Annotated in this window: 47 protein-coding genes and 1 pseudogene (1 of these 48 running past the window's edge); 26 read left to right on the top strand and 22 right to left on the bottom strand. The window is 71.1% G+C overall.

All coding sequences use genetic code 11. From position 1 onward, the window contains the following. Together ACZ4D5_RS37560 and ACZ4D5_RS37555 are read right to left on the bottom strand one after the other, a co-directional pair. On the bottom strand, window positions 1-272 hold the 5' portion of the coding sequence (locus ACZ4D5_RS37560) for an Fpg/Nei family DNA glycosylase (protein WP_467776957.1). Its footprint begins 529 nt before the window's first position; only the first 272 of its 801 coding nucleotides appear in the window; the start codon lies at window positions 270-272; the stop codon falls past the left edge of the window. A gap of 378 nt (window positions 273-650) precedes the next feature. After that, a complete protein-coding gene (locus tag ACZ4D5_RS37555) occupies window positions 651-5,360 on the bottom strand; it encodes an ATP-dependent helicase (protein ID WP_467776956.1) in 4,710 nt (1,569 codons plus the stop codon). A gap of 79 nt (window positions 5,361-5,439) precedes the next feature. Between ACZ4D5_RS37555 and ACZ4D5_RS37550 the strand changes: the two genes are divergently transcribed. Then, on the top strand, window positions 5,440-5,562 hold the full coding sequence (locus ACZ4D5_RS37550; protein ID WP_467776955.1) for a hypothetical protein: 123 nt from the start codon (window positions 5,440-5,442) through the stop codon (window positions 5,560-5,562). Between the two features lie 38 nt (window positions 5,563-5,600). On the opposite strand, the gene ACZ4D5_RS37545 is transcribed toward ACZ4D5_RS37550, so the two are convergent. From ACZ4D5_RS37545 to ACZ4D5_RS37535, 3 genes are all read right to left on the bottom strand, one after another. Then, complete coding sequence (locus ACZ4D5_RS37545) at window positions 5,601-6,899, bottom strand: MFS transporter (RefSeq protein ID WP_467776954.1); 1,299 nt, start codon at window positions 6,897-6,899, stop codon at window positions 5,601-5,603. Further along, window positions 6,899-7,345 (bottom strand): alkyl sulfatase dimerization domain-containing protein, encoded by a 447-nt coding sequence (locus ACZ4D5_RS37540; RefSeq protein ID WP_467776953.1) that lies wholly within the window; start codon window positions 7,343-7,345, stop codon window positions 6,899-6,901. The genes ACZ4D5_RS37545 and ACZ4D5_RS37540 overlap by 1 nt, the downstream gene beginning before the upstream one ends. Before the next feature lie 129 nt (window positions 7,346-7,474). Then, window positions 7,475-8,434, bottom strand: a complete 960-nt coding sequence (locus ACZ4D5_RS37535; protein ID WP_467776952.1) for a hypothetical protein — start codon at window positions 8,432-8,434, stop codon at window positions 7,475-7,477. Window positions 8,435-8,513: 79 nt separating this feature from the next. Here ACZ4D5_RS37535 and ACZ4D5_RS37530 point away from each other — a divergent pair, with 79 nt between their 5' ends. Further along, the gene (locus ACZ4D5_RS37530; protein ID WP_467776951.1) at window positions 8,514-8,708 is read left to right on the top strand and encodes a DUF3046 domain-containing protein; all 195 of its coding nucleotides are present in this window, start codon (window positions 8,514-8,516) and stop codon (window positions 8,706-8,708) included. 103 nt (window positions 8,709-8,811) lie between these two features. Further along, entirely contained in the window at window positions 8,812-10,092 is a 1,281-nt protein-coding gene (locus ACZ4D5_RS37525; protein WP_467776950.1) for an AI-2E family transporter, read from the top strand. Window positions 10,093-10,137: 45 nt separating this feature from the next. Here ACZ4D5_RS37525 and ACZ4D5_RS37520 read toward each other — a convergent pair whose 3' ends face one another. Together ACZ4D5_RS37520 and ACZ4D5_RS37515 are read right to left on the bottom strand one after the other, a co-directional pair. Continuing rightward, the gene (locus ACZ4D5_RS37520) at window positions 10,138-10,536 is read right to left on the bottom strand and encodes a VOC family protein (RefSeq protein ID WP_467776949.1); all 399 of its coding nucleotides are present in this window, start codon (window positions 10,534-10,536) and stop codon (window positions 10,138-10,140) included. Window positions 10,537-10,541: 5 nt separating this feature from the next. Beyond that, on the bottom strand, window positions 10,542-10,925 hold the full coding sequence (locus tag ACZ4D5_RS37515; protein WP_467776948.1) for a VOC family protein: 384 nt from the start codon (window positions 10,923-10,925) through the stop codon (window positions 10,542-10,544). A gap of 187 nt (window positions 10,926-11,112) precedes the next feature. Between ACZ4D5_RS37515 and ACZ4D5_RS37510 the strand changes: the two genes are divergently transcribed. The 5 genes from ACZ4D5_RS37510 to ACZ4D5_RS37490 all read left to right on the top strand — a co-directional run bounded on the left by ACZ4D5_RS37510 (window position 11,113) and on the right by ACZ4D5_RS37490 (window position 17,475). Beyond that, the gene (locus ACZ4D5_RS37510) at window positions 11,113-11,745 is read left to right on the top strand and encodes a TetR/AcrR family transcriptional regulator (protein WP_467776947.1); all 633 of its coding nucleotides are present in this window, start codon (window positions 11,113-11,115) and stop codon (window positions 11,743-11,745) included. A 172-nt stretch (window positions 11,746-11,917) separates the two neighbouring features. Next, the gene (gene recA / locus ACZ4D5_RS37505) at window positions 11,918-13,042 is read left to right on the top strand and encodes a recombinase RecA (RefSeq protein ID WP_467776946.1); all 1,125 of its coding nucleotides are present in this window, start codon (window positions 11,918-11,920) and stop codon (window positions 13,040-13,042) included. A gap of 3 nt (window positions 13,043-13,045) precedes the next feature. Then, the gene (gene recX / locus ACZ4D5_RS37500; protein ID WP_467776945.1) at window positions 13,046-13,828 is read left to right on the top strand and encodes a recombination regulator RecX; all 783 of its coding nucleotides are present in this window, start codon (window positions 13,046-13,048) and stop codon (window positions 13,826-13,828) included. A gap of 486 nt (window positions 13,829-14,314) precedes the next feature. Then, window positions 14,315-14,932, top strand: coding sequence for an ArsR/SmtB family transcription factor (locus tag ACZ4D5_RS37495; RefSeq protein ID WP_467776944.1), 618 nt, complete (start codon window positions 14,315-14,317; stop codon window positions 14,930-14,932). Next, entirely contained in the window at window positions 14,929-17,475 is a 2,547-nt protein-coding gene (locus tag ACZ4D5_RS37490; RefSeq protein ID WP_467776943.1) for an FtsX-like permease family protein, read from the top strand. Before ACZ4D5_RS37495 ends, ACZ4D5_RS37490 begins: the two co-directional genes overlap by 4 nt. 75 nt (window positions 17,476-17,550) lie before the next feature. Here the strand turns inward: ACZ4D5_RS37490 and ACZ4D5_RS37485 are convergent, their stop codons facing one another. The 8 genes from ACZ4D5_RS37485 to ACZ4D5_RS37450 form a co-directional block, all read right to left on the bottom strand. Next, window positions 17,551-17,979 (bottom strand): rhodanese-like domain-containing protein, encoded by a 429-nt coding sequence (locus tag ACZ4D5_RS37485; protein ID WP_467776978.1) that lies wholly within the window; start codon window positions 17,977-17,979, stop codon window positions 17,551-17,553. After that, a complete protein-coding gene (locus ACZ4D5_RS37480) occupies window positions 17,970-18,506 on the bottom strand; it encodes a cupin domain-containing protein (protein WP_467776942.1) in 537 nt (178 codons plus the stop codon). The genes ACZ4D5_RS37485 and ACZ4D5_RS37480 overlap by 10 nt, the downstream gene beginning before the upstream one ends. A gap of 82 nt (window positions 18,507-18,588) precedes the next feature. Further along, window positions 18,589-18,660, bottom strand: a complete 72-nt coding sequence (locus tag ACZ4D5_RS37475; RefSeq protein ID WP_327084869.1) for a putative leader peptide — start codon at window positions 18,658-18,660, stop codon at window positions 18,589-18,591. A gap of 106 nt (window positions 18,661-18,766) precedes the next feature. Beyond that, complete coding sequence (locus ACZ4D5_RS37470) at window positions 18,767-20,404, bottom strand: FAD-dependent monooxygenase (protein WP_467776941.1); 1,638 nt, start codon at window positions 20,402-20,404, stop codon at window positions 18,767-18,769. Window positions 20,405-20,624: 220 nt separating this feature from the next. Then, on the bottom strand, window positions 20,625-21,608 hold the full coding sequence (locus ACZ4D5_RS37465) for an amino acid ABC transporter permease (RefSeq protein WP_467776940.1): 984 nt from the start codon (window positions 21,606-21,608) through the stop codon (window positions 20,625-20,627). After that, window positions 21,605-22,252 carry an amino acid ABC transporter permease gene (locus tag ACZ4D5_RS37460; RefSeq protein ID WP_467776939.1) on the bottom strand — a complete coding sequence of 216 codons (648 nt, stop codon included), beginning with the start codon at window positions 22,250-22,252 and terminating at the stop codon, window positions 21,605-21,607. Before ACZ4D5_RS37460 ends, ACZ4D5_RS37465 begins: the two co-directional genes overlap by 4 nt. 95 nt (window positions 22,253-22,347) lie before the next feature. Then, window positions 22,348-23,268, bottom strand: a complete 921-nt coding sequence (locus tag ACZ4D5_RS37455) for a glutamate ABC transporter substrate-binding protein (protein WP_467776938.1) — start codon at window positions 23,266-23,268, stop codon at window positions 22,348-22,350. Window positions 23,269-23,314: 46 nt separating this feature from the next. Then, the gene (locus ACZ4D5_RS37450) at window positions 23,315-24,094 is read right to left on the bottom strand and encodes an amino acid ABC transporter ATP-binding protein (RefSeq protein ID WP_467776937.1); all 780 of its coding nucleotides are present in this window, start codon (window positions 24,092-24,094) and stop codon (window positions 23,315-23,317) included. Between the two features lie 273 nt (window positions 24,095-24,367). Here ACZ4D5_RS37450 and ACZ4D5_RS37445 point away from each other — a divergent pair, with 273 nt between their 5' ends. Together ACZ4D5_RS37445 and ACZ4D5_RS37440 are read left to right on the top strand one after the other, a co-directional pair. After that, window positions 24,368-25,057, top strand: coding sequence for a response regulator transcription factor (locus ACZ4D5_RS37445; protein ID WP_467776936.1), 690 nt, complete (start codon window positions 24,368-24,370; stop codon window positions 25,055-25,057). Between the two features lie 15 nt (window positions 25,058-25,072). Further along, window positions 25,073-26,488: an ATP-binding protein gene (locus ACZ4D5_RS37440; protein WP_467776935.1), complete on the top strand. Its 1,416-nt coding sequence runs from the start codon at window positions 25,073-25,075 to the stop codon at window positions 26,486-26,488. 57 nt (window positions 26,489-26,545) lie between these two features. Here the strand turns inward: ACZ4D5_RS37440 and ACZ4D5_RS37435 are convergent, their stop codons facing one another. Further along, window positions 26,546-27,541: a TAXI family TRAP transporter solute-binding subunit gene (locus ACZ4D5_RS37435; protein ID WP_467776934.1), complete on the bottom strand. Its 996-nt coding sequence runs from the start codon at window positions 27,539-27,541 to the stop codon at window positions 26,546-26,548. Between the two features lie 138 nt (window positions 27,542-27,679). Between ACZ4D5_RS37435 and miaB the strand changes: the two genes are divergently transcribed. Continuing rightward, complete coding sequence (miaB, locus tag ACZ4D5_RS37430; RefSeq protein ID WP_362340120.1) at window positions 27,680-29,170, top strand: tRNA (N6-isopentenyl adenosine(37)-C2)-methylthiotransferase MiaB; 1,491 nt, start codon at window positions 27,680-27,682, stop codon at window positions 29,168-29,170. A gap of 51 nt (window positions 29,171-29,221) precedes the next feature. Further along, the gene (locus ACZ4D5_RS37425; RefSeq protein ID WP_467776933.1) at window positions 29,222-29,977 is read left to right on the top strand and encodes a class III extradiol dioxygenase subunit B-like domain-containing protein; all 756 of its coding nucleotides are present in this window, start codon (window positions 29,222-29,224) and stop codon (window positions 29,975-29,977) included. Between the two features lie 205 nt (window positions 29,978-30,182). Here the strand turns inward: ACZ4D5_RS37425 and ACZ4D5_RS37420 are convergent, their stop codons facing one another. Both ACZ4D5_RS37420 and ACZ4D5_RS37415 read right to left on the bottom strand, forming a co-directional pair. Then, window positions 30,183-30,458, bottom strand: a complete 276-nt coding sequence (locus ACZ4D5_RS37420) for an antitoxin (RefSeq protein ID WP_467776932.1) — start codon at window positions 30,456-30,458, stop codon at window positions 30,183-30,185. Between the two features lie 25 nt (window positions 30,459-30,483). Beyond that, window positions 30,484-30,774, bottom strand: coding sequence for a hypothetical protein (locus tag ACZ4D5_RS37415; protein WP_467776931.1), 291 nt, complete (start codon window positions 30,772-30,774; stop codon window positions 30,484-30,486). Between the two features lie 182 nt (window positions 30,775-30,956). On the opposite strand from ACZ4D5_RS37415, the gene miaA reads away from it, so the two are divergent. From miaA to hflX, 6 genes are all read left to right on the top strand, one after another. Further along, window positions 30,957-31,895 carry a tRNA (adenosine(37)-N6)-dimethylallyltransferase MiaA gene (miaA, locus tag ACZ4D5_RS37410; protein WP_467776930.1) on the top strand — a complete coding sequence of 313 codons (939 nt, stop codon included), beginning with the start codon at window positions 30,957-30,959 and terminating at the stop codon, window positions 31,893-31,895. Between the two features lie 107 nt (window positions 31,896-32,002). After that, a complete protein-coding gene (locus ACZ4D5_RS37405; RefSeq protein WP_467776977.1) occupies window positions 32,003-32,479 on the top strand; it encodes a hypothetical protein in 477 nt (158 codons plus the stop codon). A 64-nt stretch (window positions 32,480-32,543) separates the two neighbouring features. Beyond that, entirely contained in the window at window positions 32,544-33,422 is an 879-nt protein-coding gene (gene dapF / locus ACZ4D5_RS37400) for a diaminopimelate epimerase (RefSeq protein WP_467776929.1), read from the top strand. 142 nt (window positions 33,423-33,564) lie between these two features. Next, window positions 33,565-35,712, top strand: coding sequence for a RelA/SpoT family protein (locus ACZ4D5_RS37395; protein WP_467776928.1), 2,148 nt, complete (start codon window positions 33,565-33,567; stop codon window positions 35,710-35,712). Window positions 35,713-35,806: 94 nt separating this feature from the next. After that, on the top strand, window positions 35,807-37,291 hold the full coding sequence (locus tag ACZ4D5_RS37390; RefSeq protein WP_467776927.1) for a M1 family metallopeptidase: 1,485 nt from the start codon (window positions 35,807-35,809) through the stop codon (window positions 37,289-37,291). A gap of 196 nt (window positions 37,292-37,487) precedes the next feature. Beyond that, window positions 37,488-38,978 carry a GTPase HflX gene (hflX, locus tag ACZ4D5_RS37385; protein ID WP_467776926.1) on the top strand — a complete coding sequence of 497 codons (1,491 nt, stop codon included), beginning with the start codon at window positions 37,488-37,490 and terminating at the stop codon, window positions 38,976-38,978. A 71-nt stretch (window positions 38,979-39,049) separates the two neighbouring features. On the opposite strand, the gene ACZ4D5_RS37380 is transcribed toward hflX, so the two are convergent. After that, complete coding sequence (locus ACZ4D5_RS37380; RefSeq protein WP_467776925.1) at window positions 39,050-40,261, bottom strand: trypsin-like serine peptidase; 1,212 nt, start codon at window positions 40,259-40,261, stop codon at window positions 39,050-39,052. 231 nt (window positions 40,262-40,492) lie between these two features. After that, window positions 40,493-41,731, bottom strand: a complete 1,239-nt coding sequence (locus ACZ4D5_RS37375) for a trypsin-like serine peptidase (RefSeq protein WP_467776924.1) — start codon at window positions 41,729-41,731, stop codon at window positions 40,493-40,495. A 533-nt stretch (window positions 41,732-42,264) separates the two neighbouring features. Between ACZ4D5_RS37375 and ACZ4D5_RS37370 the strand changes: the two genes are divergently transcribed. The 5 genes from ACZ4D5_RS37370 (at window position 42,265) to ACZ4D5_RS37350 (ending at window position 51,026) form a co-directional block, all read left to right on the top strand. Further along, window positions 42,265-43,875, top strand: coding sequence for a diaminobutyrate--2-oxoglutarate transaminase family protein (locus ACZ4D5_RS37370; protein ID WP_467776923.1), 1,611 nt, complete (start codon window positions 42,265-42,267; stop codon window positions 43,873-43,875). Between the two features lie 231 nt (window positions 43,876-44,106). Then, complete coding sequence (locus ACZ4D5_RS37365) at window positions 44,107-46,305, top strand: IucA/IucC family protein (protein WP_467776922.1); 2,199 nt, start codon at window positions 44,107-44,109, stop codon at window positions 46,303-46,305. A gap of 45 nt (window positions 46,306-46,350) precedes the next feature. Then, a complete protein-coding gene (locus tag ACZ4D5_RS37360) occupies window positions 46,351-47,067 on the top strand; it encodes a GNAT family N-acetyltransferase (protein WP_467776921.1) in 717 nt (238 codons plus the stop codon). A gap of 58 nt (window positions 47,068-47,125) precedes the next feature. Continuing rightward, window positions 47,126-49,018 (top strand): IucA/IucC family protein, encoded by a 1,893-nt coding sequence (locus ACZ4D5_RS37355; RefSeq protein WP_467776920.1) that lies wholly within the window; start codon window positions 47,126-47,128, stop codon window positions 49,016-49,018. Window positions 49,019-49,058: 40 nt separating this feature from the next. Continuing rightward, entirely contained in the window at window positions 49,059-51,026 is a 1,968-nt protein-coding gene (locus ACZ4D5_RS37350) for an ATP-dependent DNA helicase (RefSeq protein ID WP_467776919.1), read from the top strand. Between the two features lie 137 nt (window positions 51,027-51,163). On the opposite strand, the gene lexA is transcribed toward ACZ4D5_RS37350, so the two are convergent. Further along, on the bottom strand, window positions 51,164-51,949 hold the full coding sequence (lexA, locus tag ACZ4D5_RS37345) for a transcriptional repressor LexA (protein WP_030778599.1): 786 nt from the start codon (window positions 51,947-51,949) through the stop codon (window positions 51,164-51,166). A 496-nt stretch (window positions 51,950-52,445) separates the two neighbouring features. Between lexA and nrdR the strand changes: the two genes are divergently transcribed. Both nrdR and ACZ4D5_RS37335 read left to right on the top strand, forming a co-directional pair. Next, on the top strand, window positions 52,446-52,991 hold the full coding sequence (gene nrdR, locus ACZ4D5_RS37340; RefSeq protein ID WP_384552149.1) for a transcriptional regulator NrdR: 546 nt from the start codon (window positions 52,446-52,448) through the stop codon (window positions 52,989-52,991). A 137-nt stretch (window positions 52,992-53,128) separates the two neighbouring features. Continuing rightward, window positions 53,129-56,026, top strand: a complete 2,898-nt coding sequence (locus ACZ4D5_RS37335; protein WP_467776918.1) for a vitamin B12-dependent ribonucleotide reductase — start codon at window positions 53,129-53,131, stop codon at window positions 56,024-56,026. A gap of 131 nt (window positions 56,027-56,157) precedes the next feature. Here ACZ4D5_RS37335 and ACZ4D5_RS37330 read toward each other — a convergent pair. Beyond that, window positions 56,158-56,694 (bottom strand): annotated as a pseudogene (locus ACZ4D5_RS37330) (TerD family protein); the annotation flags it as partial. 359 nt (window positions 56,695-57,053) lie between these two features. On the opposite strand from ACZ4D5_RS37330, the gene ACZ4D5_RS37325 reads away from it, so the two are divergent. Beyond that, window positions 57,054-57,659 carry a YdbC family protein gene (locus ACZ4D5_RS37325; protein ID WP_467776917.1) on the top strand — a complete coding sequence of 202 codons (606 nt, stop codon included), beginning with the start codon at window positions 57,054-57,056 and terminating at the stop codon, window positions 57,657-57,659. Window positions 57,660-57,671 lie beyond the last annotated feature (12 nt).

Genomic DNA, 57,671 nt, shown 5'->3' with positions numbered 1-57,671 from the left:
CGGATCTGGTGGCCGGGGCCGCCGCGCCAGCGCTCACCGGCGGCGTACACCCGCCAGGAGCCGTCCATCCGGAGGTGGGAGTGCAGGGTGAGGCCGCCCTCGATGCGGGTGAGCAGGTGCTTGCCTCGCGGGGTCACGTCCAGGACGGTGCGCCCGGTGAGGTCGACCGTCGCGAGTTTGGGCACGCGGAGGTCGGAGCGGGTGAGGGTGTGCCCGGCGAGGGCGGTGTGCAGGCGCCGGGCCGCCTGGTGGACGGTGTCTCCTTCGGGCATGGGGTCCAGGGTGGCATGGGGGGCGGGGTCCGGCCTGGGGTGAGGTTCGCTGGGGTGCTGGAGGTGTTGGGGTGTGGGGGTGCTGGAGGTGTTGGGGGTGTCGGGTGGTGCCGAGGGTGTCAGGTGGTGCCGGGGTGTCCGTGGTGTCGGGTGGTCGTGTGTCTGTGTGCGTGGCTGTCGCGTGTCGGTGTATGTGGCTGGCGTGCGTTCGTGTACGTGGATGGGGTGCGCCGAGGGGGTGCGCCGAGGGGGTGCGCCTGTACGTGCGTCGGCGGGGGTTTCGCTCGGCGGGTGGGAGGGGGTGGGGAGGCGTGCGGGCTTCGCTTGGCGGTGCGGGTGCGGGTGCGGGGGCCGCGTGCCGTGGGGTGCTGAAGGGGTTCATGCCCGCAGGCGCAGGCCGCGTGGGGTGGCGTGGAAGCCGGCTCCTTCCAGGAGAGGGGCGAAGGGGGACGTCAGGGCGGCGACGGTGTTGATCCGCTCCACCGTGACCGTGCCGAGGGAGCCCGCTCGGGCGGCCGCGGCCAGGGCCTCGGCGGCGGCGTGCAGCCGGGCGTCGTCGGCGATCGGGTTCTCCGGGGCGGCGGGCCAGGCCAGGAGGGTCTTGCCGCCGCGCTCCATGTAGAGCGTCAGCTCGCCGTCGACCAGGACGACCAGCGAGCCGGCCTTGCGGCCCGGCTTGTGGCTCGCTCCGTCCGGCGGCTCGGGCCAGGAGAGCGCGGCCCCGTACGCGTTGGCGGGGTCGGCGGCGGCGAGGACCACGGCGGTCCGCGTGTCGGCGGAGCCGGAACTCCCGGCCCGGTCCTGGGAGTTCGCCGCGGCCCGCAGGCGGTCCACCGCGCCGTCCATCGCGAACTGTGCGGCGCCGAGGCCCTCGACGACATAGCCGCGGCGGGTCTGGCCGCTGTCTTCGAACGCCGACAGGACGCGGTACGTCGCCGAGAAGCCGCCCTCGACGCCTTCGGCCGCCACCGCGCCACGGGTGACCACTCCGTGCCGGTCGAGAAGGGTGCGGGCCAGGGCGTGGGCGCGCAGGGTCGGGTCGGGCTCACGGAGGGGGAGCAGCGACCAGCGGCCCGCGACGGTCGGCGGGCCGGTGCGGGAGGTGGGGCGCGCGGCCGCGGTCAGGCTGCCGTAGCGCCCGCGCGGGATGCTGCGCTTGGCGCGATGGGCGGTCGCGCCCGCGGTGCGGCCCGAGCCGAGGAGGGAGCGCATCGGGGCGAGCGTGTCGTTCGTCAGCCGGCCCGACCAGGCCAGGTCCCAGATCACGTCGGCCAGTTGGGGATCCGGGACGTCCGGGTGGGTGGTGGCGCGGACCTGGTCGGCGATCTGGCGGAAGAAGAGACCGTACCCCCCGGAGAGGGTGTCCAGGACCGACTGGTGCAGGGCGGTCAGCTCCAGCGGGTGCGGCGGCGGAAGGAGCAGGGGCGCGGCGTCGGCGAGGTAGAGGGAGACCCAGCCGTCCTTGCCCGGCAGGGATCCCGCACCGGCCCAGACGACTTCGCCCGCCGAGGTCAGTTCGTCGAGCATCGCCGGGTGGTAGCCGGAGACGCGTGACGGCAGGACGAGCTTTTCCAGGGCGGAGGCGGGGACGGTCGCGCCCTGCAGCTGCTCGATCGCGCGGACCAGGCCGTCGATGCCGCGCAGGCCGTGCCCGCCCAAGTGCTGCCACTGGGGCAGGAACTGGGCCAGCGCGGCCGGTGGCACCGGCTCCAGTTCGTGCCGCAGGGCCGCCAGGGAGCGGCGGCGCAGGCGGCGCAGGACTGCGGCGTCGCACCACTCCTGGCCGATGCCCGCGGGATGGAACTCCCCTTGTACGACACGGCCGTTCGCGGCGAGGCGCTGCAGGGCGCCCTCCGTGACCGCCGTCCCGAGGCCGAAGCGGGCGGCCGCGGTGGCGGACGTGAAGGGGCCGTGGGTGCGGGCGAAGCGGGCGAGGAGGTCGCCGAGCGGATCCTTGACGGGTTCGGTGAACGCCTCGGGGACGCCCACCGGAAGGGCCGTGCCGAGTGCGTCGCGCAGGCGGCCCGCGTCCTCGATCGCCGCCCAGTGGTCGGCGCCGGCGATCCGGACCAGGATGACGCGGCGGGCGGAGGCGAGTTCCTCGGCCCACTCGGGCTCGGCGCCGCGCTCGGCCAGCTCGGCCCCGGTGAGCGGCCCGAGGAGCCGCAGCAGGTCGGCTACGCCTTCGGCGTCCTTGACGCGGCGGTCCTCCGTGCGCCACTGAAGCTCCTGCTCCAGCTCCGTGAGGACGTCCCCGTCGAGCAGCTCGCGCAGCTCCGCCTGGCCGAGCAGCTCGGCGAGCAGCCGGGAGTCCAGGGAGAGGGCCGCCGCGCGCCGCTCGGCCAGCGGGGAGTCGCCTTCGTACAGGAACTGGGCGACGTACCCGAACAGGAGGGAGCGGGCGAAGGGGGAGGGCTCGGGGGTGGTGACCTCGACGAGGCGGACGCGGCGGGACTCGATGTCGCCCATCAGCTCGGTGAGTCCCGGTACGTCGAAGACGTCCTGGAGGCACTCCCTGACGGCTTCCAGGACGATCGGGAAGGAGCCGAACTCGCCGGCGACCTGCAGCAGTTGGGCGGCGCGCTGGCGCTGCTGCCACAGCGGGGTGCGCTTGCCGGGGCTGCGGCGCGGCAGCAGCAGCGCGCGGGCGGCGCACTCGCGGAAGCGCGAGGCGAACAGCGCCGAGCCGCCCACCTGGTCGGTGACGATCTGGTTGACCTCGCCCTTGTCGAAGGCCACGTCGCCCGCGCCGACCGGGGGCTTCTCGGCGTCGTACTCCATGGAGGGCGTGGTGGGCTCCTGGTCGAGCAGGTCCAGGCCCATCAGGTCGGCGTCGGGCAGGCGCAGCACGATGCCGTCGTCGGCGTGCATGACCTGTGCGTCCATGCCGTACCGCTCGGTCAGGCGGGCGCCGAGGGCGAGGGCCCACGGGGCGTGCACCTGGGCTCCGAAGGGGGAGTGCACGACGACGCGCCAGTCGCCCAGTTCGTCGCGGAACCGCTCGACCACGATCGTGCGGTCGTCCGGGATGTGCCCGCAGGCCTCGCGCTGTTCGGCGAGGTACGCCAGGACGTTGTCGGCGGCCCAGGAGTCGAGTCCGGCGGCGAGGAGGCGCACGCGCGCGTCCTCCTCGGGGAGCGCGCCGACCTCTCGGAGGAACGCGCCGAGCGCACGGCCCAGTTCGAGCGGGCGGCCCAGCTGGTCGCCCTTCCAGAAGGGCAGGCGCCCGGGGACGCCGGGGGCGGGGGAGACGAGGACGCGGTCGCGAGTGATGTCCTCGATGCGCCAGGAGCTCGTGCCGAGCGTGAAGACGTCGCCCACCCGGGACTCGTACACCATCTCCTCGTCGAGTTCGCCGACGCGGCCGCCCGCCCGTCGCCCGCCATCACCCTCAGCGGAGGCACCCGCGAGGAAGACCCCGAAGAGGCCGCGGTCGGGGATCGTGCCCCCCGAAGTGACCGCGAGGCGCTGGGCGCCCGGCCGCCCGGTGACCGTGCCCGCGACGCGGTCCCAGACCACGCGCGGGCGCAGCTCCGCGAAGGCGTCCGAGGGGTAGCGGCCCGCGAGCATGTCCAGGACGGCCGTGAACGCCGACTCCGGGAGCGAGGCGAAGGAGGCGGCACGGCGGACCACCGCCAGCAGGTCGTCGACCTGCCAGCTGTCGAGCGCGACCATCGCCACCAGCTGCTGGGCGAGTACGTCCAAGGGGTTGGCCGGGACGCGCAGGGACTCGATCGCGCCGGTCCGCATCCGCTCGGTGACAACGGCGGCCTGGATGAGGTCGCCGCGGTACTTGGGGAAGACGACTCCCGTGGAGACCGCGCCCACCTGGTGGCCCGCCCGGCCCACGCGCTGCAGCCCGGAGGCGACGGACGGCGGCGACTCGACCTGCACGACCAGGTCGACCGCGCCCATGTCGATGCCCAGCTCCAGGCTGGACGTGGCGACCACGGCCGGCAGCCTGCCCGCCTTCAGGTCCTCCTCGACCTGCGCGCGCTGCTCCTTGGAGACCGAGCCGTGGTGGGCGCGGGCCAGGACCGGGGGCGCGCCCTTCGCGGCGCCAGACTCGGCCATCACCTCCGCCGGAGAGTGGTCCTCGGGCAGCGCTTCGCCGGTCGCCCTTTCGTACGCGATCTCGTTCAGGCGGTTGCACAGACGCTCGGCCAGGCGGCGGGAGTTGGCGAACACGATCGTCGAGCGGTGTGCCTGGACGAGGTCGGTGATGCGCTCCTCGACGTGCGGCCAGATCGACGGGCGCTCCACCGCGCCCCCCGAGCCGTCGCCGGAGTCGGCGACCGGGGAGCCGCCCAGCTCTCCGAGGTCCTCGACCGGGACGACCACCGAGAGGTCGAACTCCTTGCCGGACGGCGGCTGGACGATCTCCACCTTGCGCTTGGGGGAGAGATAGCGCGCCACCTCGTCCACCGGCCGCACCGTCGCCGACAGGCCGATGCGGCGCGCGGGCTTCGGCAGCAGCTCGTCGAGCCGCTCCAGGGACAGGGCGAGATGCGCGCCGCGCTTGGTGCCCGCGACCGCGTGCACCTCGTCCAGGATCACGGTCTCGATGCCTGTCAGCGCGTCCCGCGTGGCGGAGGTGAGCATCAGGAACAGCGACTCGGGGGTCGTGATCAGGATGTCCGGCGGGCGAGTCGACAGGGCCCGGCGCTCGGCGGCGGGGGTGTCGCCGGAGCGGATGCCGACCCGCACCTCGGGCTCGGGCAGGCCGAGGCGCACGGACTCCTGGCGGATACCGGTCAGGGGGCTGCGCAGATTGCGCTCCACGTCGACCGCGAGGGCTTTCAGCGGAGAGACGTACAGCACCCGGCAGCGCTTCTTCGGGTCGGCCGGCGGTGGCGTCGACGCCAGCTGGTCGAGCGCGGCGAGGAAGGCGGCCAGCGTCTTGCCGGAGCCCGTGGGCGCGACGACCAGCACGTCGGAGCCCTCGGCGATCGCCTGCCACGCACCGGTCTGGGCGGAGGTGGGCGTGGAGAAGGCGCCCGTGAACCAGCCGCGGGTCGCGGGGGAGAAGCCATCGAGAGCACGGCGCGCGTGGTGGGCGCTGTGGGCACTGGACGCGGAGCTGACCATGACCCCATCGTGCACCCCGCCACTGACAACCGCGTCGACCTGCGCAAACGGGGTTGCGTGCCGGTCGCGGAATGGGCGTATGGCGGGTTCGGGCGAGCAGCCACGGTTCGGGCGGTACGGCGAGTGGCCACGGCACGGCGAGCAGGCACGGGACTGGCGGTGCGGCGAGGAGGCACGGGACGGCGAGCAGGCACGGTACTAGCGGTACGCGGAGCTAACCGGCGGCCGACGTGGCTGGGCTCAGTGCACGAGCGGTGCCTGTGTCGCCGGGACCTCGGGGACCCCGAGCTTCCCGGCCGTCGCTTCCGGACGGCAGAGCAGCGCCGCCAGGGCGCCTGCCATCAGCAGCAGCCCGGCGGTGAGCAGCCAGCCCTGCTCGTAGCCCGTGTCCACCGTGGCCGCGCGGTCCACCATGCCGCCCAGGACGAGCGGCGACAGGATGCCGCCGAGCGCGTACACGAAAGTCAGCACTCCCAGGACGACACCTCGTTGGGAGGGCGGCGCGATGCGGGCGCAGGCCGTCGTGGCCACCGCGAACATCACCATGGCCAGGGTGATCGGGCCCATCATCAGGGGCACCTTCAGCCACATCGAGTCGACCGTGCCGAACAGGGCGACCGCACACCCCGAAGCCACCATGAGGAGTCCGGCTCCCGCGCCGATCGGCAGCCGGCGGCGGCCTCCCCGTCGCGCGGAGCGCTGGGCGATCAGGCCGTGGACGAGCAGTACGGCGCCGTTGGCGAGGGCACCTGTGCCCACCAGCGTGCCCGCCTGGTTGAGGTCCCAGCCGACGACGCTCTCCAGGTAGTCGGGCGTCCACGTCAGCAGGGTGCTCATCAGCCAGTACGCCGCGAAGGCGCCGAAGGCCGCCGTCACGAAGGTGCCGGACAGCAGGATGGCGCGCAGGGGCACACCCTCCGACGCCGCGGGGCTCTCGCTCACGGCCGGGGCGGGTGCCTTCTTGCCGACGGGCGGAGCGAGTGGCCCCTCCGAGCCCCAGACCAGCCAGGCCGCCGCCCAGACCAGACCGACCAGACCCACCACGCCGAACGACCAGCGCCAGCCCCAGTGGGTGATCACCCAGCTCAGCGCGGGCGCGGCGACGGCCACTCCGGCCGCGGCGCCGAACAGCAGGACCGCGGTGGGCAGGGGGCGTTCGCGATGCGGGAACCAGCCGTGGACGTGGTGCATGGCCACCGGCGCGGAGGGGCCCTCCGCGGCGCCCAGCAGCACCCGGGTGGCCAGCAGGGTGCCGAACCCGGCCGCGCTCCACAGCATCGGCAGCTGGGCGGCCGACCACAGGAGCACGAGCACCAGGAGGAGCGGGGTCGTGCGCACCTTCCGGGTCAGCAGGGAGACTCCGACGGCCGCTACGGAGAACAGTGCGAAGAACGCCGACTGCGCGGTGCCGAACTCCTGCCGGGTGAGGCCGAAGTCCTCGCGGATCTCCGGTCCCGCGAGCCCGAGGACAGCCTTGTCCGCGAAGTTCACGACCATGAAGGCCAGCAGCAGCCACGTGGTGCGCCAGGCGGCGCTCATCAGCGGCAACCGTCCTCGTCGTCGACCACGCCGACACGGATCGCCCCCGCGGCGCACCGGAGTCCTCCAGAGGTGCGGGTCAACTCCGTTGCCACGTCCGTGCCTTCGGTCACCGCGGCCGGCTCGGCCGCCGCCCGGGTGGAGGCGCCGCGGGCCATGGCCGACGTCTCCTGGAGGGCGCGTCGCGCGTACACCTCCGCACGCGCGCGTGCCACCTCGGCATCGGAGGGCGACGCGAGCGCGGCCGTCTCCGGGGCGGACTTGAGGTGCGCGGGATTCTGGTCGTACCAGCCGCCCCACAGGTGCCAGAGGCTGCGTACGACGAACTCCGGCTCGTCGCAGGCGGGATGGAGGGCGGGATGGAGGTACGGCCTTGGCGGCTGCTCCTCGGGGATCGTCACATCGTGAATGACGGCGTCGGAGTACTCGGCCCTGTGCTCGGTCATCTCCGCGGCTCCTCGTGGGCGCTGGGCGTGCTGCACGGCTCGGGTTGCTCAGCCATGAGTTTCGGGCCCCGAGGAGGGTTGGAGAACCGTCTCACGTCACATCTTGGCGGCGCGGGCGGCCGTGACGCGTCACAGCCGCCCGTACGCCCGGAGTGTGCGCAGCGCCTCGATGGTGACGATCGGGCGCGACTCCAGGGCCGTGCCCGGCGCCCACTGCCGCCAGCGGACGGGCCAGCCGCCGTCCTCCTGCTGCTCCCGTGCCAGGAAGTCGAGGGAGCGTCCCATCTCGTCGTCGGTGAACCACGCGCGCGCGAGCGACTCGGGAGCCTTCGCGTAGTCGTGCGCGAAGTGGTGCTCACCGGGTGCGTAGCCCGGCGCCACCGGATACGCGTCCAGGTCCTCGGGATCCAGCGCCGCCAGTCGCTGCTCGCGCACGAGACGGCCGAGGCGGTCGGCCGCGGCCTGCGCGCGCGGGCGATCGGGTACGCCGTCGAGGAAGGCGACGGCCGCCTGGACCTCGTACGGATGCGACTTCTCGAGCGATTCGACGGCCGCCCAGCAGAAGTCCGTGGCCCTGAAGAGCCAGGCGTGCCACACCTCGTTGCGGTGCAGCAGACCCACCACGGGGCCGGTGGCGAGCAGCTCGCTCGGCGGGTTGTCCACGACCGGCACGAACGGCGCGCAGGGGTAGCCGCGCTGGCTGGGATGGATCGCAGGGAGAGCGCCGTCGGGCGTCGACACCGAGGTCAGATAGCGGCAGACGCGCTCCACCCGCTGCCCGCCGCAGCGTCGGATCGAGTCCAGGACCCGCAGGGCGTGCCCGGTGTGCAGCGGCTGGCTGACAGGGCCGCGCAGATCCGGTTCGAGGGCGTAGCCGTACCCGCCGTCAGCGGTGGCGTACGAGGTCAGGGCGGTCTCGACCGCGTCCGCTGCCTGGTCGCCGCCGGCGCCGTCGAGGAAGTGGTACGCGAACCGTCGCTGCTCGAGGACGCGCGCGGTGAGCCAGACGAAGTGCTCGGCGCGGGCGACCGGGGAGAGCGCCGCGTCGGGGGAGGGCACTGAGTCGGGGGATGCTCCGGTTTCGGCCATGTTCCGACCGTAGGGCGGAAAGCGTTCTCGGCAAGCCCCCTGCGCAGGGCTGCACTCTCAGGGGCGCGATACTGGTGGCATGCGGTTGACGGTCTTCTGGCAGCGGATGGCGGCTCACTTCGGAGCGGGGTACGCCGACTCCTTCGCGCGCGATCACGTGATGGCGGAGCTGGGCGGGCGGACGGTCCACGAGGCGCTGGACGCGGGCTGGGAAGCCAAGGACGTCTGGCGCGCGGTGTGCGCGGCGATGGACGTACCGGCCGAAAAGCAGTGACTACGGACGGCTTGTTGCCTCCGAAGGGCTCCACGCGCGCGTAGACCGTCCCAAGATGCGGGGGTGGCGGCCGATTGTCGGCGGCGTGGGCGAGACTGGCTCCGTGGCACCGACAGACGAGACCGCGCAGGTCACCCAGGACACCGCTCCGCTCGGCACGACGCCGCCCGCGCAGCCCCCCACCGGGGCCGAGGCAGGGCGTGACGCCCGCATGCCGCGGTGGCTGCCGCGTGCCATGGTGCTCGCCCTCGCGCTCATCGCCTGTTTCCAGCTGGGCAGCTGGGCCTTCCACCAGCTGACCGGGCTCTTGATCAACATCCTGATCGCGTTCTTCCTGGCGCTCGCGGTCGAGCCCGCGGTGAGCTGGATGGCGGCGCGCGGGCTGCGCAGGGGCTTCGCCACGTTCCTGGTCTTCATGAGCGTCGTGATCGTGAGCGCGGGCTTCGTGACGCTGATGGGCTCGATGCTCGCGGGCCAGATCGTGGACATGGTCGAGGACTTCCCCGACACCCTCGACAAGGTCATCAGCTGGATCAACCAGACGTTCCACACGGACCTGTCCCGCGTCGAGGTGCAGGACAGCCTGGTCCACTCGGACTGGCTGCAGAAGTACGTGCAGAACAGCGCCAGCGGCGTTCTGGACGTCTCCGCACAGGTCCTCGGCGGTCTCTTCCAGCTCCTGACCATCCTGCTGTTCTCGTTCTACTTCGCGGCCGACGGGCCGCGGCTGCGGCGGGCCCTGTGCTCGGTGCTGCCGCCCGCCAAGCAGGCCGAGGTGCTGCGCGCCTGGGAGATCGCGGTCGACAAGACCGGCGGCTACCTCTACTCGCGCGGCCTGATGGCGCTGATCTCCGGCATCGCGCACTACATCCTGCTCGAGGCGCTGGACGTCCCTTACGCGCCCGTGCTCGCCGTGTGGGTGGGCCTGGTCTCCCAGTTCATCCCCACCATCGGCACGTATCTGGCAGGCGCCCTGCCGATGCTGATCGCCTTCACGGTCGACCCCTGGTACGCGCTCTGGGTGCTGGTCTTCGTGGTCATCTACCAGCAGTTTGAGAACTACGTACTGCAGCCCAAGCTCACCGCCAAGAGCGTCGACATCCACCCCGCGGTCGCCTTCGGCTCGGTCATCGCGGGCACGGCGCTCCTCGGCGCGGTGGGCGCGCTGATCGCCATCCCCGCCGTCGCGACACTGCAGGCCTTCCTCGGGGCGTACGTGAAGAGGTACGACGTCACGGACGACCCCCGGGTGCACGGCCACCGGCGCCGCGGCGGAGCCACCCTCCTCGCGCGCGTGCGGGGCGCCTTGCGGGGGCCGAACGAGCCGGGAGCGGCGCCGCGGGCCGACGCCGACGCGCAGCCGAAGCGGGACGGCCGCCCGTAGAAGACGATCCCTCCCGGGCAGCCCGGACCGGGCGGCCGGTGGCGCCTACTGAGGGTGCGCGCTGATACAGAAGGGCTGGCCCGAGGGATCGAGCAGGACGGTCCAGTGCTCACCGCCCGGTTGGTGCTCGGGCCTGGTCGCGCCGAGCCCGATGAGCCGCTTCTCCGCCGCCTGGACGTCGTCGAAGGAGAAGTCCAGGTGGAAGGGGAGCTCCTCGGCGGGCCAGTTCGGGGCCTTGAAGTCGCGGGCGGTGTAGAAGACGTACGTCGTGGTGGAGTCCGTGACGAGGAACGCCGTGGGGACGCCGTTCTCGTCGGGGAACTCCTGGGCCAGCCGCCACCCGAGGGCGGCGGCGTAGAACTCGGCGAGCTCTCTGCCGTCGTGCCCCCAGAAGGCGTACGAAGCCACGCGCGCGGTGGGTGCCTTCGTGGTCTCGGCGGTCATGTCGATCACCACTCCTTCTTCTGCGTGACGCCGATGACGTAGCCGTCGGGGTCGGTGAAGTAGAAGAGCCGGGCGCTCGCGTGCGAGGCCTCCTTGGTGACGTCGACCAGCGGGCGGATGCGCTCCACGTACGCGTCGAAGTCGTCGACGGCGAGGTAGAACATGCCGAACGCGCCGACGGGGGTGTCCTTGAGGACGGGGAGCCAGTCCCGCAGGTGCTCGTCCCGGAAGACCATGAGCGCGAACTCACCGTCGAAGAGCAGCAGGCGCAGGTCGTCGTCGGGGTCGTCGGAGCCGGGCAGCGCGGTGAAACCCAGTTTCTCGTAGAAGTCCACGGACGCCTGGGTGTCCTTCACGCCCAGGCAAGGGGCTATGGCAGGGGTCTTCATGGCGGTTCTCCTTCGGTGGGGGGAAGTACCTTTCGGTTGGTACATCTGTACCGTAAGGCGTTTTCGCGTGATGCGCAATACGGACATATTTCCCAGGTGCTTTGCGGTTGCCACCAGCCCGGCGGGGAGTGCTCATGCCGGTACATTTGTCTCGATGGGTGTTCGTTCAACAGTCAGGAGGCATTGCATGGCCGAGGCCGACAAGGGGACGGTCCGGCGGCGGCGTGATCCGCAGCGCCGCATCGCCGAGATCGTCGAGGCCACCGAGCGGGTCATCGCCGAGCGCGGGATCGAAGGTCTGACGCATCGTGCGGTGGCCGAGAGGGCGGGTGTGCCGCTGGCGGCGACGACGTACCACTTCGCCGCCAAGGGCGACCTGATCACCGCGGCGCTGCAGCGTGCCGTGGACCGGTACGGCGCCTATCTCGACGAATGGGCGGCCAAGCGGCCGCAGCTCACCTGCGAGCAGTTCGTGGTCCTGCTCACCGACGCCCTCATGCACAGCTTCGGCCCTCAGCAGGCGCAGCAGACCGTGGAGTTGGAGCTCTATCTGGCCGCCCTGCGCCGCCCCGCGCTGCGACCTGTCGCCGACCAGTACATGCGGCTGACCGTCGAGACTCTGGAGAAGTACACCGATCCTCTGACCGCGTACGCGGCGGCCTGCGCGATGAACGGTCTGAGCCTGCGCGGCCTGGCCGGCTCCCGACCCCTCACGCGTGGGCAGGTGGAGGACTTCCTGCGGCGCATCCTCACGCCCAATCCCGCTCTGCCCGGTACCGGCTGGCGCGGCGGAGAGGGGGGTGGGCGGCCCGTCGCGTGACCCCGATCCGACGGCGTGCCGCGCTTGACACCAAAATCGAACATCCATTCTTATGGGGTGGCTGGCGGCTCGAGTTATCCACAGGCTGGACGGGCGTCGGGGCGGATTGTCAGTGGCAGGCGTTAGCGTCTTTGACGTGAAGCGATCGACTCAAGCAAATCGGGTGGAACCCATGGCAGGAACCGACCGCGAGAAGGCGCTCGACGCCGCGCTCGCACAGATTGAACGGCAATTCGGCAAGGGCGCAGTGATGCGCATGGGCGAGCGGCCGAACGAGCCCATCGAGGTCATCCCCACCGGGTCGACCGCGCTCGACGTCGCGCTCGGCGTCGGCGGCATCCCGCGTGGCCGCGTGGTGGAGGTGTACGGCCCGGAGTCCTCCGGTAAGACGACCCTCACGCTGCACGCCGTGGCCAACGCCCAGCGGGCCGGCGGCGCGGTGGCCTTCGTGGACGCCGAGCACGCCCTCGACCCCGAGTACGCGAAGAAGCTCGGCGTCGACATCGACAACCTCATCCTGTCCCAGCCGGACAACGGCGAGCAGGCCCTCGAGATCGTCGACATGCTGGTCCGCTCCGGCGCCCTCGACCTGATCGTCATCGACTCCGTCGCCGCGCTCGTGCCGCGCGCGGAGATCGAGGGCGAGATGGGTGACTCGCACGTGGGTCTGCAGGCCCGCCTGATGAGCCAGGCGCTCCGGAAGATCACCAGTGCGCTCAACCAGTCCAAGACCACCGCGATCTTCATCAACCAGCTCCGCGAGAAGATCGGCGTGATGTTCGGTTCCCCGGAGACCACGACCGGTGGCCGGGCGCTGAAGTTCTACGCCTCGGTGCGCATGGACATCCGCCGCATCGAGACCCTCAAGGACGGCACGGACGCGGTCGGCAACCGCACCCGCGTCAAGGTCGTCAAGAACAAGGTCGCGCCGCCCTTCAAGCAGGCCGAGTTCGACATCCTCTACGGCCAGGGCATCAGCCGCGAGGGCGGCCTGATCGACATGGGCGTCGAGCACGGCTTCGTCCGCAAGGCCGGCGCCTGGTACACGTACGAGGGCGACCAGCTCGGCCAGGGCAAGGAGAACGCCCGCAACTTCCTGAAGGACAACCCCGACCTCGCCAACGAGATCGAGAAGAAGATCAAGGAGAAGCTGGGCGTCGGTGTGAAGCCCGAGGCCGCGGCGGAGCCGGGCGCGGAGGCGGCGGGCGCGACCGCGACCCCGGCCGACGACGCCAAGACGGTGCCAGCACCGGCGGCCAAGGCCACCAAGTCCAAGGCCGCGGCGGCCAAGAGCTAGTCCGTGACGCGACGAACGGACTGGGCGGAGTACACCGCCCCCGAGAGCCACACCGGTCCTGCCGGGTGGGGTCACGGGGACGGTGTGGATCAGGACGGCACCGGCCGGGACGGGCACCGTGGCGGAGGCTTCGGGGACGGCGACGGCAGTGGGTCCCGGGAGGGCGGATCCCGGGACGGCGGCGGCCGGAGCCGTGGGCGTCGGCGGCGGCGCGGCGGCTTCGACGGCCACCAGGACAGCGGCTCCCCCTCCTCGTCGAGGGCCGAGACGGGGGAGTCGCCAAGGGGGGATCCGGCTGAGCGGGCGCGGGCGATCTGTCTGCGCCTGCTCACCGGGACCCCACGCACGCGCAAGCAGCTGGCGGACGCGCTGCGCAAGAAGGAGATCCCCGATGACGTGGCGGAGGAAGTGCTCTCCCGCTTCGAAGAGGTCGGCCTGATCAACGACAGCGCCTTCGCGGACGCCTGGGTGGAGTCCCGGCACCACGGCCGCGGTCTGGCCCGGCGTGCCCTCGCGCGGGAGCTGCGTACCAAGGGTGTGGAATCCACCCTGATCGACGAGGCCGTCGGGCAGCTCGACTCGGAGCAGGAGGAGGCGACGGCGCGCGAACTCGTCGCCCGCAAGCTCCGCTCCACGCGTGGCCTCGATCGCGACAAGCGTCTGCGCCGCCTCGCGGGCATGCTCGCCCGCAAGGGCTACGGGGAAGGCATGGCGCTCCGAGTGGTCCGGCAGGCCCTCGAGGAAGAGGGCGAGGAGACCGAGGACTTGGGGTACGAGGGGTTCTGAGCAGGCCGCTCCCACGGGGGTGGGGCGGCAGCCGGAGCGATCCACGTACCCCAACCAGCGCTCCGTGGGGTGGGGTTAACCCCCCTGCGGAGACGCCGGGCCGCCGCAGTGCACAGGTATCTGTGCACAGGCGACTGTGTACGCATGGGACAGGAACCCGGCACCTCTGACACGGAGCGGCCCGACAACTCGGCCTCGCCTCGGGGCCGGACCCCGGCCCAGGCCAAGAATTCGCCGCAGCCCCAGGCTGCGTCTCAGGCCCTGGCCCAGACTCCGGCTTCGCCGCAGCCCCCGGCCTCGGGCTCGGCCGCGGCTCAGGCGTCAGCCTCGGTCCAGGCCGCCCGGGCCCCGTGTCAGGCGTCAGCCTCGACTCAGGCCCCGAGCCCGCCCCCGGGTCAAGCCCCGGCTCCGACTCAGGCAGCAGCCTCGGCCCAAGGGGCGGCCCCGGCCCCGGCTCGGACCCAGGGGCCACTCCCGAATCAGGCCGTGCCCTCGGCTTCGGCCCCGCAGGAGTTGACTGACCTCCGCATCCTCAAAGCCCTTGCGCAGCCGAGGCGGCAGCAGATGTTGCAGCACCTCACCGTGCATGGACCCGCCACCTCCGCGACGCTGGCCAGGGCCCTCGGGCTGAATACCGGGGCCACCAGCTACCACCTTCGCGAGCTCGCCCGCTACGGATTCGTCGAGGAGACGCAGGGCTCGGGGCACGGGCGCGAGCGGTGGTGGCGGGCCGTGCCCGGAGACCGGCGATTTGTGCCGCGCAGCAGGCAGAGCCCCGAGACGCGGCTCGTGATGGACGAGCTCAACCACCTCTCGTACGCCGCCGACCTGGAGCTCTTCGAGCAGCTGCAGCGGCAGAGCGGGCCCGAACTCGGCGAGTGGGCCGACGCGTTCCCCTTCTCGCGCGGCACGATCCGGCTGACCCTCCCCGAACTCCGTGCGTTCTTCGAGGAGTACATCGCGCTGCTCAACCGCTACAAGCGGTCCGACGCCGAGACGCCCTCCGACGCCCGCATCGTGCTCACCCGCTTCCTGGCCTTCCCCGCACCCGTGGCCGCACCACCCCGCGCCTCCGACAACAGAAAAGAGACCGAGCCCTCATGATGCTGCGCTACGCACTGCGGACGGTCAGGGACCGCAAGGGCGGATTCCTCGGCGCGTTCCTCGCGCTGATGTGCGCCGCGGCCCTCATCACGGCCTGCGGCACGCTCCTGGAGACCGGCCTGCGCGGCACGATCAAGACCGAGCGCTACGCCGCCGCCCCCGTGATCGTCTCCGCCGACCAGAACGTCCACCGGACCACGGTCAAGCACAAGAAGGGCAAGACGAAGGTCAAGCACAAGGCGAAACCGATCGCCGAACGGGCCTGGCTGACGGCCGAGGACATCGAGGACCGGCTCAAGAAGGCCCCCGGAGTCCGCGCCGTCCTGCCCGAACTCACCTTTCTCGCCGAGCCGTTGACGCCCACGGCCGCCCGGGACGACGCCAGGCCCTCGTACGGCCATGCCTGGACGTCAGCCGCCCTCACGCCCTTCCGCCTCGTCGACGGCAGGGCCCCGCGCGCGGCCGACGACCTCGTCATCGACCGCGACCTCGCCGACCGCACGGGGCTGAAGCCCGGCGACCGCCTCACCGTCCAGTCGACGCAGAGCCCGCGCAGCTACCGCATCACCGGTGTCGCCGCCTCCGAGGGCGGCTCCCTCGCCCATCAGACCTCGCTGTTCTTCTCCGCCGAGGAGGCCGAGCGGCTTGCGGCGCACCCCGGAAAGGTCACCGCCTTCGGCGTCGTACCGGACGAGGGCACCGCCGTCACCGACCTGAAGGAGGCGGTGGAGCACGCCGTCGACGGCACCCGGGCGCAGGTCAGCGCGGGTGACGACCGCGGTCCCGTGGAGTTCCTCGACGCGGCGGGCGCGCGCGTCGAACTCGTCAGCATGGGCGGAGCGATGGGCGGTACGTCCCTTCTCGTCGCCGTCCTCGTGGTCGTCGGCACCTTCGCCCTCTCCGTCCAGCAGCGCCACCGTGAACTCGCCCTGCTGCGCGCCGTCGCCGCGACCCCGAAGCAGATCCGCAGGCTTCTCGGCCGCGAGGCGCTGATCGTCGGCGCCGCGGCGGGTGTCGCCGGGGCGCTCGCCGGTATCCCGCTCGGCGGGCTGCTGCACGACCGGTTCGTGGCGACGGGAGCCGTGCCCGCCACCCTCGAACGCGCCGTCAGTGTCTTCCCGCCGCTGGCCGCCGTCGCCGCGACCCTGCTCGGCGCCTGGGCCGCCGCCCGCGTCGCGGGGCGCCGCGTCGTCAGGATCCGCCCGGCACAGGCCCTCGCCGAGGCGCGGGTCGAGCGGACCCGGCCCGCCTGGAGCCGAGTCGTCGCGGGCCTCGTGCTGCTCGCCGCGGCCGTCGTCCTGATCGTGGTCCTGAGCGTGCTGCGCACCGAGGCGGCGTCGACTCCCGTCACGTTCCTGGCCGTTGTGGTCTTCGCCGGTGCCGTCGCGCTCCTCGGGCCGCTCGTCGTCCGTGCCGCCGCCGCACTGCTGCGCGGCCCCCTCCTGCTGGCCGGGCCCGGCGGCAGGCTCGCCCACGCCAATCTGCGCGGCAACGCGGCCCGGATGGCCGCCGCCGTCACCCCGCTCGCCCTCCTCACCGGCATGACCTGCACCGTCCTCTTCGTCCAGCCCACCCTCGACGACGCCGCCCGCGCCCAGGCTCGTGACGGCATCCGCGCGGACTGGGTGCTCGCCGCACAGGGGCCCGGTGTCCCGGCAGAGGCCGCGCGGAAGCTGCGTACGACCGAAGGCGTCGAGGCCGCCACCGAGGTCGTCCGCACCGCCGTGCGCGTCGGGCTCGACAAGTACCCGGCGCAGGGCGTCACTCCGGAAGGCCTCACCCGGACCTGGGACCCGGATGTCACCGCCGGCACGCTCAAGGGCTTCGACGAGGACAGCGTCGCCGTCAGCGAACTCGCCGCGGACCAGATGGGCCTGAAGCCGGGCAGCACGCTGAAGTTCACCCTGGGAGACGGCACGAAGACCGAGTTGACCGTGCGCGCCGTGTACGCGCGGGGACTCGGGTTCGGCGATCTGACCATGGCTCAAGCGCTGGTCGCCCGCCACGTCGACAACCCGCTCGCCGCCACGGTCCTCGTCAAGAGCGACCGGACGCATGAACAACTCGCGGCAGGCATCGCGAAGTTCCCGGGCGTACGCGTTCTCACCCCGGCCGCCGTCGACGGCCTCCAGGCCGAGCGGCAGCAGGCCAACGCCGAGGTGAACCTCCTCGCGATGGGCCTCGTCCTGGCGTTCACCGCCATCGCCGTCGTCAACACGCTCGCGATGTCCGTCTCCGAGCGCATCCGGGAGTTCGCGATGCTGCGCCTCGCCGGAGCCACGCGCCGCCAGGTCCTGCGGATGCTGCGCACGGAGGCGCTGTCGGTCCTGCTCATCGGCACCGCGCTGGGCAGCGGGGTGGCGCTGGCCGTCCTGACCGCCTTCAGCGTGGGAATGACGGGCAGCGCGGCGCCGACGGTCGTTCCCCTGGTGTACGTCTCCGTGGTCGCCGTCGCAGGACTGCTCGCCCTGGTCGCGACCGCGCTGCCGGGCCGCGCCGCCCTCAGGCCGCTTCCGGTCGCGGTGGCAACGGTCAAGGAGTAAGGGGCAGTACGCAAGGGGAGGTGCCCCTTACCGAGTCGTGTCGAGGGCCGGTAAGGGGCATCCACGCGTGCGTGCTCACCCCTCGGCGGCCATCACCGGAAGCCCCGCCGCCCGCCACGCCTGGAACCCGCCGACGAGGTCGGTCGCGTGACGCAGCCCCAACTGCCGCAGGGATACGGCCGCGAGACTGGAGGCGTAGCCCTCGTTGCAGACCACGACGACCCGCAGATCGTGGCCGGTGGCCTCCGCGGCGCGGTGGCTGCCCTGGGGATCGAGGCGCCACTCCAGTTCGTTGCGCTCGACGACCAAGGCGCCGGGGATCAGCCCGTCGCGATCCCGCAGCGCCGCGTAACGGATGTCGACCAGCAGGCCTCCGCCTTCGGCGGTCTCGTACGCCTCCTGGGGGCTCAGACGGTCGAGGTCGAGCCGTACGCGTTCGAGCAACTCGTCGATGCCGACGGGTTGTTCACCTGCGGTTTCGGCGATCTGATCGCTCACTGCCAGTCCTCCGGACGCTCCACGGACTCCAGGCGCAGCACCTCTCCGGTGCGGCTGTAGCGGCGGATCCGCGGCAGGGGCGGGTAGTAGGCGTGCACGGAGACGGCGTGTTCGGCGGTGGACTCGTTCAGCACCTCGTGCACGTGGTTGCGGCCGAATGCGCGGCCCTCGCCGGCCGTCAACTCCCGTTCGCGGTCGACGTCTTCGGAGAGCTCCAGGGTCTTCCAGCCGTCGGTGGGCAGGCGCACCGCGAGCGAGTTCTCCTTGAGGGTGCCTTTCGCGGTGAGGAAGGCGCCGACCGACTCCGCGTGGTCGTGCCAGCCGGTGCCGGTGCCGGGCGGCCAGCCGATCAGCCAGGCCTCACTGCCCCCGGGACCTTCCAGGCGCACCCAGGTGCGGCCCTCGGGGTCCAGCGGCAGGGAGGCGATGAGCTCGGGGTCGGCCGCGCTGCGGCGGACGAAGTCGAGGAGTTCGGCGGCGGTGGGCGCCGCGGTGCGCGAGGACGCGGCGGAGGAAGGGGCGGAAGCAGACACGGTGACCGTCCTGAGGGTTCGCGGAAGGGCGCGCGAGACGTCCGGGAACCGGTGCTCAGCGCGCGGGGAAAGAAGAGCGAATTCAGCAGGACGGGTGACACACGCAGCCCGCGTAGCGGACGAGGTCCATGTGGACCCTCCGCCACAGGCGCACATCGGTGTCGGTCACGATCCGGAGTAGACCATGGAGGTGGAGGTCGGTCAACTCCGGCTCTGTTCGCGGTTGGACGGTCCGGCCCCGCAGGGGGCCGCCGACCGCCCTACTTCGCCTCCGCCGGGCTCTCCTCCGCGCCCACCCGGTCCGGCCGCCCCGCCCCGTCCTCGCGCTCCGTCCGCGCCGGGCCGCCCAGCGCCGCCTCGGCGGCCGCGTACAGCTCGGCGGGGCGCACCCCGGACAGCGAGGTCACCAGGTGGCCGTCGGGGCGTACGAGGAGGACGGAGTGGGCGGCGGCCCCGGGGTAGCTCTCCGCGACGAGCAGCTCGGCGGCGTGCGGCAGCGCGGTGACGGCGGCGGCGAGCCGCGGCATGATCCCGGCCGTCACCCAGTGCCGCCTCTCCCACACCACGGTGCCGGGCGCGACGAGGACGACGAGCAGCTGCCCGAGCCCGAGCCGGTCCCGCAGCTGGACGAAGGAGCCGTCGGGCGCGGTCACCTGCACGTCGGCGACCGGCGCGCCGGGCTGTGTGCCGACTGCCACCTCGGACTCGGACGGCGCGGCCGCCAGCGGCGAGTCGGCGTACGACGAGGGCGCACCGAGCGGCCCGCGCCCCACGTGGCCGTCCGTGAGGAGCGTGTCGTGGCCGCGCGCGGCCCCCGGCACGTACGAGCGCAGGCCTTTGCCGCCGCGCAGTATCGGCAGCGACTGGTCGGCGGCGCGCAGGCGTGCGGCCACGCTTGCGCGCCGCTCGGCCTGATAGCTGTCGAGCAGCGATTCGCGCGCGCCGTGGTGCCAGGCGAGCGCCAGCTTCCACGCGAGGTTGTCGGCGTCCCGCAACCCCTCGTCGAGCCCTTGTGTGCCGAGCGCGCCGAGCAGATGCGCGGCGTCCCCCGCGAGGAAGGCACGGCCGACCCGCCACCGGCGGGCGAGGCGGTGGTGGACGGTGTGCACGCCCGTGTCGAGCAGTTCGTACGGCGGTGTGGCGCCCCCGCACCAGCCCGCGAGGGTCTCCCGGATGCGGACGACGAGCGCGTCGGGCGTGACCAGCTCGCCGCGCGGTGGGAGCAGCCAGTCGAGCCGCCACACCCCGCCGGCGAGCGGACGGCCCGTCACCTCGGCGCCTCCGCCGCGCCACGGAGGCATCCGATGCAGCAACGCTTCGCCCTGCCATGGAAGTTCCGCGCGCAGCGCGGCCACGGCGTGTCGCTCGACGGCCGTGCGCCCGGGGAAGCGGATGTCGAGCAGCTTGCGTACGGTCGAGCGCGGCCCGTCGCAGCCGACCAGGTAACTGCCACGCCACCACGTGTCCTTGGGACCGCGCGTGTGGGCCGTCAGCCCGGAGGCGTCCTGCTCCAGGGAGTCGAGCTTGCTCTCGACCGCGACCTTGACGAGCCGCTCGTCGGCGATGGCGTCGCGCAGCGCACCGGTCAGCACGTGCTGGGGCAGATGGAGCGGGGCGGGGGCCTCGTCCCCGAAGGTGAGCTCCCGCATCAGCTGCTTGCGCCGCAAGGAGCGCCAACTGGTCCACCGCGCGCCCGACTCCGAGTCCCCGAACGAGTGACCCGCGAGCCGCTCCACGAACGCCGCGGTGTCCTCCCGGAGCACGACGGTCCGGGCGGGTCGCTGGTCGTCCTTGCCGGGTCCTTCGTCGAGGACGACGGTGGGCACCGAGTGGCGGGCGAGCGCGAGGGCGAGCGCGAGGCCCACGGGGCCCGCGCCGACGACGATCACCGGGTCCACGGCGCACACCCTCCGCCCTGGCGGTCTCCGAGGGTCCGGACTGCCCGGAAGCGCTGGACGTACGTACAGGAACTGGCAGTTGGAGCCCGGTGCACGATCACAGAACGTATGCAACCCATTGCCGGTGCTTGCGTCAAGTGACGATGGCGGTGGCGTTCACCAGAAAATGCGTGTGGGGGACGGCATCGGGGCCGTCCCCCACGTCAGCGCAGGAAGTCCGTCAGTTGGACTTTCCAACCTGGCCGCCGGCGTCGCCGTCGGGGCGGTCGCCGTCGGCCGGCTCGCCGGGGCCGGTGGGCTCGGCGGGCTCCGCGGCGACCGTCGGGCCGAGCGGCGTGGCCGCGTCGAGCACGCCCGGGGCCTCTGCGGGCTCGGCGGCGGCGGCCACCACGATGCCGGTCTTGGTGCGCCTGCCGCGCTTCTCGATCCAGGTGGCGAGCGAGGAGAGCGCGAGGCAGAGCGAGATGTAGATGACACCGAAGACGGTGACCGTCTGGACGAACGGGTACGTGCCGTTCACCGGGGTGTTGTTGGCGATCAGCCGTGCCGAGTACAGGAGCTCGGGGTAGAGGATCATGAAGCCGAGCGAGGTGTCCTTGAGGGTCACCACGAGCTGGCTGATGATCGTCGGCAGCATCGACCGCACGGCCTGCGGGAAGAGGACGCTGGTCATGACCTGGGTCTTGCTCAGGCCCAGGGCGTAGGCCGCTTCCTTCTGCCCCTTGGGTACGGCGTTGATGCCCGCGCGCAGCACCTCGGCCTGGACGCAGCCGTTGTAGATGGTCAGGCCGAGGACCAGCGCCCACAGCGGGGTGATGTCGCCGAGGATGCCGACCCACAGGGCGAAGATCGTGATCAGCAGGGGGATCGACCGGAAGAGGTCGATGAAGACGACCGAGACCCAGCGGATCGGGCGGTGGTCGGAGAGCCTGCCGACGCACAGGACGACCGCGAAGGCCAGGGAGAAGACGCCGGCGAGGACGAACGCCTTCAGCGTCGCGAGGAGCGCGTCGAAGATGTTCTGGCGGATGCCCGAGTAGTTGAAGATGTCCCACAGGGCGCCCTCGAACTCGCCCTTCTCGTTGAGCCGCAGCACGACCCAGACGATCAGGCCGATGAGCGCCGCGGTGCCGACGACCGAGTAGATGACGTTGCGGACCTTGGCCTTGGGGCCCGGCGCGTCGAAGAGAACGCTGGCACTCATCGGGCGACCTCCATTCGGTGCTCCAGCAGCCGGAAGGCGCCATTGATGGCGTACGTGATGATCAAGTAGGCGACGGTGATCCAGACGAAGATCATCGTGATGTCGTAGCCCTCATTGCTGAGCGTCTTGGTGATGTTGAACAGGTCGACGTTGTCGAAGCCGCCCGCGATCGCCGAGTTCTTGGTCAGCGCGATGAAGATCGAGCCCATCGGGGCGATGACCGCGCGAGTGGCCTGGGGGAGCACCACGACCCGCATGACCTGCGTGAAGCTCATGCCGATCGCCCGGGCGGCCTCGGCCTGGCCCATCGGCACGGTGTTGATGCCGGAGCGGATGGCCTCGGCCACGAAGGACGAGGTGTAGAAGCCGAGGGCCACGACGCCCAGCACGAAGGAGTCCATCTCCGGGAAGAGGATCTTCGGCAGGACGAAGAAGGCGATCAGGAACAGCAGGGTGAGCGGGGTGTTCCTGAGGATGTTCACCCACAGGGTGCCGAATATGCGCAGCGGCGGGACCGGGGAGACCCGGAAGGCGGCGATGATCACGCCGAGCACCATGGCGATGACCCCGCTGACCAGGGTCAGCTCCACGGTGCCGATGAACCCCTCGCGGAACAGCGACAGGTTGTCGGTCAGTACGTTCATGAATTCTCCGCGAGAGGGCGGTCGGGCGGCGATGTGCTCACACGATGCCCCGCCCCGCACGGACGTTCAGACCGTACGAAGCGGGGCGCGTGAGGTCACTTGGGGTCGGTGAAGGCCGGCGGGTCCTTGTACTCGGAGCCGGACTTGCCGATCGTGGCGTCGAACGCCTTCCTGTAGTCGCCGTTCTCCTGGTGCGCCTTGATGGCGTCCGCGACGGCCTTCTGCAGGGCGGCGTCACCCTTCTTCAGGCCGACGCCGTAGGGCTCGTCGGAGAAGGGTTTGCCGACGACCTTGAGCTTCTTCGGGTTCTGCGCCGCGTAGCCCATCAGGATGGCGTCGTCGGTGGTGACGGCGTCGACCTGGTTGTTCAGCATCTGCGCCACGCACTCGGAGTACTTGGACAGCTCGGTCACCTTGGCGCCGTACTTCGGCTTCTTGATGTTCTGCAGCGGCGTCGAGCCGACGATGGAACAGACCTTCTTGCCGCGGACGGTCTCCGGGCCCTTGATGTCCTTCTCGTCCTTGCGGACCAGCAGGGAGGCACCGGCGTGGTAGTACGGGCCGGCGAAGTCGATCTGCTTCTTGCGCTCGTCGTTGATCGTGTACGTGCCGATCATCAGGTCGACGTCGCCCTTGGAGACCGCGGTCTCGCGCGCGCCGGAGTCGATCGTCTTCCACTCGATCTGCTTCGCCGAGAAGCCGAGGTCCGCCGCGATCATCTTGGCGATCTCGATGTCGAAGCCGGAGTACTCCTTGGTCGACTGGTCCTGGAAGCCCAGGTACGGCTGGTCGGCCTTGGCGCCGATGACCAGCTTGCCGCGCTTCTTGGCGTCCTTGAAGACCGACGAGTCGACCGAGACGTCCTTCTTGACCGTGTAGCTGAGGGCCTTGGTGTCCTTGTCGTCCGGACCCTCCGGCTTGTCGCCGGCCGACCCTTCCTTGCCTCCGCAGGCGGTGGCGACCAGGGACAGCGCGGCGACGGCCGCCGCGGCGGCAACGGACTTGCGGAGCTTCATGGTGAACATCCTTTGTTTCGACTGGAGTTGAGACGGCGTGTGAGCCTCAGTGTTTAAGGATCTTCGACAGGAAGTCCTTGGCCCGTTCGCTGCGCGGGTTGTTGAAGAACTGGTCCGGCACGGCCTCTTCGACGATCCGGCCGTCCGCCATGAACACGACGCGGTTGGCCGCGGAGCGGGCGAAGCCCATCTCGTGCGTGACCACGACCATCGTCATGCCGTCCCGGGCGAGCTGCTGCATCACCTCGAGGACCTCGTTGATCATCTCCGGGTCGAGCGCCGACGTGGGCTCGTCGAAGAGCATCACCTTCGGGTCCATCGCCAACGCCCGCGCGATCGCGACGCGTTGCTGCTGACCGCCGGAGAGCTGTGCGGGGTACTTGTCGGCCTGCGAGGCGACGCCCACGCGGTCCAGCAGCCCGCGAGCCTTCTGCTCGGCCTCGGCCTTGCCGATCTTGCGCACCTTGGTCTGGCCCAGCGTCACGTTCTCGAGCACGGTCTTGTGCGCGAAAAGGTTGAAGGACTGGAAGACCATGCCCACGTCCGCCCGGAGGCGGGCGAGTTCCTTGCCCTCCTGGGGCAGGGGCTTGCCGTCGATCGAGATGTCTCCCGAATCGATCGTCTCCAGGCGGTTGATGGCACGGCACAGGGTCGACTTGCCGGACCCGGAGGGGCCGATCACGACGACGACCTCGCCGCGGGCGATGGTCAGGTCGATGTCCTGGAGGACGTGCAGAGCGCCGAAGTGCTTGTTGACGTTCTTCAGCACGACCAGGTCGTCCGCCCCGGGCGGTATGGCGTCCTTGGTCACCGATACTTCGGTCACGGCTTGTTGCTCCATCCTCCTCGGTTGGGAGGACAGTAATAACCCAGTGCGACCAGCGTCATTACATCTGAGGGGAAATTGAGCATAACGATCCGGCCGCAACCGGACACTCCGTGTGAAGAGGGTCCAGGGGGCGCGTACCGGCTGGGTAACGGAACGTGCTTGCGCCCCGAACCCTCTTGACGCGGTCCTTATCCATCGGCGTGGATGCCTTGGTGCGCACGCGCGACTACCGGCCACGACGGAACGACGGATGAACTGGAGGGGGCCCGTATGAGACTGCTTCTCGTCGAGGACGACGATCATGTGGCCGCCGCCCTGTCCGCGGTCCTGGCCCGGCACGGCTTCGACGTCGTGCACGCCCGCAGCGGCGAAGAGGCGTTGCAGGCACTGCTGCCCGCGGAAACGCCCCCCTTCGGAGTGGTGCTCCTCGACCTGGGCCTGCCCGACCAGGACGGCTACGAGGTCTGCGGCAAGATCCGCAAGCGCGGCTCGATCCCGGTGATCATGGTGACGGCCCGTTCGGACGTGCGCTCCCGCATCCACGGCCTCAACCTCGGTGCCGATGACTACGTAGTGAAGCCGTACGACACCGGGGAACTCATCGCCCGTATCCACGCCGTCATCCGGCGCCCCACGCCCGGCGGTGCCGTCGCGCCCGGCGACAGCGAGCTGCGGCTCGGTTCCGTGCACATCGAACTGCCCACCCGGCAGGTCAGTGTGGACGGTTCGGTCGTCCAACTGACCCGCAAGGAGTTCGACTTGCTCGCGCTCCTCGCCCAGCGCCCCGGAGTGGTGTTCCGCAGGGAGCAGATCATCAGCGAGGTGTGGCGCACCAGTTGGGAAGGGACGGGGCGCACGCTCGAAGTGCACGTGGCGTCCCTGCGCTCGAAGCTGCACATGCCGGCCCTGATCGAGACCGTGCGCGGCGTCGGCTACCGCCTCGTCGCCCCGGCCGCATAGCCGCGGCGAGGACAGGTGCGCTCTCGCCTCCTCCCGCTGCTGATCGTCCTCATGGCGGGCGTACTGCTCGCGCTCGGGTTCCCGCTCGCCGTCAGCGTCGCCGCGGCACAGCAGCAGAAGGTCGTCGTCGACCGGATCGACGACACGGCGCGCTTCGCGTCGCTCGCGCAGTTCGTCACGGAACGTCCCACCGGATCACGGGTGGTGGGAAACACGGACGAACGCCGCGACACACTCCAGAAGGAACTCGACGACTACTACGACGTCTACGGCATCAGGGCGGGCGTCTTCTACCGCGACGACGGCCCCATGGCCCATGCCCCGGCCAACTGGTACCTGCCCAGGACCGGAGACATACGGGGCGCCTTCGAAGAGGCACTCCGCTCCCGCGGCAGCCACGACCCCGAACAGGTGTGGCCGTGGCAGCGGGGGCGGCTGGCCGTCGCGTCGCCCGTGATCAGGGACGGTGACGTCATCGCCGTCGTCGTCACCGACTCACCGACCGGGCGCATGCGTTCGAAGACGCTGCAGGGCTGGCTGCTCATCGCCGCGGGCGAATCGGCGGCCATGCTCCTGGCGGTCGGCGCGGCCCTGCGGCTCACCGGCTGGGTGCTGCGCCCTGTGCGCGTCCTGGACGCGACCACGCACGACATCGCGACCGGACGCCTCAAGTCCCGTGTCGCGGCCGCGGGCGGACCGCCGGAACTCAGGCGCCTCGCCCGGTCGTTCAACGAGATGGCGGACAACGTCCAGGACGTCCTCGAACAGCAGCGCGCCTTCGTGGCCGACGCCTCGCACCAGCTGCGCAACCCCCTCTCCGCCCTGCTGCTCCGCATCGAGCTGCTCGCCCTCGAACTGCCCGAGGGCAACGAGGAGATCGCCTCGGTCCGCACCGAGGGCAAGCGCCTGGCCCAGGTCCTCGACGACCTGCTCGACCTGGCGCTCGCCGAGCACGCGGCCGCCGACCTGAGCCTCACCGACATCGGCGAGCTCGCCGCCGAACGCGTCGCCGCCTGGCGTCCGCTCGCCGACGAACGGGGTGTGCGGCTGACGGCCCAGTGCCCGGCGACCACCGGCTGGGCCGACCCGGTCGCCCTCTCCAGCGCGCTGGACGCGGTGATCGACAACGCCCTGAAGTTCACGCCCGAGGGAGAGCAGGTCCAGGTGCGGGTCTCCTCCGTCGACTCGACGACGACCGTCGTGGTCACCGACGGCGGCCCCGGACTCACCGAGGACGAGCTGGCCCGCGTCGGCGACCGCTTCTGGCGCAGCAACCGCCACCAGAACGTGAAGGGGTCGGGCCTCGGCCTGTCCATCTCGCGGGCCCTGCTCGCGGCGGGCGGCGGCTCCATCGCGTACGCCCGCCATGAACCGCACGGACTGAAGGTGACGGTCAGCGTGCCCCGCAGCGAGCCCGCCGCCGCGTCCTGACGGGACCGGCGGCACGGTCAGGGCTCGACCGAGCGGATCAGGGCTTGACCGAGCGGATCAGGGCTTGACCGAGCGGTAGTAGCTGCGGGCACCCACATGCAGCTGGAGCGGGTCGGTGTAGAGGGCGGTGCGCAGGTCCACCAGCTGCGCCGCGTGCACCTGATCGCCTATGTGGTCGCGGCTGTCGATGACGGCCCGCGTCAGCCCCGAGGCCAGCTCGGGGTCGGCCCGGTCGGTGGTCACCAGGAGGTTGGCCACCGCCAGAGTCGGCACGGCCGAGCCCCGCTGGGCCGCGGGATAGGCGTCGGCGGGCATCGTCGCGGCCCGGTAGTAGCGCGAGGCGCCGCCCTGCTTGTGGAGCGCCTCCACGAGGCCACCGAGATCCACGAGTTCGATGTCCATCCTCTCGGAGAGCTCGCGCACGGAGGTGGTCGGCAGCCCGCCCGACCAGAAGAAGGCATCGATGTCGTGCTTCTCGAGCAGGCTCGGCATGGTGTCGATCCCGGCGGACACCTGCTCGATGTCCGTGGCCGGGTCGAGCCCCGCGGCGTCGAGGACCCGGTCCGCTATCAGCCGCACGCCCGAGCGGTCCTGCCCCACCGCGACGCGCTTGCCCCGCAGATCGTCGACGGAATCGATGTCCGAGTCCCGGGGCACCACGAGCTGTACGTAGTCGTCGTAGAGCCTTACGCAGCCCTGCAGGCGCTCCCAGCCCCGGGCGCCGTTCAGGCGGTACGTCTCGACCGCGTCGGCGGCCGCGATGGTGAAGTCGGACTGGCCCGTGGCCACCCGCTCGACGTTCTGCTGCGACCCCTCGCTGTTCTGGAGCTCCACGTCCACCTTCGGCATGTCCTGCGAGATCGCCGTCCGCAGGAGCTTGCCGTACCGCTCGTACACGCCGTTCTTCACGCCCGTACTGAACGTCATCGAGCCGCTCGGACTGCTCTCGCCCACGGGCAGCAGCCACCACAGCAACAGCCCGAACACCACGAGCGCCGCGGCGGAGCCCTGCAGGGCGCGGCGCCTGCTGATGTGGGGGAGTGCCTGGAACATGCGCGCGATCCTGCCAGGCCACTCACCGTGCTGACCAGGGGTGAGGTCACACTGTGCGGTTCCGGTGGCCGGCCCCGGGAGCCCCGGTCCGAATCCGCGGGCACGCGCGCGTGGCGACCCCGTACCCTGGTGGGCGAGATGAGCGCGAAGACTTACGAGGTGCGCACCTACGGGTGCCAGATGAACGTCCATGACTCCGAGCGGCTCTCCGGGCTGCTGGAGGACGCCGGCTACGTGCGTGCGCCCGAAGGGGCGGACGGCGATGCCGACGTCGTCGTCTTCAATACGTGCGCCGTGCGCGAGAACGCCGACAACCGTCTGTACGGCAATCTCGGCCGCCTGGCGCCGATGAAGACCAAGCGTCCCGGGATGCAGATCGCCGTCGGCGGCTGCCTGGCCCAGAAGGACCGCGACACCATCGTCAAGAAGGCGCCCTGGGTGGACGTCGTCTTCGGCACGCACAACATCGGCAAGCTGCCGGTCCTCCTGGAGCGCGCCCGCGTCCAGGAAGAGGCGCAGGTCGAGATCGCCGAGTCGCTCGAGGCCTTCCCCTCGACGCTGCCGACCCGCCGCGAGAGCGCGTACGCCGCGTGGGTCTCGATCTCCGTCGGCTGCAACAACACCTGCACCTTCTGCATCGTGCCCGCGCTGCGCGGCAAGGAGAAGGACCGCAGGACCGGCGACATCCTCGCGGAGATCGAGGCGCTCGTCGGCGAGGGCGTCTCCGAGATCACCCTCCTCGGGCAGAACGTCAACGCGTACGGCTCGGACATCGGCGACCGCGAGGCCTTCAGCAAGCTCCTGCGCGCCTGCGGGCAGATCGAGGGCCTGGAGCGCGTCCGCTTCACCTCCCCGCACCCGCGCGACTTCACGGACGACGTGATCGCCGCCATGGCCGAGACGCCGAACGTGATGCCGCAGCTCCACATGCCGCTGCAGTCCGGCTCGGACCCCGTCCTCAAGGCGATGCGCCGCTCGTACCGCCAGGAGCGCTTCCTGGGGATCATCGAGAAGGTCCGCGCCGCCATGCCGGACGCGGCGATCTCCACCGACATCATCGTGGGCTTCCCCGGCGAGACCGAGGAGGACTTCGAACAGACGATGCACGTGGTCCGCGAGGCCCGCTTCGCCAACGCCTTCACCTTCCAGTACTCCAAGCGCCCCGGGACCCCGGCCGCGACCATGGAGGGGCAGATCCCCAAGGAGGTCGTCCAGTCGCGCTACGAGCGTCTGGTCGCCCTCCAGGAGGAGATCTCCTGGGAGGAGAACAAGAAGCAGGTCGGCCGCACCCTGGAGCTGATGGTGGCCGAGGGCGAGGGCCGCAAGGACGGCGCCACGCACCGGCTCTCCGGCCGCGCCCCCGACAACCGCCTGGTCCACTTCACCAAGCCGGACACCGAGGTGCGCCCCGGTGACGTCGTGACGGTCGAGATCACCTACGCGGCGCCGCACCACCTGCTCGCCGAGGGCGCCGTCCTGAACGTGCGCCCCACGCGCGCGGGCGACGCCTGGGAGAAGCGGAACGCCGAGGCGGCCGCCAAGCCCGCGGGCGTGATGCTCGGGCTGCCGAAGATCGGTGCCCCCGAGCCGCTTCCGGTGGCGACGGGCAGCGGCTGCGGCTGCGACTGAGCGGGGCGGTACCCACCGCCCCGCCCGACGGCGCGCGTTACGCTGCGGATCATGCTTGTCGCCGCCGCCGTCTGCCCCTGCCCGCCGCTGCTCGTCCCCGAGGTCGCCGCTGGCGCCGCTCCTGAGCTGGACGCCGCCCGTGCGGCGTGCACGGACGCCATCGGGGTCCTCGCCGCCGCCCGGCCCGACCGGCTCGTCGTGGTCGGCCCGGCCGAGCAGAGCGGGCGCGGGCCGCACCTCCAGGGCGCACGCGGGTCGTTCCGGGGCTTCGGAGTGGACCTCGACGTGCGGCTGGGAACCGGGGCGGGTTCCGGAGCTCGCGAGGACGCGTCCGCGGGCGGCACCTCGGACGAGGCCGCGGAGCGTGAGCTTCCGGCCTCGCTCGCCGTGGCCGGCTGGCTGCTCGGGCGCACGGAGTGGTCGGCCGCCCCGCTGGAAGGTCTCGGCGTGGGGGAACCACTTGCCGCCGAGCGGTGTATCCAAGTCGGAGGGGAGATCGCGGCGCGGGCGGACCGCGTGGCACTGCTGGTGATGGGCGACGCCAGCGCGTGCCGCACGCTGAAGGCGCCGGGGTACCTGGACGAGCGCGCCGCCGGTTTCGACGCGGAGGTCGGGCGCGCGCTGGGCGCGGCCGACGTGACCGCGCTCAAGGAACTGGACGCGGAGCTGGCGTACGAGCTGAAGGCCGCGGGCCGTGCCCCGTGGCAGGTGCTCGCGGGAGCGGCGGACGGCGCCGCGCTGAGCGGCGAGCTGCTCTACGAGGACGCGCCGTACGGCGTGGGGTACTTGGTGGCGGCCTGGTCCTAGCGGCCTTTGGTGACGGCCTGGTCCTGGCGGGCGCCCGGGCGCTCTTTGCGGGCGCCTGGGCCACGCCTGGGCCTGCTCTCTGCGGGCCTGGGCCTGCTCTCAGGGGGCGTCTGACGGAGTCCCGGCACGCCTTGCGCCGCCCTTGGCGCGGGCGCGCGGCGACGGCCGCGAAGCGTTGCGCTTCACGGCCGTCCGCCGATGCGGTTCAGGAAGCCGGGGGCGGTGACGGAGGCGACGGCGGGGTGGCACTGCCGCCCGGGTCCTTGCCCTCGTCCTGCCCGGCGAGGCGGTCGACGGCGTCCTTCGCCTTGCCCGTACCCGCCTGGATCTTGTCGCTGTACTTGCCCTTGGTCTTCTCGTCTACGACCTTCGCGGCCTTGTCCAAGCCCTGGTCGATCTTGTCCCCGTGCTGCTGCGCGAGGTCAGAGACCTTGTCCTTGGCAGGGGCCAGCTTGGCTTTCAGTTGGTCCAGGAAGCCCATGGGTTCACCTTCCCTCGCTGGGGAGCTACTTGCGGGCGCCCTCACCGGCCTCGTTGTCGGCCGCCGCCTCCGCGGACTGCTGCTTCGGGATCTCCACGCCCTCGGCCGTGGCCGCCTCGGTGGTCTCCTCCGGCTTGTCCTCGGCAGCGTCCTCGGCGTCCTTGTCGGCCTCGGCGGCGGGCTTCGAGTCGGTGGCGGCCTCGGGGGATTCCTCGGCCTGCTCCGGCTCGGCCGTCAGTGTGGCGGCTGCCGCTTCGGTCGTTGACGCCTCTTCGCTGTCCTTGGCCTTCCGGCGGAACCGTGCAAAAACGCCCATATCTACTCCATACGTTACTCGTGTGGGCGAAATCCCGCCCCACCCGGTGCGTCCCATTGCGTCGCCCGGGTCATCGGTCCTCGAAACCGGCGGCCGGAACCTCGCAACAGGCAACGACCTCGGAGCCGTGCCGTCACGTAGCTCGTTCGGGAAGAGTGCGCGGGGTTTGCGAGACTGGGGCGGTGAGTAGTGCAGCTCCCGCCCCGCGGGTCATCGCCGTCGTCGGTCCCACCGCGGCAGGAAAGTCCGATCTGGGCGTTTTCCTTGCCCAGCGTCTCGGCGGCGAAGTCGTCAACGCCGACTCCATGCAGCTCTACCGAGGGATGGACATCGGCACCGCCAAGCTGACGCCCGAGGAGCGGGGCGGAGTGCCCCACCACCTCCTCGACATCTGGGACGTCACGGAGGCGGCCAGCGTCGCCGAATACCAGAAGCTGGCCCGCGCGGAGATCGACCGCCTCCTCGCCGAGGGGCGCTGGCCGATCCTGGTCGGCGGCTCCGGCCTCTACGTCAGGGGGGCCGTCGACCACCTGGAGTTCCCCGGCACCGACCCCGACGTGCGGGCCCGCCTGGAGGAGGAGCTCACGCTCCGCGGCTCCGGAGCGCTGCACGCCCGCCTCGCCGCCGCCGACCCCGCCGCGGCCCGGGCGATCCTGCCCAGCAACGGCCGCCGGATCGTCCGCGCCCTGGAGGTCATCGAGATCACGGGCAAGCCCTTCACGGCCAACCTCCCGGGCCACGACTCCGTGTACGACACCATCCAGATCGGCGTCGACGTGGCACGCCCTGAACTCGACGAACGCATCGCCACGCGCGTGGACCGCATGTGGGACGCCGGCCTGGTCGACGAGGTGCGCGCGCTGGAGGCGCAGGGGCTGCGCGAGGGGCGTACGGCATCGCGCGCGCTCGGCTACCAGCAGGTGCTCGCGGCGCTCGCGGGGGAGTGCACGGAGGACGAGGCGCGCGCCGAGACCGTGCGCGCCACCAAACGCTTCGCGCGCCGGCAGGATTCGTGGTTCCGGCGCGATCCGCGGGTGCACTGGCTCAGTGGGGCCGTGGCCGACCGGGAGGAACTCCCGGCGCACGCACTGGCGTTGGTCGAACGACCGGTCACAGCCTGATCACGTGATGGCATCGGGACGCTCCGGCGGTCATCCCGGCACCTGACGGCGTGCCATCATCGACCATCGATCGACCAGTGGAGTCCGAAGTGGGAGGGCGCGTGGCGATGGAGGCCGGCCCTCGTGACACCGCACATGACGGTGGAGAACAGCTGAGCCCCGACGGGCCCGACGAGGCCGCGGGCGGGGTGACGGACGACGGTCCTGGTCCGGACGAGATGGCTCCGGAGGTCGAGGTCGAGGTCGAGCTGCGCCCGCAGCGCCGCCTGCGCATCTGGCAGCTCGCGCCCATCGTGGTCCTGGCCGCGGTCGGATCCCTGATGTTCGCCTTCCCGCTGGCCTTCGAGTTCGGCGGCGGCGCGGGTGACGGCGGCGGTGCCGTGGTGGCCATGCTCGGACTGCTGATCAGCTGCTGCGCCGCGGGCTGGGGCATGATGGCCGCCCGCCGTGTGGGGCACACCTGGCCGGGGCTGCCCGAGCGGGGCTCCGGCAGCCGTCCGGACTGGCGGGTCGTCTCCGCGTACACCCTGCTGCTCCTGGGGGCCGTGGCCCTCGCGGTGTGGCGGGTGGCCCGGCTCCGCTGAGGCCCTCGCGGGGCCGGAGGCACCGGGCCGACGGAGTGTCGTACCCACCCCGTACGATCGAGGAATGAGCACGCGGATCGCCTTCCTCAAGGGGCACGGGACCGAGAACGACTTCGTGATCATCCCCGACCCCGACAACGCCATCGAGCTGTCCCCGGCCGCCGTGGCCGCCCTGTGCGACCGCCGCGCGGGCATCGGTGGCGACGGTCTCCTGCATGTCGTACGCTCCGCCGCCCACCCCGAGGTGCGTCATCTCGCGGACCGGGCCGAGTGGTTCATGGACTACCGCAACGCCGACGGGTCGGTCGCCGAGATGTGCGGCAATGGAGTGCGCGTCTTCGCGCGCTACCTCCAGCGCGCGGGGCACATCGGCGAGGGCGACGTGGCGGTGGCCACCCGCGGGGGCGTGAAGACCGTGCACATCGCCAAGGCCGAGTCCGGCGGCGAGATCACCGTGGGGATGGGCAAGGCGCTGCTCCCCGAAGGGGACGTCACCGTCTCGGTGGACGACCGCCAGTGGCCCGCGCGCAACGTGAACATGGGCAACCCGCACGCGGTCGCCTTCGTGGACGACCTCTCCGAAGCGGGCACCCTCCACGACCCGCCGCCCTTCAGCCCCGCCTCCGCCTACCCGGACGGGGTGAACGTCGAGTTCGTCGTCGACCGCGGCCCGCGCCACGTCGCCATGCGCGTGCACGAGCGCGGCTCGGGCGAGACCCGCTCCTGCGGCACGGGCGCGTGCGCCGTGGCCGTGGCGGCGGCCCGCAGGGACGGCGCGGACCCGGCCGTGACGGGAGCCCCGGTCTCGTACACCGTCGACCTGCTCGGCGGGCGCCTCGTGATCACCGAGCGGCCCGACGGCGAGATCGAGATGACGGGCCCCGCGGTGATCGTCGCCGAGGGCGAGATCGCGCCTGAATGGCTCGAAACGGCAATCCCGTGAACTGTCGCTCGAATGGGTGATCCGTTTCACGCTCGGCGAGAGGCGGTCAGCACCGCGTGATGGGCTCGGTAGCATCAAGCACCGGCCCGGACGGAGCACGTCACCGTCCGTTCATCGCCGGTCGACGCAGCCGGAGGTGCCCATGAGTGCGGAGGCCACGAACCCTGCCACGCCCGGCCCCGTGACACCCGGGGTCCAGCGCAGGCGCGGCCGCGCCCGGATCGACCTGCGCAGGCTCGGCAGGGCGGCCCTGCTCGGCTCCGGCACCCGGGACCGTCTTCCCGACGCGATCGGCCATGTGGCGGAGGCCCACCGGGCCCACTATCCGGACGCGGACCTGGAGCCGCTGCGCCGTGCGTACGTCCTCGCGGAGTCCTCGCACCGCGGTCAGATGCGCAAGAGCGGCGAGCCGTACATCACGCACCCGCTCGCCGTGACCCTGATCCTCGCCCAGCTCGGCGCGGAGATCACGACCTTGACCGCCTCCCTGCTCCACGACACCGTCGAGGACACGGACGTGACGCTCGACCAGGTGCGGGCCGAGTTCGGCGACGACGTCTGCTACCTGGTCGACGGCGTCACCAAGCTGGAAAAGGTCGACTACGGAGCGGCGGCCGAGCCGGAGACCTTCCGCAAGATGCTGGTCGCCACCGGCAACGACGTACGCGTCATGTCGATCAAGCTCGCCGACCGTCTGCACAACATGCGCACCCTCGGTGTCATGCGCCCCGAGAAACAGGCCCGCATCGCCAAGGTGACCCGGGACGTGCTGATCCCGCTCGCCGAGCGCCTCGGCGTGCAGGCGCTCAAGACCGAGCTGGAGGACCTGGTCTTCGCGATCCTCCACCCCGAGGAGTGCGCCCAGGTCAAGGCCCTGATCGCGGCCGACGCGGGGTGCGAGGGCGATCCCCTCGGGGACATCGCTGGCGAGGTGCGCGGCGTGCTGCGCGACGCCGGCATCGCGGCCGAAGTCCTCATCAGGCCACGCCACTTCGTCTCCGTCCACCGGGTGCACCGCAAGCGGGGCGAGCTGCGCGCGTCGGACTACGGCCGCCTCCTGGTGCTCGTCAACGAGGACGCCGACTGCTACGGAGTCCTGGGCGAACTGCACACCTGCTTCACGCCGGTCGTCTCGGAGTTCAAGGACTTCATCGCCGTACCGAAGTTCAACCTCTACCAATCGCTGCACACGGCCGTCGCCCGCCCCGACGGCGAGGTCGCCGAAGTCCTCATCCGTACGCACCAGATGCACCGGGTGGCCGAGGCGGGCGTCGTCGCGCTCCGCAATCCCTACGCTCCTCCTTCGGAGGAGCCGACCGACGGCGCCGACGACGAGCGGGCGGACCCGACCAGGCCCGGCTGGCTCTCCCGGCTCCTCGACTGGCAGCAGGCCGCCCCCGACCCGGACACGTTCTGGTCGACGCTGCGGGAGGACCTCGCCCAGGACCGCGAGATCGCCGTGTTCCGGCCCGACGGCGGCACGCTGGGCCTGCCCGCGGGGGCCACCTGCGTCGACGCCGCCTACGCCCAGTACGGCGAGGACGCCCACGCCTGCATCGGCGCCCGCGTCAACGGCCGCCTCGCGACGCTCAGCACGGTCCTGCGGGACGGCGACACGGTGCAGCTGCTCATGGGCCAGGACGTCACGTCGGGGCCCTCACGCGAGTGGCTGGACCACGCGCGCACGCCCGGCGCGCGCATCGCCATCCGCCGCTGGCTCACCACGCACCCGGTACCGACGGCGCCCGCGCCGACGCCGTCCGGGCAGCGGCCGCCCCAGCAGGTGCCGCCGGCCGCCCCCAGGCCGGACGCCGACGACGCACTGCGCCCCGCCGCCGCGAACGCCGTCGTGGACCGCGAGGGCGCCACCGTGCGCCTCGCCGGCTGTTGTACGCCGGTGCCGCCCGACGACGTCACCGCCTTCGCCGTGCGCGGGGGCGTCGTGACCGTCCACCGTGTCGGCTGCCCCGCCGTGGAGCGCATGAAGGAAGTGGGGCGCCCGGAGATCGGCGTGCGCTGGGGGGACACCGCGGAGTGCCGGGTCACCCTGATCGCCGAATCGTTCGGCCGCGCACACCTGCTCGCCGACCTCACCGAAGCGATCGCGCTCGAAGGCGTGGCGATCATTTCCGCGACCGTGGAACCGCCCACCCAGCAGCGCGTGCGCCACACGTACACCCTCCAACTCCCGGACGCGGCACACCTCCCCGGGCTGATGCGGGCGATGCGCGCGGTGCCAGGGGTGTACGACGTGAGCCGCGCCCAGCACCCGGCGGCAGCCGCCCACTGAGAGGACCGCCGCCCCGGGCCCCGGCAACGACTCGTTCGGGTGGCCCGGCGCGCGCCACCGCCTCATGGAAGGCACGCGCTGATAGCGGTAGTTCATGCTGCTCACCCCACGGGCCACGGCCTCCCGGCCGAAGGCCGTCCACACCCCCCGCATCGCCGCCGCCCTGATCGCGGCGACCGCCTCCGCCGCCCTCGTCGCGGCGAGCGCGCCGTCACCGGCCACGCCGCTCGGCATCGGCGACCCGCTCTTCCCGCACCTCGGGAACCCCGGTTACGACGTGGAGTCGTACGACATCGCCTTCACCTATCGCGGCGACAACCGCAAGCCGCTCGACGCCATCACCAAGATCGACGCCCGTGCGACCGCGCCCCTGGAGCGCGTCAATCTCGACTTCGCGCACGGCACGGTCGGCTCCGTGGAGGTCAACGGCGAGCACGCACGCTTCGACAGCACCGGCGAGGACCTCGTCGTCACGCCGTCCGCGTCGATCGGGCGCGGCGAACGGATGCGGATCACCGTCCGGCACACCAGCGACCCGGTGCCCGCCAAGGGCACCGAGGGCGGCTGGGTGCGCACCGGCGACGGACTGGCCATGGCCAACCAGGCCGACGCCGCCCACCTGGTCTTTCCGTGCAACGACCACCCCGCCGACAAGGCGCAGTTCACGTTCCGGGTCACCGCGCCCAAGGGGCTCACCGCCGTCGCCAACGGCCTCCCGATCGCCAAGACCCGCAGCGGCGGCGCCACCACCTGGGCCTATCGCACCCACCACCCCATGGCCACGGAGCTGGCCCAGGTGTCGATCGGCCGGTCCAGCGTGCTGCACCGCAAGGGCCCGCACGGCCTTCTCGTACGCGACGTGGTGCCCACCAAGGACCGCGAGGTCCTGGAGCGCTGGCTGAAGAAGACGCCCGGCCAGATCGGCTGGATGGAGCAGAAGGTCGGCCGCTACCCCTTCGAGGCCTACGGGGTCCTGGTCGCCGAGGCGCAGACCGGCTTCGAACTGGAGACACAGACGCTCTCTCTCTTCGAGAGAGAGCTCTTCACCCGCCCCGAGTACCCGGAGTGGTACGTCGACTCGATCATGGTGCACGAGCTGGCGCACCAGTGGTTCGGCGACAGCGTGAGCCCGCGCTCCTGGTCGGACCTCTGGCTCAACGAAGGCCACGCCACCTGGTACGAGGCGCTCTACGCCGACGAGCAGGCGAAGCAGCCCCTGAAGGACCGCATGCGGGACGCCTACCGCCAGTCGGACGCCTGGCGCGCGGCCGGTGGACCGCCCGCCAGGCCGAAGCAGCCCGCGCCCGGCCAGAAGATCAGCATCTTCCGGCCCGTCGTCTACGACGGCAGCGCGCTGGTCCTCTACGCCCTGCGCCAGGAGATCGGCCACCGGGCCTTCGGCCGTCTGGAGCGGGAGTGGGTCCGCACGCACCGTGACGGCAACGCGGCGACCGCCGACTTCGTGCGCCTCGCCTCCCGGATCACGGGCCGTGATCTGAGCGGATTCTTCGACGCCTGGCTGTACGGCGAGAAGACACCGCCGATGCCGGGGCATCCGGACTGGAATTCCGGGAAATAACCCGGATGACGAGACGGGCCGTGTCGTGCAACCATCGTCAGGTCGACGGCGCGGCCCGCCGGGGACATCCCCTCGGGGACTTCTCAGGGTCGGCCCGGCCCGGTTCCGGGAATCTCCGGACCGCCTCGGGCGTTGTCGACTGTGACGGATCCCGCATCCGTCCGCATTCCCATCGACGAATCGACGTAAGGATCCAATGACCTCCTCTTCTTCCCCTTCCCAGGACGCACAGAGCTTCGCGCAGAACTACCCCGAAGGTCTTCGGGCCGATGCCCTGATGGAAGAGGACGTCGCCTGGAGCCACGAGATCGACGGAGACCGGGACGGCGACCAGTTCGACCGCTCCGAGCGCGCGGCCCTGCGCCGCGTCGCGGGACTCTCCACCGAGCTCGAGGACGTCACCGAAGTCGAGTACCGACAGCTCCGCCTGGAGCGCGTGGTGCTCGTCGGCGTATGGACTTCGGGAACGGTTCAGGATGCGGAGAACTCCCTCGCCGAGCTGGCAGCACTCGCCGAGACGGCGGGCGCGCTCGTGCTCGACGGCGTCGTCCAGCGCCGCGACAAGCCGGACCCGGCGACGTACATCGGCTCCGGCAAGGCCCTGGAGCTGCGCGACATCGTGCTCGAGACCGGCGCCGACACCGTCGTCTGCGACGGTGAGCTGAGCCCCGGCCAGCTGATCCACCTCGAAGACGTCGTCAAGGTCAAGGTGGTCGACAGGACCGCCCTGATCCTCGACATCTTCGCCCAGCACGCCAAGTCCCGAGAGGGCAAGGCGCAGGTGGCCCTCGCGCAGATGCAGTACATGCTGCCGAGGCTCCGAGGCTGGGGTCAGTCGCTCTCCCGTCAGATGGGTGGCGGCGGCGGTGGCGGCATGGCCACCCGTGGTCCCGGTGAGACCAAGATCGAGACGGACCGGCGACGGATCCGCGAGAAGATGGCGAAGATGCGCCGGGAGATCGCGGAGATGAAGACGGGCCGCGACATCAAGCGGCAGGAGCGCCGTCGCAACAAGGTGCCTTCGGTCGCCATCGCCGGATACACGAACGCGGGCAAGTCCTCCCTGCTCAACCGCCTCACGGGCGCGGGCGTCCTGGTGGAGAACGCGCTGTTCGCCACCCTCGACCCCACCGTGCGCCGGGCCGAGACGCCGAGCGGCCGGGTCTACACCCTGGCCGACACCGTCGGGTTCGTGCGGCATCTGCCGCACCACCTCGTCGAGGCGTTCCGCTCCACGATGGAGGAGGTCGGCGACTCCGACCTGATCCTGCACGTGGTGGACGGTTCGCACCCGGTGCCGGAGGAGCAGCTGGCCGCCGTGCGCGAGGTGATCCGCGATGTGGGCGCCACCGACGTGCCCGAGATCGTGGTGATCAACAAGGCGGACGCCGCGGACCCGCTGGTCCTGCAGCGCCTCCTGCGCAACGAGAAGCACGCGATCGCGGTCTCCGCGCGCACCGGTGCCGGTGTCGACGAGCTGCTGGCGCTCATCGACACCGAACTGCCGCGGCCCGAGGTCGAGATCGAGGCCCTCGTTCCGTACACGCACGGCCAGCTCATCTCTCGCGCGCATGCCGAGGGCGAGGTGCTCTCCGAGGAGCACACCGCCGAGGGCACCCTGCTCAAGGCGCAGGTGCACGAGGAACTGGCCGCGGAGCTCGCTCCGTACACGCTGGTCAAGCGCTGATCGCACACATGGTGAAGGCCCGCCCCCTCGCGTAGGGGGCGGGCCTTCACCGCGTCATGTGTGCCGTGCGGCTACTGCGAGCCGTACTTCTTGCTCATCATGTCGTAGACCTGCTGGGCGCCGCGGCCCAGCTGCGGTCCCGCCAGCCAGGTGTTGTCGGCCGGACCGATCGAGGTGTTCGACACGAGCTTCGTCTTGTTGCCCGCGACCCGGAACCAGCCGCCGCCGGACGAACCGCCGGTCATCGTGCAGCCGATGCGGTACATCGTCGGCAGGGACGGCGCCAGCGAGAGGCGGCCCGGCTTGTCGACGCACTTGTGCATGATCAGGCCGTTGTACGGCGGGGCGGCCGGGTAGCCCCAGGCGCCCATCGAGCTCACGCTCTGCGCGGCCGGGGTCGAGAAGTCGACGTCGAGCGCGTTGCCGACCGTCTCCTCCAGGGACTTGCCGCCCTGCTCCGGCTTGACGTGCATGACGGCGTAGTCGTACGTCGCACCCGCGCCGCCCGTCGGACCGCCCTCGTTGATCCACTCGTTGGAGGTCGAGACCCAGTCCGCCCAGTACTGGCCGTAGGGGGCGATCTCCTGCGGAGCGGCGTTGCGCAGGTCGGCCTCGGACTTGCCCAGGTCGTTGTACGAGGGCACGAACGCGATGTTGCGGTACCAGCCGCCGTTCTGACCGGCGTGCACGCAGTGGCCCGCGGTCCACACGAGGTTGGACTTGCCCGGGTTGCGCGGGTCCTTCACGACGGTGCCGGAGCAGACCATCGAGCCCTCGGGGGAGTCGAAGAAGATCTTGCCGACGGGGGCCGCGTTCTCGTGGTACGGCGTCTTCTCACGCTTGGCCTGGACGGGCGTCGGCTCGGGGTCGGTCGCGCCCTGGTCTGCGGTCGCGTCCTTCGCGGCGATCGTCTTGTTCGGGTCCTTCGCCTTCTGCATCCGCTCGGGCTTCCAGAGCCCTTCGATGACCGGGTTGGCGAAGTCCTTGGCCTCGCGCAGCCAGTCGTCCTTGTTCCAGTTCTTCCAGGCGCCGCCCTTCCAGTCGTCCAGGTCGATGCCCTTCTCCTTGAGCTTGTCGGCGAGGCCGGCAGGCAGCTTGGAGTCGGAACCGGAATCGGAGCCGTCGGCTCCCTGGGACGCGGCGGCGTCCGGCTTGTCGCTCGCCTTGTCCTCGCTCGGGCCACAGGCCGTGGCGGTGAGCGCCAGGGTCGCTGCGAGCCCGGTGGCGGCGAGTGCGACGCGCCGCGCACGACTGCGCGCGAACGGCGCACGAGTGGAACGCATGGTGCTGTTACCCCCGATAGAACGTGTATTTGCCATGTACGTGTCATGTGTCGGCACGGGAACCCCGTGGGGATCCGCGTTGACACAACACCCCACTATGCCTGTGAGGTTGGGGACGAACGGCGGCGGGGTCGTGAAGGTTTCCGGTGCCCCGCCGCCGTACGTCTTGCCTTCGATCCGCTGTCGTCGGCTCGCTGTCGTCGGCGTGCCGCCGACGGGTCTGGCGCCGGCCTACTGCTGGTCGGCGAACTTCTTGCTGACCGCGCTGTAGATGCCCTTGGCCTCCTTGCCCAGGCGCGGACCGGCCAGCCAGCCTGCCGTCACCGGGCCGATGGAGGTGTTGGACACCAGGGCGGGCTTGCCGTCCTGGCCCTCGGCGACCCAGCCGCCACCGGACGAACCGCCGGTCATCGTGCAGCCGATGCGGTACATCGTCGGGTCGGGCTTGGTCAGCGAGAGACGGCCCGGCTTGTCGGCGCACTGGAACAGCTTCTGGCCGTCGAAGGGCGGCGCGGCCGGGTAGCCGGTCGCCGTCATGGTGTCGATCTTGGGAACCGCGGGGGCGTTGAAGTCCACGGGGAGCGCGGAACCGACCGTCTCCTCCAGCGACTTGCCCTCGCTGCCCTTCTCCGGCTTCACGTGAATGACCGCGAAGTCGTACGGCGCGCCCTTGCCGCCCGTCGGTCCGCCCTGCTCGATCCACTGGTCGGAGGTCTGCGCCCAGTCGCCCCACCAGACGCCGTACGGAGCGACCTCTTCCTTGGGGGCGTTCTGCAGCTCCTCGGCGGACTTTCCGCTGTTGTTGTACGAGGGGACGAAGATCATGTTGCGGTACCAGCCGCCCTTGGCGCCGGCGTGCACGCAGTGGCCCGCGGTCCACACCATGTTGGACTTGCCCGGGTGGGCCGGGTCCTTGACGACGGTCGCGGAGCAGACCATCGAACCCTCGGGGGAGTCGAAGAAGAGCTTGCCCGACTCGGCGGCCTGGTCGTGGTACGGCGCCTTCACGGCGGCCGCGTCCACGGGCTTGGGGGTCGGGTCGGTGACGCCCTGGTCACCGGAGATGTCGTTGTCGTCGACGCCCCGGTCGGGGTTCTTGTCGGCGTCCCGCATCCGGTCCGGGTCCCAGAGGTCCTCGATGATCGGGTTGACGAAGTCGCCGGCCTCGCGCAGCCAGTCGTCCTTGTTCCAGTTCTTCCAGGCGCCGTTCTTCCACTCGTCCAGATCGATCCCGTTGTCCTTGAGCTTGTCCTTCCACTCATCGGGGATCTTGATCTTGTCGTCGCCGCTGTCGCCGTTGCCGGGCTGCGAAGAGGACGAGTCGCCACCGGCGTTGTCCTCGCTGGGGCCACAGGCGGTGGCGGTCAGTACGAGCGCCGCGCCGAGCGCCACAGCGGCCGCCACGGGGGAGGTTCTGGTGCGCGCGCTCCTCCCACTGCGAACGGTGAAGAGCGGACGTATGGGTCGCATGGTGAGAATCCCCCTGGGCCTCGAAATCGTTCCAAAGTGCTGAACATCAGGGTGCGGGGCACCCGTTGCCGCTGGTGCGGCACCCCCTTGCGTCCGTTTGCTCGGATTTGCACGGGGGAGCGGTGTGCCCGTTGCTGGTGAACGGCACCCCACACTATGCCGGTGCCGTTGGGGACGGCCGACGGAAGGGCAACGGTTCCGTCACGGCAAGGATCTTCCGATTACCCGTGATCCTGCGGCGGCCTCGTCGTTGGTACGTACGGGGGACACGCGGCCTGCGTTCATCCCCCCATGCCAACTCGCCCGCGCGATCGGCCACATGGGGCTCTTCGGAGCCGTGTCGGACGGACGCGCTCGTCCCAGCGGGAGGACCGAAAGTCGTGGCCGTGACCGAGCCTGCGCCCTCGGCGGTGTCCGCACCACATTCCGTTACACAGTCCGTACCGCAGCCCTCGCCCCAGTCCGAGCCGCAGCCCTCGTCTCCGGCTCTGCCCCCGTCCCCGCCGCCGTCACAGTCCGCCGCGACGGACTCGGTGACTCACTCGACGAGGCGCACGGCAGGGCACGTCGGGGCGCAACCCTCGGCGCCCACCGCGGCCCAGGAAGGCATCCTGCGCCGCCAGTCGGCGCGGGAGTCGGCAGCACGCACCTATGCGCGAGCACTGCCGATCGTGCCCGTCCGGGCGCGCGGCCTGACCATCGAGGGCGCCGACGGACGCCGCTACCTCGACTGTCTCTCGGGCGCCGGAACCCTCGCCCTCGGCCACAACCACCCCGTGGTCCTCGAAGCGATCAGGAGAGTCCTCGACTCGGGGGCGCCCCTGCACGTCCTCGACCTGGCGACGCCCGTCAAGGACGCCTTCACCACCGAGCTGTTCCGCACGCTGCCGCCCGGCCTCGCGGACAGCGCGCGGATCCAGTTCTGCGGCCCCGCAGGAACGGACGCGGTGGAGGCGGCGCTCAAACTGGTCCGCGCCGCCACCGGGCGCGAGGGCATGCTCGCCTTCACCGGCGCCTACCACGGGATGACCGCCGGGGCGCTCGAAGCATCCGGCGGCGCGACCGATGTACGCGTCGCGCGCCTGCCCTATCCGCAGGACTACCGCTGCCCGTTCGGCCTCGGCGGCACGCGCGGCGCCGAGCTCTCCGCCCGGTGGACCGAGAGCCTGCTCGACGACACCAAGTCGGGCGTACCGGCACCCGCGGGCATGATCCTCGAACCGGTCCAGGGCGAGGGCGGCGTCCTTCCGGCCCCCGACGGCTGGCTCCGCCGGATGCGGGAGATCACCGCCGCACGCGGCATCCCGCTCATCGCGGACGAGGTGCAGACAGGGGTCGGGCGCACCGGAGCCTTCTGGGCCGTCGAGCACAGCGGCGTCGTCCCGGATGTGATGGTGCTCTCCAAGGCGATCGGCGGCAGCCTTCCCCTGGCCGTCGTGGTCTACCGCGACGACCTCGACGTCTGGCCGCCCGGCGCTCACGCGGGCACCTTCCGCGGCAACCAACTCGCCATGGCCGCGGGCGCGGCCACCCTCGCGTACGTCCGTGAGAACGGCCTCGCCGAACGCGCCGCCACCCTCGGCACCCGCATGCTCACCCAGCTCCGCTCCCTGGCGGCGGAGTACCCGTGCATCGGAGAGGTGCGGGGGCGGGGGCTGATGATCGGGGTGGAGCTGGTGGATCCCGGGGTGGGGCCGGGGTCGGGGCCGGGACAGGGCGTGGGCTCGGGGCCGGGTGCGGCCCCAAGGTCTGGTCCGGGCATGGATTCGGAGCCGGGTGCGGATTCGGGGCTGGTTGCGGCCCCAGGACCCGGCGCGGATCCGGGGCTGGGCGCGGATTCGGCGCCGGCTGCGGATTCGGATTCGGGGCGGGGTGCAGGTTCGGCACAGGCGCCGCCCGAACCGCTCGCCGGAGCCGAGGACGGCCTCCCCTTCAGCGCCCGGCCCCGCCCACCGGCACCGGAACTCGCCGCCGCCGTGCAGCGCGAGTGCCTGCGCCGCGGCCTGATCGTCGAGTTGGGCGGACGCCACTCCAGCGTCGTACGACTCCTTCCTCCCCTGACCATCACCGATGAACAGGCGGCCGCGGTCCTCGACCGCCTCGCCGACGCGCTGGCCACCGCGGCGCGCACCCACCACGGATAGCCGAGACGGACCCGGGCCGCGCCCGGCGGTGACGACCCGCCGGGCACGTCCGGGCCCCGTCCTCATACGGAGCCCGAACAACCTCACAAGGAAGCCCTCTTGAACGCCACCCCCGCATCCGAAGGCCGCCCCCACCCCCACGCCTCAGGCGCGTGCGGCACGCATACGTCACTGGTGGCGGAGTCCGGTACGGTCCCCCGGCAGAAGGGGGGCGGCCAGGAGGCCGAGCGCTTGCGCGGCCCGTCCACCGACCTGCTGGAGCACCCCGACCCGCACACCGCCGCCCAGGCGGCCGCCGTCGAGAACCTGCTGCGCTGCTGGGTCAGGGAGAACAACCTCCCCGCACCGGACCGCGGCGCCCTGCGCATCCCGCTCGAAGCCAGCGGAACGGCCCTGCTCGTCCCCGTGCACTACTGGTCGGCCACCGGCTGGCACCGCTTCGGCCTGCCCTACCTGGCGGACGGCCCGACGAGCGCGCCCCCTGTCGACGCGGTCACCGTCGCCGCCCTCCTCGGCCGCGAGACCGCCCGCCGCAGCGCGGACCCTTCGGCGGACGCCCAGGGCGATGCGGAGGCTGAAGCCGGCACGGACACCCCGAGTGGTACAGGCGACGCAGACCGTGCAGGCTGTGCGGACGACGCAGGCTTTGCGGGCGATGCAGATCATGCGAGCGGCGCAGGCCTTGCGGGCGATGCGGGCGATACGGGCGACTCAAAGGCCTTGGAGGGCTCGGCCGGCGAAGGTCGATCGGCCGGACGGAGTGGCTCGGCCGACGCAGGTGGCCCGGCCGGACGAGGCAGCGTGATCAACCCGGCGGCATCGACTGCCCCAGCCGATTCCACGGACCGAGTCGACGCACGCGACTCACGCGCCGCACACCACTCACGCGAGTCACCCGACACGCACGGCTCCCACGACCTGGCCGCCCCGGCCGACTTGGCTGCCCCGGCCGACGCCGCCCCCCTCAACCCCGTCGACGGCGCCGACCTGGTCGGCCGGGTCGCCGACTCGGTCCGCCGCACGGCCGAGTTCATCGCCGACCGCCGCAACAGGCCCGACGACAGCCCCGACCTCTTCCTCGCAGCCGAACAGTCCCTGCTCCTCGGCCACCCTCTGCACCCGACGCCCAAGAGCCGCGAGGGCTTGTCCGACACCGAATCGCGCCTCTACTCACCGGAGTTGCGCGGCGCCTTCGCGCTGCACTGGCTGGCCGTCGACCGCTCCGTGCTCGCCGCGGACTCGGCCTGGACCGAGCGCGGCCGCACCGTCCCGGCCGAGCAGCTCACCGCCCGCCTCGCCGGCCCGGAACTGGAGCTTCCCGACAGCCGTGTGGCCCTGCCCGTGCACCCGTGGCAGATCCGGGAACTCAGGCACCGCCCCGCCGCCGCCGACCTCCTCGACGCCGGACTGCTCCAGGACCTCGGCCCCCATGGCGCCCCCTGGCACCCCACCTCCTCCGTGCGCACCCTCTACCGCTCCGGCGCGGCCGCCATGCTCAAGCTCTCGCTCGGCCTGCGCATCACCAACTCCCGTCGTGAGAACCTCCGCAAGGAACTGCACCGCGGCGTCGAGGTCCACCGGCTGCTGCGCAGCGGCCTCGCCAAGGAGTGGCAGTCGGCCCACCCCGGCTTCGACGTGGTCCGCGACCCCGCCTGGCTCGCCGTCACCGGCCCCGACGGAGCACCCGTCCCCGGGCTCGACGTCATGATCCGGCACAACCCCTTCGGCCCCGGCGACGACGCGACCTGCATCGCCGGACTCGTCTCGCCCAGGCCCTCGACGCTGCCCGGATGCCAGGACCGCCGCTCGATGCGCTCCCGCCTCGGTGAGACCGTCACCCGGCTCGCCGGACGAACGGGCCGTCCCCGAGGGGCCGTTGCCACCGAGTGGTTCCTGCGCTACCTCGAGACCGTCGTCCGCCCCGTGCTGTGGCTGGACAGCGAGGCGGGCGTCGCCCTGGAGGCGCACCAGCAGAACACGCTCCTCCTGCTCGACCCCGACGGCTGGCCCGTGGGCGGCCGCTACCGCGACAACCAGGGCTACTACTTCCGCGAGTCCCGACGTGCCGAACTCGAGCGACGGCTCCCCGGCATCGGGCAGGACAGCGACACCTTCGTCTCCGACGAGGTGACGGACGAGCGGTTCGCCTACTACCTCGGCATCAACAACGTCCTCGGTCTCATCGGAGCCCTCGGCGCCGAACGGCTCGCGGACGAACGGCTGTTGCTCGCCGCCTTCCGCCGCTTCCTCGGCGACATCGCCTCCGGCCCCGACCGGCTGCGCACCCCACTGCCCGCGACGCTGCTCGATTCGCCCGTGCTGCGCTGCAAAGCCAACCTGCTGACCCGGCTGCACGGACTCGACGAGCTCGTCGGCCCGGTCGACACCCAGTCCGTCTACGTCACCATCGCCAACCCCCTCCATTCCTGAGGAACATGCCCCACCTCTTGAGACTCTTCTGACAGGAGCGACGCCGTGCCTCCCACCGATGCGAGCACCGACGCCGGGACCGAATCCGTCACCGCCGGCGCCGACGGCACAGACACCCTCGACCTGCGCCTGCCCGACGAGCTCGTCGCCCTGCTGGCCGAGGGCGACGGGCGAGAGGCCGCGGTGGGGGACGACCTCCTGGACGGCGTCGGGGACTGGGGGCCGGTCACCACCGCGTCCGGTGTCTTCCAGCTCGTGCCCGTACGCCTCGAACGCGACCTCCCTCTGATCAGCCGATGGATGAACGACCCCGCTGTGGCGGCCTTCTGGGAACTGGCGGGACCCGAGGCCGTCACGGAGGAGCACCTGCGCCCCCAGCTCGACGGGGACGGGCGCAGCGTCCCCTGTCTGGGCGTGCTGGAGGGCATGCCGATGAGCTACTGGGAGATCTACCGTGCGGACCTCGACCCGCTGGCCCGCCACTACCCCTCGCGTCCGCACGACACCGGAATCCACCTCCTCATCGGCGGTGTCGCCAACCGAGGCCGAGGCCTGGGCACTTCGCTGCTCAGAGCCGTCGCCGACCTGGTCCTCGACCACCGTCCCGCATGCGCACGCGTCGTAGCAGAACCCGACCTGCGCAACACCCCCTCCGTCTCCGCATTCCTGAGCGCCGGCTTCCGCTTCTCGGCCGAAGTGGAGCTGCCCGACAAACGCGCGGCGCTCATGATCCGTGATCGGGCCCTGCGCGCCGTGCTCTGACCCGATCACTTTTGGTACACCGCTCGACCCGATCCGGTTCCCTCCCTGAGGAGTTCCCGTGCCGAATCCGTCCGCCAGCCAGATCTCCCGCCCCACCGCCGAGCTGTACGACCCGCCCGAGCTGACCCAGGACAGATGGCAAGAGGCCGGACGCCGTCTCCTCGCCAAGATGATCGGCGAGTTCGCGTACGAGGAGATCATCCGGCCCGTGCCGGCAGCGGAAGGGGCGACGGACACGTACCGTCTCCACCTCGAATCGGCGGACCCTCAGACGCCCACGCCCACGCCCACGTCCACTCCCACCTCCCCGACAGGGGCCCCGAGCACCTACCTCACCTTTCGGGCACGCCGCGGCTCGTACGGCAGTTGGCACGTGGACCCGGCCGGCCTGTCGCTCACCAAGGGCGACGGACCGTCCCTCCCCTTCAGCGATCCCCTGCGCTTCCTCGTCCTCGCCCGCAGGACCCTGGGCCTGGACGGTGCCACGCTCGGCCACCTCATCCGCGAGCTGACCGTCACGCTCAGCGCCGACGCCCGCATCGACCACACAGCGCTCACGGCCGCCCAACTCGCCGATCTGGGCTACGCGGAACTCGAAGGACACCAGACCGGCCACCCCTGGCTCGTCCTCAACAAAGGACGCATCGGCTTCTCCGCCAGCGACACCGACCAGTGGGCTCCCGAAGCGCGCCGCTCCACGACGCTTCCGTGGATCGCCGTCCGCACCGACCTCGCCGCGTACCGAGGTGTCTCGGGGCTGGACACCGCGCAGCAGCTCTACGACCGCGAGCTCTCCGCCGACATGCAGCAGTCCTTCGCGGACTTACTGCGAGCGCGCGGATGCGACCCGCAGAAGTACCTCTACCTTCCGGTGCACCCATGGCAGTGGGACGACGTCGTGCTGCCACTCTTCGCCCCGTCCGTCGCCACGGATGCCATCGTTCCGCTCTGCAGCGACGGCGATCAGCGCCTTCCCCAGCAGTCCATCCGTACCTTCCTCAACATGTCCCGCCCCGACCGGCACACCGTGAAGCTGCCGCTGTCGGTCCTCAACACGCTGGTGTGGCGGGGCCTCCCCACAGGACGCACGGTCGCGGCGCCCGCCGTCACGGCCTGGATGCACGCCCTGCGCGACGCGGACCCCTTCCTCCGTGACGAGTGCGGGGTGATCCTCCTGGGCGAGGTGGCTTCGGTGGCCGTGGAGCACCCGGAGTACGACGGCCTGCCCGAAGTCCCGTACCAGTACAGGGAACTGCTCGGTGCCATCTGGCGCGAGCCGATCACCCGGTACCTCGCGCCGGGGGAGCGTGCCCGCACCCTCGCCTCGCTGCTGCACACCGATCCCAACGGCCGGGCCTTCGTCGCCGAGCTCGTGGAGCGCTCCGGGCTGGCTCCCGCCGTCTGGTTGCGCCGGCTCTTCGCCGCCCTGCTGCCCCCGCTGTTGCAGTTCCTGTACCGCTACGGCACGGTGTTCTCCCCTCACGGGGAGAACGCGATCGTCGTCTTCGACGACAAGGACGTGCCCGTCCGGCTCGCGGTGAAGGACTTCGTGGACGACGTCAACGTGAGCGCCGTGCCGCTGCCGGAGCACGACTCGATGCCGGCCGACGTGCGCGACGTACTGCTCACCGAGTCCCCCGCGTTCCTCACCCAGTTCATCCACTCCGGCCTCTTCGTAGGCGTCTTCCGCTACCTCGCGCCCCTGTGCCGGGAACAACTGGGCGTGCGTGAAGCCGACTTCTGGACCTTCCTGCGGGCCGAGATCCTCCGGCACCAGGCGCGCGCTCCGGAGCTGAAGGACCGGTACGAGATGTTCGACCTGCTCACACCCCGTATCGAGCGGCTGTGCCTGAACCGGAACCGCCTCCACCTCGACGGGTACCGCGACCGCCCCCAGCGTCCGCACGCCGCCGTGCACGGAACCGTGCCCAACCCTCTCCATCAGCCTTGATCGGCGGATTGTCAGTGGGGCACCGTAGGGTGGTCGCGCTATGACGAAGCCCTCCCTCCCCGAGCTCCTGCACGCCGCCGTCACCGCTGTCGGCGGCACGGAACGCCCTGGCCAGGTGTCCATGGCCGAGTCCGTCGCCGAGGCGATCGACGACAACTCCCACCTCCTGGTCCAGGCCGGTACCGGCACGGGTAAATCCCTCGGCTATCTGGTCCCGGCCCTGGCGCACGGTGAGCGTGTGGTGGTCGCGACGGCCACCCTCGCCCTGCAGCGCCAGCTCGTGGAGCGGGACCTGCCGCGCACGGTGGACGCGCTGCACCCGCTGCTCCGCCGCCCCCAGTTCGCCATGCTCAAGGGCCGCTCGAACTACCTGTGTCTGCACCGCCTCCACGAGGGCGTGCCGCAGGACGAGGAGGAGGGCCTCTTCGACCAGTTCGAGGCGGCCGCCCCCACGAGCAAGCTGGGGCAGGACCTCCTGCGGATGCGGGACTGGGCGGACGAGACCGAGACGGGGGACCGTGACGACCTCACCCCGGGTGTCTCCGACCGCGCCTGGGCGCAGGTGTCCGTCTCTTCCAGGGAGTGCCTGGGCGCTTCGAAGTGTGCGTACGGGGCGGAGTGCTTCGCCGAGGCGGCCCGTGAGCGCGCCAAGCTCTCCGAGGTCGTCGTCACGAACCACGCGCTGCTCGCGATCGACGCCATCGAGGGCGCTCCCGTCCTGCCGCAGCACGAGGTGCTGATCGTGGACGAGGCCCATGAGCTCGTCTCCCGTGTCACCGGCGTGGCCACCGGAGAGCTCACCCCGGGGCAGGTCAACCGCGCCGTGCGCCGCGCGGCCAAGCTCGTCAACGAAAAGGCGGCCGACCAGCTGCAGACGGCCTCCGAGGGCTTCGAGCGGCTGATGGAGCTGGCCCTGCCCGGCCGCCTGGAGGAGATCCCCGAAGACCTCGGGTACGCCCTGATGGCTCTGCGTGACGCGGCGCGCACGGTGATCACGGCGCTCGGCTCCACCCGGGACAAGTCGGTCCAGGACGAGGACGCGGTCCGCAAGCAGGCGCTCGCCTCCGTGGAGTCCATCCACGACGTGGCGGAGCGCATCACGAACGGCTCCGAGTACGACGTCGTCTGGTACGAGCGCCACGAGCGCTTCGGGGCCTCCCTGCGCGTGGCCCCCATGTCCGTGTCCGGGCTGCTCCGGGAGAAGCTCTTCGCCGACCGTTCGGTGATCCTCACCTCCGCGACGCTCAAGCTCGGCGGCGACTTCAACGGGGTCGGGGCCTCGCTCGGCCTGGCCCCGGAGGGCACGGAATCCGAGGACGCCCCGGTCTGGAAGGGCCTCGACGTCGGCTCCCCGTTCGACTACGGCAAGCAGGGCATCCTCTACGTCGCCAAGCACCTGGCCCGTCCGGGCCGTGAGGGCACCCGCAGCGACATGCTCGATGAGCTGGCCGAGCTGATCGAGGCGGCCGGCGGTCGCACGCTCGGGCTGTTCTCCTCCATGCGTGCGGCTCAGAGTGCCGCGGAGGAGCTGCGGGAGCGTCTGGACGTGCCGATCCTCCTGCAGGGTGAGGAGACCCTGGGCGAGCTGATCAAGGGCTTCGCGGCGGACTCGAAGACGTGTCTCTTCGGGACCCTCTCCCTGTGGCAGGGCGTCGACGTGCCGGGGCCCAGCTGCCAGTTGGTGATCATGGACAAGATCCCGTTCCCGCGCCCCGACGACCCACTGATGAGCGCCCGCCAGAAGGCGGTCGACGACGCCGGGGGCAACGGCTTCATGGCCGTCGCGGCCACGCACGCCGCCCTGCTGATGGCGCAGGGCGCGGGCCGCCTCGTCCGTGCCTCGGGGGACCGGGGAGTGGTCGCCGTACTGGACCCCCGTCTGGCCACCGCGCGCTACGGCAGCTACCTGAAGGCTTCTCTGCCCGACTTCTGGTACACGACGGACCGCAATCAGGTCCGCCGCTCGCTGGCCGCGATCGACGCCGCGGCGAAGGCCGAAGAGGCGTAGCGCTCGGCGCCGTGGGGGTCCGAAGGGTCCTGCCACAGCGCCGAGCACCTCGGCTGCCCCGGCGTGAGCGCCCCCAGGACGCAGCAGGGCCCCGGAACCGGCGCAGTTGGTCCCGGGGCCCGGTCAGGGGCGGAGTCTCACACCCGCCGCAGCACCGCCACGACCTTGCCGAGGATCGTCGCCTCGTCGCCGGGGATCGGCTGGTACGCGGAGTTGTGCGGGAGGAGCCAGACGTGCCCGTCCTCGCGCTTGAAGCGCTTCACCGTCGCCTCGCCGTCCAGCATGGCGGCCACGATGTCGCCGTTCTCCGCGACGGGCTGGCGACGCACCGTGACCCAGTCGCCGTCACAGATCGCGGCTTCGATCATGGAGTCGCCGACGACCTTCAGGACGAAGAGCTCACCGTCGCCCACGAGCTGCCGGGGGAGGGGGAACACGTCCTCGACGGACTCCTCGGCGAGGATCGGTCCACCGGCCGCGATGCGGCCGACGAGCGGCACGTACGAAGCGGCGGGCTTGCCGGTGGTGTCCGTGGGCTGGCTGCTCGGCTGGTCCGAGCCGCGCACCTCGTACGCGCGCGGGCGGTGGGGGTCGCGGCGCAGGAAGCCCTTGCGCTCCAGAGCCATCAGCTGATGGGCGACCGAGGAGGTGCTGGAGAGTCCGACCGCCTGACCGATCTCCCGCATCGACGGCGGGTAGCCGCGCCGCTGCACGGAGTCCCTGATGACCTCGATCACCCGGCGTTGCCGATCGGTGAGCCCCGAGCTGTCGGCGCGGATGCCTGGAGGTCGGCCCGGCAGGGAGCGAGTGGGCTTGGGCCCCTCCTGGTTCGTGGCTGCGTCATTCATGGCATGCACCGGCTCGAGTCGGCTCTGGGAGCGGTCCTGGGCAGTGATGGTGGCGCTGTCTGCGGTGGTGGTCACGTCGGTCGGCCCCTCTCGAGATGTTCTCTCCCTAGCTAGCCAACGGTAGTTGCTTTCGAAAGGTTGCGCCAAACACACGTTCGAGTGAAAAATCGCAGATTGCCTGACGTGATCATGTGTCCGGGTGTATGGCTCGCGCTGGGGCCGAATGGCAATTCGGTTCATTACGGTACGCTTCACCGCCGGGACCGTGAGCCCCTCGGTGGGCCTCCCATAGTGCCACTCGGTGTCCCGTCAACCCGGCACCGGCCCCCGTTCCCGAGCGGCGTGAGTGACGGCTCCGTACGTCCGGCGTGGTCCGGGGCGGCGCGACACGCGCAGGGCGGGAAAAGCGGCCAAACCCCAGATCTAGTGGTTGGATTGCATGAGCAGCCCAGAAGTTGTGGTCCCTGGTCTCTCGGGGCCTCTGGGATCGCCTATGCTTGGGGCTGCTTCGAGGGCCCCAAGGGCCCGTTGAGGCTTATGAGTCGTGCCATGAAGGAGGGTTGGGAGTTCCATGCACTGCCCCTTCTGCAGGCACCCCGACAGCCGCGTAGTCGACAGCCGCACCACTGACGACGGCACGTCGATCCGCAGGCGCCGTCAGTGCCCCGACTGCTCCCGTCGTTTCACGACCGTGGAGACGTGTTCGCTGATGGTCGTCAAGCGCAGCGGCGTGACGGAGCCCTTCAGTCGTACGAAGGTCATCAATGGCGTCCGTAAGGCGTGCCAGGGGCGGCCGGTGACCGAGGACGCCCTCGCTCTGCTCGGCCAGCGGGTCGAAGAGGCGGTGCGTGCCACCGGAAGCGCCGAACTGACCACTCATGACGTGGGCCTTGCCATACTCGGTCCGCTGCAGGAGCTCGACCTCGTCGCCTACCTGCGCTTTGCGTCCGTGTACCGGGCCTTCGACTCGCTCGAGGACTTCGAGGCTGCCATCGGGGAGCTGAGGGAACAGCGGCTCGACGCGGAGCCGCGCGACGCGGACGGTGAGCGCGTCGTGAACGACTGCGGGCCCGGAGGGACTGTCGAAGTCCCGGTGCCCGCCACCGCCGCCGACTGACCGGCTGACCGACCGGCCGGCGGCGAACCAGACCTGTTGAGGGTGTCCTCCGTGATGCCCGCAACACCAGACACACATCCGTGCCACGGGAAGAACGTGGCACTTCAGGGCGTTTTAGCCTGATACAGGGAGGCGGCATGACCGAGACGACGAGCGGCCCGGCACGAGGTTCCCGCGCCAAGGGATCCAAGGCCAGCAAGGGTCTGCGTATCGAGCGCATCCACACCACCCCCGGCGTGCATCCGTACGACGAGGTGGTCTGGGAGCGCCGTGACGTCGTCATGACCAACTGGCGCGACGGCTCGGTCAACTTCGAGCAGCGTGGCGTCGAGTTCCCCGACTTCTGGTCGGTGAACGCGGTCAACATCGTCACCAGCAAGTACTTCCGCGGGGCCGTCGGCACCCCGCAGCGCGAGACCGGCCTCAAGCAGCTGATCGACCGCATCGTGAAGACGTACCGCAAGGCCGGCGAGGACTACAACTACTTTGCCTCGCCCGCCGACGCGGAGATCTTCGAGCACGAGCTGGCCTACGCCCTCCTGCACCAGATCTTCAGCTTCAACTCGCCGGTCTGGTTCAACGTCGGAACGCCCCAGCCGCAGCAGGTGTCCGCCTGCTTCATCCTGGCCGTCGACGACTCCATGGAGTCGATCCTCGACTGGTACAAGGAAGAGGGCATGATCTTCAAGGGCGGCTCCGGCGCCGGCCTGAACCTCTCCCGTATCCGTTCCTCCAAGGAACTGCTGTCCTCCGGAGGCAACGCCTCGGGCCCCGTCTCCTTCATGCGCGGTGCCGACGCCTCCGCCGGAACCATCAAGTCCGGTGGCGCCACGCGCCGCGCGGCCAAGATGGTCATCCTCGACGTCGACCACCCCGACATCGAGGGCTTCATCGAGACCAAGGTGAAGGAAGAGGAGAAGATCCGCGCCCTGCGCGACGCGGGCTTCGACATGGACCTGGGCGGCGACGACATCACGTCCGTCCAGTACCAGAACGCCAACAACTCGGTCCGTGTGAACGACGAGTTCATGAAGGCCGTCGAGTCCGGCTCCAAGTTCGGCCTGCGCGCCCGCATGACCGGCGACGTCATCGAGGAAGTCGACGCCAAGTCGCTCTTCCGCAAGATGGCCGAGGCCGCCTGGGCGTGTGCCGACCCCGGCATCCAGTACGACGACACCATCAACGCCTGGCACACCTGCCCGGAGTCCGGCCGGATCAACGGCTCGAACCCGTGCAGCGAGTACATGCACCTGGACAACACGTCCTGCAACCTCGCCTCGCTGAACCTGATGAAGTTCCTCAAGGACGACGGCAAGGGCAACCAGTCCTTCGACTCCGAGCGCTTCGCCAAGGTCGTCGAGCTGGTCATCACCGCGATGGACATCTCGATCTGCTTCGCGGACTTCCCGACGCAGAAGATCGGCGAGAACACCCGCGCCTTCCGCCAGCTGGGCATCGGTTACGCCAACCTCGGCGCCCTCCTGATGGCCACCGGTCACGCGTACGACTCCGACGGCGGCCGTGCCCTCGCCGGTGCCATCACGTCGCTGATGACGGGTACGTCGTACAAGCGCTCCGCCGAGCTGGCCGCGGTCGTCGGCGCCTACGACGGCTACGCCCGCAACGCCACGCCGCACAAGCGCGTCATGAAGCAGCACGCCGACGCCAACGCCTCGGCCGTCCGCGTCGACGACCTGGACACGCCGATCTGGGCCGCCGCCACGGAGGCCTGGCAGGACGTGATCCGCCTCGGCGAGAAGAACGGTTTCCGTAACTCCCAGGCGTCCGTCATCGCCCCGACCGGCACCATCGGTCTCGCGATGTCCTGCGACACCACGGGTCTGGAGCCCGACCTCGCCCTGGTCAAGTTCAAGAAGCTCGTCGGCGGCGGCTCGATGCAGATCGTCAACGGCACCGTGCCGCAGGCCCTGCGTCGCCTGGGCTACCAGGAGGAGCAGATCGAGGCGATCGTCGCCCACATCGCCGAGAACGGCAATGTGATCGACGCCCCCGGCCTGAAGACCGAGCACTACGAGGTCTTTGACTGCGCCATGGGCGAGCGCTCCATCTCCGCGATGGGCCACGTCCGCATGATGGCCGCGATCCAGCCGTGGATCTCGGGCGCCCTCTCCAAGACGGTCAACCTCCCGGAGACCGCCACCGTCGAGGACGTCGAAGAGGTCTACTTCGAGGCCTGGAAGCTGGGCGTCAAGGCGCTCGCCATCTACCGCGACAACTGCAAGGTCGGCCAGCCGCTCTCCGCCAAGAAGAAGGAGGACGAGAAGGCCGAGATCACCGAGAAGACCGAGGACACGATCCGTGCCGCGGTCGAGAAGGTGGTCGAGTACCGCCCGGTCCGCAAGCGCCTCCCGAAGGGCCGTCCCGGCATCACCACCTCCTTCACGGTGGGTGGCGCCGAGGGCTACATGACCGCCAACTCCTACCCGGACGACGGTCTCGGCGAGGTCTTCCTGAAGATGTCCAAGCAGGGTTCGACCCTCGCGGGCATGATGGACGCCTTCTCCATCGCCGTCTCGGTCGGTCTGCAGTACGGCGTGCCCCTGGAGACGTACGTTTCCAAGTTCACGAACATGCGCTTCGAGCCGGCCGGCATGACGGACGACCCGGACGTGCGGATGGCGCAGTCGATCGTCGACTACATCTTCCGCCGCCTGGCGCTGGACTTCCTGCCCTTCGAGACGCGCTCCGCGCTCGGCATCCACTCGGCCGAGGAGCGTCAGCGTCACCTGGAGACGGGTTCGTACGAGCCCGCCGAGGACGAGGTCGACGTCGAGGGTCTGGCCCAGTCCGCCCCGCGGCAGACCGAGTCCCTGAAGGCGGTCTCCACGCCGAAGGCGGACGCCGAGACGGTCAAGCCCGCCCCGCAGCAGGCGCACACCAGCGCCGAGCTCGTCGAGATGCAGCTGGGCATCCAGGCCGACGCGCCGCTGTGCTTCTCCTGCGGTACGAAGATGCAGCGTGCCGGCTCCTGCTACATCTGCGAGGGCTGCGGCTCGACCAGCGGCTGCAGCTGACCTGGTGAGGCCGTGCCGGAGTCGCCTCCGGCACGGGCCGCGCCGTAGCTGACCGACAGCGCGCGAAGGGGATCGACACATCGTCGGTCCCCTTCGGCGTGCCAGGGCGCGCCTCCGGTGCCCGACGGGCTCTAGAGCTCGCCGCCCATGAGCGAGGCGAACGTGGTCGGGTCGGCGTCGAAGCCGCGGATGACCTCGCGGAACGACCATGCCCCGGACGCGTCGCGGGTGAACTCCGCGACGGTCGATGCCGTGCATCCGGAGACGCCGGCCAGGTCGGTCTGTGCCAGGTCCGTGTGGCCCTCGCGGATCCGGACCGCGGTGTTCGTGATGTCGCCGAACACCTTCTGCCCCTCCTGTTGCTGTATGGCGACTCCCACGACGACGCGGGTGAACGAGGGGGCGAGGCGGTCCAGTTCCAGGGTCATGACCTCGTCGAAACCGAAGCCCTGGCCCGTCCTGCTGTCCCGGTTGAGCGTGATCGTGCCGTCGGGGGAGCGGCTGTCGAAGTGCACGAGGTACTCCGGGCTGCCGTACGGAGCGTCCCCCGTGTACGTCGCGGCGATGATGTCGAGGTCGTTGGGCGGTGCTCCGGACGGGCTCGGATCCCACTTGAGCCCGACTTCGACCTTCTTGATCCCCTTGCTGACACTGCTCACTGGGCTACCCCCTCCTCGTGACCTGGCCGCTGCGGATTCACCAGGCCTGTCCCCCGTACACGCTACGGCGTACGACTGACAACGTCGTAGCGTCCCTGGTCAGGAGCGGGGCAACTGGGCCGGGGGAGAGGCAGGTTGGCGCGCGTGGAGCGGGCACGCCGTGCACGCGCCACGAGGGAGACACGTGCGGCGATTCCCTCCACCCCAACAGTTCGGCGGAGCAACCAGCCGTTCCTGTGGGCGAATTGACCGGTGTTCTCGTCCGGGAGTTCGGTAGGGAACTCGATGCCGGTGACGAGGCCGAGCTGATCCGGGTGTACTGCGCCGGAGCGTGACCCGGGCCACGCTCCGCGCCGTACGATGGCGCGGTGCTGGTCAAGTGGATTCGCTGCACCGTGGTCGACCGTCGGGGGTTCGAGCGAGGGCAGCGGAAGTGGGCGGGGCTTCTGGGGGAGCCGGGGTTCCGGGGGCAGGGCGGGGGGTGGAGCAGAGGCCGGCCGGGGGTCGCCCATGTCTTCGCCTTCTGGGAGAGCCGTGCCTTTTACGACTCCTTCATGGCCCGCTCGCACGACCGTCTCGCGGCTGCTCAGTCGGGCACTTACAAGGATCTCCAGGCCAAGCTCTTCGACCACCGGTTCGACGTGAAGACGGGGTTCGAACCGCGCTTCACGGACGCGGACGTGGTGCGCGTCGCGCACTGCCGGGTCCGCGAAGCGCGGGTGGAGCACTTCGCGCTGATGCAGGAGAAGGTCTGGAACCCGGCGATGGCCGGTTCGCCGGGAATGGTGCGAGGCCTCTTCGGCGAGGCGCCGGGCCATGAGTTCCTGATTCTCTCCATGTGGCAGTCGGCCGCAGAGCACGGCAAGTACCGCGTCGAGCGGGTGGAGCGTCTGTCTCTGCGAGCACAGACGGAGGCGGACGTCGCCGGGCTGGCGGGGGACGTCGTGAACTTGGAGCCGTCGTGGACGGTGTGAGCGCGGCTATGG

This window comes from Streptomyces sp. NPDC025651 (assembly GCF_055558735.1).
This window is presented reverse-complemented; position numbering and strand designations above follow the sequence as displayed.

Bases quoted from the DNA above. Each gene is read 5' to 3' on its own strand.
- miaB (WP_362340120.1), top strand. From the start codon at position 27,680: ATGAGCGCGAAGACTTACGAGGTGCGCACCTACGGGTGCCAGATGAAC.
- ACZ4D5_RS37460 (WP_467776939.1), bottom strand. From the start codon at position 22,252: ATGAACGTACTGACCGACAACCTGTCGCTGTTCCGCGAGGGGTTCATC.
- ACZ4D5_RS37540 (WP_467776953.1), bottom strand. From the start codon at position 7,345: ATGACCGAGCACAGGGCCGAGTACTCCGACGCCGTCATTCACGATGTG.
- recA (WP_467776946.1), top strand. From the start codon at position 11,918: ATGGCAGGAACCGACCGCGAGAAGGCGCTCGACGCCGCGCTCGCACAG.
- ACZ4D5_RS37335 (WP_467776918.1), top strand. From the start codon at position 53,129: ATGACCGAGACGACGAGCGGCCCGGCACGAGGTTCCCGCGCCAAGGGA.
- ACZ4D5_RS37415 (WP_467776931.1), bottom strand. From the start codon at position 30,774: ATGGGCGTTTTTGCACGGTTCCGCCGGAAGGCCAAGGACAGCGAAGAG.
- ACZ4D5_RS37510 (WP_467776947.1), top strand. From the start codon at position 11,113: ATGGCCGAGGCCGACAAGGGGACGGTCCGGCGGCGGCGTGATCCGCAG.
- ACZ4D5_RS37420 (WP_467776932.1), bottom strand. From the start codon at position 30,458: ATGGGCTTCCTGGACCAACTGAAAGCCAAGCTGGCCCCTGCCAAGGAC.
- ACZ4D5_RS37535 (WP_467776952.1), bottom strand. From the start codon at position 8,434: ATGGCCGAAACCGGAGCATCCCCCGACTCAGTGCCCTCCCCCGACGCG.
- ACZ4D5_RS37445 (WP_467776936.1), top strand. From the start codon at position 24,368: ATGAGACTGCTTCTCGTCGAGGACGACGATCATGTGGCCGCCGCCCTG.
- ACZ4D5_RS37350 (WP_467776919.1), top strand. From the start codon at position 49,059: ATGACGAAGCCCTCCCTCCCCGAGCTCCTGCACGCCGCCGTCACCGCT.
- nrdR (WP_384552149.1), top strand. From the start codon at position 52,446: ATGCACTGCCCCTTCTGCAGGCACCCCGACAGCCGCGTAGTCGACAGC.
- ACZ4D5_RS37455 (WP_467776938.1), bottom strand. From the start codon at position 23,268: ATGAAGCTCCGCAAGTCCGTTGCCGCCGCGGCGGCCGTCGCCGCGCTG.
- ACZ4D5_RS37545 (WP_467776954.1), bottom strand. From the start codon at position 6,899: ATGAGCGCCGCCTGGCGCACCACGTGGCTGCTGCTGGCCTTCATGGTC.
- ACZ4D5_RS37515 (WP_467776948.1), bottom strand. From the start codon at position 10,925: ATGAAGACCCCTGCCATAGCCCCTTGCCTGGGCGTGAAGGACACCCAG.
- hflX (WP_467776926.1), top strand. From the start codon at position 37,488: ATGACCTCCTCTTCTTCCCCTTCCCAGGACGCACAGAGCTTCGCGCAG.
- ACZ4D5_RS37530 (WP_467776951.1), top strand. From the start codon at position 8,514: ATGCGGTTGACGGTCTTCTGGCAGCGGATGGCGGCTCACTTCGGAGCG.
- ACZ4D5_RS37555 (WP_467776956.1), bottom strand. From the start codon at position 5,360: ATGGTCAGCTCCGCGTCCAGTGCCCACAGCGCCCACCACGCGCGCCGT.
- ACZ4D5_RS37435 (WP_467776934.1), bottom strand. From the start codon at position 27,541: ATGTTCCAGGCACTCCCCCACATCAGCAGGCGCCGCGCCCTGCAGGGC.
- dapF (WP_467776929.1), top strand. From the start codon at position 32,544: ATGAGCACGCGGATCGCCTTCCTCAAGGGGCACGGGACCGAGAACGAC.
- ACZ4D5_RS37520 (WP_467776949.1), bottom strand. From the start codon at position 10,536: ATGACCGCCGAGACCACGAAGGCACCCACCGCGCGCGTGGCTTCGTAC.
- ACZ4D5_RS37550 (WP_467776955.1), top strand. From the start codon at position 5,440: ATGGCGGGTTCGGGCGAGCAGCCACGGTTCGGGCGGTACGGCGAGTGG.
- ACZ4D5_RS37405 (WP_467776977.1), top strand. From the start codon at position 32,003: ATGGAGGCCGGCCCTCGTGACACCGCACATGACGGTGGAGAACAGCTG.
- ACZ4D5_RS37390 (WP_467776927.1), top strand. From the start codon at position 35,807: ATGCTGCTCACCCCACGGGCCACGGCCTCCCGGCCGAAGGCCGTCCAC.
- ACZ4D5_RS37380 (WP_467776925.1), bottom strand. From the start codon at position 40,261: ATGCGTTCCACTCGTGCGCCGTTCGCGCGCAGTCGTGCGCGGCGCGTC.
- ACZ4D5_RS37395 (WP_467776928.1), top strand. From the start codon at position 33,565: ATGAGTGCGGAGGCCACGAACCCTGCCACGCCCGGCCCCGTGACACCC.
- ACZ4D5_RS37375 (WP_467776924.1), bottom strand. From the start codon at position 41,731: ATGCGACCCATACGTCCGCTCTTCACCGTTCGCAGTGGGAGGAGCGCG.
- ACZ4D5_RS37465 (WP_467776940.1), bottom strand. From the start codon at position 21,608: ATGAGTGCCAGCGTTCTCTTCGACGCGCCGGGCCCCAAGGCCAAGGTC.
- ACZ4D5_RS37490 (WP_467776943.1), top strand. From the start codon at position 14,929: ATGATGCTGCGCTACGCACTGCGGACGGTCAGGGACCGCAAGGGCGGA.
- ACZ4D5_RS37425 (WP_467776933.1), top strand. From the start codon at position 29,222: ATGCTTGTCGCCGCCGCCGTCTGCCCCTGCCCGCCGCTGCTCGTCCCC.